Origin of the sequence: Pseudomonas reactans (assembly GCF_013387025.1) — a bacterium.
GTDB classification, from domain to species: domain Bacteria; phylum Pseudomonadota; class Gammaproteobacteria; order Pseudomonadales; family Pseudomonadaceae; genus Aquipseudomonas; species Aquipseudomonas reactans.
Genome location: NZ_JACAQP010000005.1, coordinates 1 through 56,444, shown reverse-complemented (window position 1 = coordinate 56,444; position 56,444 = coordinate 1). Strand labels below are relative to the sequence as shown.

At 59.8% G+C, this 56,444-nt stretch carries 54 protein-coding genes, 1 tRNA gene and 2 pseudogenes; 29 read left to right on the top strand and 28 right to left on the bottom strand.

Annotation, left to right across the window (positions count from 1 at the left end; genetic code table 11):
* The first annotated feature begins 139 nt into the window (after positions 1 to 139).
* The 10 genes from HX793_RS04600 to HX793_RS04555 all read left to right on the top strand — a co-directional run bounded on the left by HX793_RS04600 (position 140) and on the right by HX793_RS04555 (position 6,195).
* Positions 140 to 340: a hypothetical protein gene (locus tag HX793_RS04600; RefSeq protein ID WP_016977082.1), complete on the top strand. Its 201-nt coding sequence runs from the start codon at positions 140 to 142 to the stop codon at positions 338 to 340.
* 115 nt (positions 341 to 455) lie between these two features.
* Complete coding sequence (locus HX793_RS04595) at positions 456 to 821, top strand: EscI/YscI/HrpB family type III secretion system inner rod protein (RefSeq protein ID WP_177050373.1); 366 nt, start codon at positions 456 to 458, stop codon at positions 819 to 821.
* 5 nt (positions 822 to 826) lie between these two features.
* Positions 827 to 1,627 carry a type III secretion system inner membrane ring lipoprotein SctJ gene (gene sctJ, locus HX793_RS04590; RefSeq protein WP_177050375.1) on the top strand — a complete coding sequence of 267 codons (801 nt, stop codon included), beginning with the start codon at positions 827 to 829 and terminating at the stop codon, positions 1,625 to 1,627.
* Positions 1,617 to 2,186 carry a type III secretion protein gene (locus HX793_RS04585; RefSeq protein WP_256354432.1) on the top strand — a complete coding sequence of 190 codons (570 nt, stop codon included), beginning with the start codon at positions 1,617 to 1,619 and terminating at the stop codon, positions 2,184 to 2,186. Before sctJ ends, HX793_RS04585 begins: the two co-directional genes overlap by 11 nt.
* Before the next feature lie 11 nt (positions 2,187 to 2,197).
* The gene (sctL, locus tag HX793_RS04580) at positions 2,198 to 2,791 is read left to right on the top strand and encodes a type III secretion system stator protein SctL (protein WP_177050377.1); all 594 of its coding nucleotides are present in this window, start codon (positions 2,198 to 2,200) and stop codon (positions 2,789 to 2,791) included.
* 78 nt (positions 2,792 to 2,869) lie between these two features.
* Positions 2,870 to 3,085 (top strand): hypothetical protein, encoded by a 216-nt coding sequence (locus tag HX793_RS04575; protein WP_177002307.1) that lies wholly within the window; start codon positions 2,870 to 2,872, stop codon positions 3,083 to 3,085.
* Positions 3,085 to 3,480: a type III secretion system chaperone family protein gene (locus HX793_RS04570; RefSeq protein ID WP_306790376.1), complete on the top strand. Its 396-nt coding sequence runs from the start codon at positions 3,085 to 3,087 to the stop codon at positions 3,478 to 3,480. The genes HX793_RS04575 and HX793_RS04570 overlap by 1 nt, the downstream gene beginning before the upstream one ends.
* A gap of 14 nt (positions 3,481 to 3,494) precedes the next feature.
* Positions 3,495 to 5,633: a type III secretion system outer membrane ring subunit SctC gene (sctC, locus tag HX793_RS04565; protein WP_177095022.1), complete on the top strand. Its 2,139-nt coding sequence runs from the start codon at positions 3,495 to 3,497 to the stop codon at positions 5,631 to 5,633.
* The gene (gene hrpT, locus HX793_RS04560) at positions 5,630 to 5,833 is read left to right on the top strand and encodes an HrpT family type III secretion system protein (RefSeq protein WP_095014614.1); all 204 of its coding nucleotides are present in this window, start codon (positions 5,630 to 5,632) and stop codon (positions 5,831 to 5,833) included. Before sctC ends, hrpT begins: the two co-directional genes overlap by 4 nt.
* A gap of 11 nt (positions 5,834 to 5,844) precedes the next feature.
* Positions 5,845 to 6,195, top strand: coding sequence for a transcriptional regulator (locus HX793_RS04555; protein WP_177050381.1), 351 nt, complete (start codon positions 5,845 to 5,847; stop codon positions 6,193 to 6,195).
* Here the strand turns inward: HX793_RS04555 and sctU are convergent, their stop codons facing one another.
* The 11 genes from sctU to sctW form a co-directional block, all read right to left on the bottom strand.
* The gene (sctU, locus tag HX793_RS04550) at positions 6,196 to 7,293 is read right to left on the bottom strand and encodes a type III secretion system export apparatus subunit SctU (RefSeq protein ID WP_177050383.1); all 1,098 of its coding nucleotides are present in this window, start codon (positions 7,291 to 7,293) and stop codon (positions 6,196 to 6,198) included.
* Complete coding sequence (gene sctT / locus HX793_RS04545; protein WP_016977093.1) at positions 7,290 to 8,078, bottom strand: type III secretion system export apparatus subunit SctT; 789 nt, start codon at positions 8,076 to 8,078, stop codon at positions 7,290 to 7,292. Before sctT ends, sctU begins: the two co-directional genes overlap by 4 nt.
* Before the next feature lie 10 nt (positions 8,079 to 8,088).
* Positions 8,089 to 8,352, bottom strand: a complete 264-nt coding sequence (gene sctS / locus HX793_RS04540) for a type III secretion system export apparatus subunit SctS (RefSeq protein ID WP_178905457.1) — start codon at positions 8,350 to 8,352, stop codon at positions 8,089 to 8,091.
* A gap of 7 nt (positions 8,353 to 8,359) precedes the next feature.
* The gene (gene sctR / locus HX793_RS04535; RefSeq protein WP_177095024.1) at positions 8,360 to 9,013 is read right to left on the bottom strand and encodes a type III secretion system export apparatus subunit SctR; all 654 of its coding nucleotides are present in this window, start codon (positions 9,011 to 9,013) and stop codon (positions 8,360 to 8,362) included.
* Complete coding sequence (locus tag HX793_RS04530) at positions 9,010 to 10,023, bottom strand: FliM/FliN family flagellar motor switch protein (RefSeq protein WP_177058709.1); 1,014 nt, start codon at positions 10,021 to 10,023, stop codon at positions 9,010 to 9,012. Before HX793_RS04530 ends, sctR begins: the two co-directional genes overlap by 4 nt.
* A complete protein-coding gene (locus tag HX793_RS31525) occupies positions 10,020 to 10,286 on the bottom strand; it encodes a type III secretion system HrpP C-terminal domain-containing protein (RefSeq protein WP_306790375.1) in 267 nt (88 codons plus the stop codon). The genes HX793_RS04530 and HX793_RS31525 overlap by 4 nt, the downstream gene beginning before the upstream one ends.
* Positions 10,287 to 10,474: 188 nt before the next feature.
* A complete protein-coding gene (gene sctO / locus HX793_RS04520; RefSeq protein ID WP_177058711.1) occupies positions 10,475 to 10,903 on the bottom strand; it encodes a type III secretion system stalk subunit SctO in 429 nt (142 codons plus the stop codon).
* Positions 10,890 to 12,248, bottom strand: a complete 1,359-nt coding sequence (locus HX793_RS04515) for a FliI/YscN family ATPase (RefSeq protein WP_308936650.1) — start codon at positions 12,246 to 12,248, stop codon at positions 10,890 to 10,892. The genes sctO and HX793_RS04515 overlap by 14 nt, the downstream gene beginning before the upstream one ends.
* Positions 12,245 to 13,144, bottom strand: a complete 900-nt coding sequence (locus HX793_RS04510) for an FHA domain-containing protein (RefSeq protein ID WP_177050480.1) — start codon at positions 13,142 to 13,144, stop codon at positions 12,245 to 12,247. The genes HX793_RS04515 and HX793_RS04510 overlap by 4 nt, the downstream gene beginning before the upstream one ends.
* A 34-nt stretch (positions 13,145 to 13,178) precedes the next feature.
* Positions 13,179 to 15,272 carry a type III secretion system export apparatus subunit SctV gene (gene sctV, locus HX793_RS04505; RefSeq protein WP_177050404.1) on the bottom strand — a complete coding sequence of 698 codons (2,094 nt, stop codon included), beginning with the start codon at positions 15,270 to 15,272 and terminating at the stop codon, positions 13,179 to 13,181.
* A complete protein-coding gene (gene sctW, locus HX793_RS04500) occupies positions 15,269 to 16,333 on the bottom strand; it encodes a type III secretion system gatekeeper subunit SctW (RefSeq protein ID WP_025999788.1) in 1,065 nt (354 codons plus the stop codon). The genes sctV and sctW overlap by 4 nt, the downstream gene beginning before the upstream one ends.
* A 260-nt stretch (positions 16,334 to 16,593) precedes the next feature.
* Between sctW and HX793_RS04495 the strand changes: the two genes are divergently transcribed.
* The 5 genes from HX793_RS04495 to pgeF all read left to right on the top strand — a co-directional run bounded on the left by HX793_RS04495 (position 16,594) and on the right by pgeF (position 21,008).
* Positions 16,594 to 17,145: an RNA polymerase sigma factor gene (locus HX793_RS04495; RefSeq protein WP_177050406.1), complete on the top strand. Its 552-nt coding sequence runs from the start codon at positions 16,594 to 16,596 to the stop codon at positions 17,143 to 17,145.
* Between the two features lie 191 nt (positions 17,146 to 17,336).
* A tRNA-Met gene (locus tag HX793_RS04490) sits at positions 17,337 to 17,413 on the top strand.
* A 198-nt stretch (positions 17,414 to 17,611) separates the two neighbouring features.
* A complete protein-coding gene (locus tag HX793_RS04485; RefSeq protein WP_177095026.1) occupies positions 17,612 to 18,391 on the top strand; it encodes a PhzF family phenazine biosynthesis protein in 780 nt (259 codons plus the stop codon).
* 35 nt (positions 18,392 to 18,426) lie between these two features.
* On the top strand, positions 18,427 to 20,256 hold the full coding sequence (gene ggt / locus HX793_RS04480; protein WP_177095028.1) for a gamma-glutamyltransferase: 1,830 nt from the start codon (positions 18,427 to 18,429) through the stop codon (positions 20,254 to 20,256).
* A gap of 26 nt (positions 20,257 to 20,282) precedes the next feature.
* The gene (pgeF, locus tag HX793_RS04475) at positions 20,283 to 21,008 is read left to right on the top strand and encodes a peptidoglycan editing factor PgeF (RefSeq protein WP_177095030.1); all 726 of its coding nucleotides are present in this window, start codon (positions 20,283 to 20,285) and stop codon (positions 21,006 to 21,008) included.
* Here the strand turns inward: pgeF and ddlA are convergent.
* Both ddlA and HX793_RS04465 read right to left on the bottom strand, forming a co-directional pair.
* Positions 20,998 to 22,092, bottom strand: coding sequence for a D-alanine--D-alanine ligase (gene ddlA, locus HX793_RS04470; RefSeq protein ID WP_016977105.1), 1,095 nt, complete (start codon positions 22,090 to 22,092; stop codon positions 20,998 to 21,000). The genes pgeF and ddlA overlap by 11 nt on opposite strands.
* 44 nt (positions 22,093 to 22,136) lie before the next feature.
* Positions 22,137 to 22,775 carry a LysE family translocator gene (locus tag HX793_RS04465; protein ID WP_177095032.1) on the bottom strand — a complete coding sequence of 213 codons (639 nt, stop codon included), beginning with the start codon at positions 22,773 to 22,775 and terminating at the stop codon, positions 22,137 to 22,139.
* A gap of 142 nt (positions 22,776 to 22,917) precedes the next feature.
* Between HX793_RS04465 and HX793_RS04460 the strand changes: the two genes are divergently transcribed.
* The gene (locus HX793_RS04460; RefSeq protein WP_016974911.1) at positions 22,918 to 23,727 is read left to right on the top strand and encodes an AraC family transcriptional regulator; all 810 of its coding nucleotides are present in this window, start codon (positions 22,918 to 22,920) and stop codon (positions 23,725 to 23,727) included.
* A gap of 6 nt (positions 23,728 to 23,733) precedes the next feature.
* On the opposite strand, the gene HX793_RS04455 is transcribed toward HX793_RS04460, so the two are convergent.
* From HX793_RS04455 to HX793_RS04445, 4 genes and pseudogenes are all read right to left on the bottom strand, one after another.
* A complete protein-coding gene (locus HX793_RS04455; protein WP_177050416.1) occupies positions 23,734 to 24,309 on the bottom strand; it encodes a flavin reductase family protein in 576 nt (191 codons plus the stop codon).
* A 53-nt stretch (positions 24,310 to 24,362) separates the two neighbouring features.
* A pseudogene (locus tag HX793_RS31955) lies at positions 24,363 to 24,794 on the bottom strand (methyl-accepting chemotaxis protein); the annotation flags it as partial.
* A gap of 108 nt (positions 24,795 to 24,902) precedes the next feature.
* Positions 24,903 to 25,589, bottom strand: a pseudogene (locus HX793_RS31950) (PAS domain-containing protein); the annotation flags it as partial.
* A gap of 196 nt (positions 25,590 to 25,785) precedes the next feature.
* Positions 25,786 to 26,118: a DUF2790 domain-containing protein gene (locus HX793_RS04445; RefSeq protein WP_177050420.1), complete on the bottom strand. Its 333-nt coding sequence runs from the start codon at positions 26,116 to 26,118 to the stop codon at positions 25,786 to 25,788.
* Positions 26,119 to 26,344: 226 nt separating this feature from the next.
* On the opposite strand from HX793_RS04445, the gene HX793_RS04440 reads away from it, so the two are divergent.
* The 3 genes from HX793_RS04440 (at position 26,345) to HX793_RS04430 (ending at position 30,116) form a co-directional block, all read left to right on the top strand.
* Positions 26,345 to 27,664 carry an OprD family porin gene (locus HX793_RS04440; protein ID WP_177050422.1) on the top strand — a complete coding sequence of 440 codons (1,320 nt, stop codon included), beginning with the start codon at positions 26,345 to 26,347 and terminating at the stop codon, positions 27,662 to 27,664.
* Between the two features lie 344 nt (positions 27,665 to 28,008).
* Entirely contained in the window at positions 28,009 to 28,683 is a 675-nt protein-coding gene (locus HX793_RS04435) for a heavy metal response regulator transcription factor (RefSeq protein ID WP_177050424.1), read from the top strand.
* Positions 28,680 to 30,116, top strand: coding sequence for a heavy metal sensor histidine kinase (locus HX793_RS04430; protein WP_177095034.1), 1,437 nt, complete (start codon positions 28,680 to 28,682; stop codon positions 30,114 to 30,116). The genes HX793_RS04435 and HX793_RS04430 overlap by 4 nt, the downstream gene beginning before the upstream one ends.
* Here the strand turns inward: HX793_RS04430 and HX793_RS04425 are convergent.
* From HX793_RS04425 to HX793_RS04410, 4 genes are all read right to left on the bottom strand, one after another.
* Positions 30,040 to 33,177, bottom strand: coding sequence for a CusA/CzcA family heavy metal efflux RND transporter (locus HX793_RS04425; RefSeq protein ID WP_177095036.1), 3,138 nt, complete (start codon positions 33,175 to 33,177; stop codon positions 30,040 to 30,042). The two genes, HX793_RS04430 and HX793_RS04425, sit on opposite strands and share 77 nt — an antisense overlap.
* Positions 33,178 to 33,195: 18 nt before the next feature.
* A complete protein-coding gene (locus HX793_RS04420) occupies positions 33,196 to 34,299 on the bottom strand; it encodes an efflux RND transporter periplasmic adaptor subunit (protein WP_177095038.1) in 1,104 nt (367 codons plus the stop codon).
* A gap of 18 nt (positions 34,300 to 34,317) precedes the next feature.
* Positions 34,318 to 35,538: a TolC family protein gene (locus tag HX793_RS04415; RefSeq protein WP_177095040.1), complete on the bottom strand. Its 1,221-nt coding sequence runs from the start codon at positions 35,536 to 35,538 to the stop codon at positions 34,318 to 34,320.
* A 109-nt stretch (positions 35,539 to 35,647) separates the two neighbouring features.
* Complete coding sequence (locus tag HX793_RS04410; protein WP_177095042.1) at positions 35,648 to 36,553, bottom strand: cation diffusion facilitator family transporter; 906 nt, start codon at positions 36,551 to 36,553, stop codon at positions 35,648 to 35,650.
* 239 nt (positions 36,554 to 36,792) lie between these two features.
* On the opposite strand from HX793_RS04410, the gene HX793_RS04405 reads away from it, so the two are divergent.
* Entirely contained in the window at positions 36,793 to 38,163 is a 1,371-nt protein-coding gene (locus HX793_RS04405; protein WP_177058729.1) for a GntT/GntP/DsdX family permease, read from the top strand.
* A gap of 3 nt (positions 38,164 to 38,166) precedes the next feature.
* Here HX793_RS04405 and HX793_RS04400 read toward each other — a convergent pair whose 3' ends face one another.
* Positions 38,167 to 39,456: an MFS transporter gene (locus HX793_RS04400; protein WP_177095044.1), complete on the bottom strand. Its 1,290-nt coding sequence runs from the start codon at positions 39,454 to 39,456 to the stop codon at positions 38,167 to 38,169.
* A gap of 185 nt (positions 39,457 to 39,641) precedes the next feature.
* On the opposite strand from HX793_RS04400, the gene HX793_RS04395 reads away from it, so the two are divergent.
* From HX793_RS04395 to HX793_RS04375, 5 genes are all read left to right on the top strand, one after another.
* Positions 39,642 to 41,060: a short-chain fatty acid transporter gene (locus HX793_RS04395; RefSeq protein ID WP_016974924.1), complete on the top strand. Its 1,419-nt coding sequence runs from the start codon at positions 39,642 to 39,644 to the stop codon at positions 41,058 to 41,060.
* A 126-nt stretch (positions 41,061 to 41,186) separates the two neighbouring features.
* Complete coding sequence (locus HX793_RS04390; protein ID WP_016974925.1) at positions 41,187 to 41,507, top strand: hypothetical protein; 321 nt, start codon at positions 41,187 to 41,189, stop codon at positions 41,505 to 41,507.
* An 82-nt stretch (positions 41,508 to 41,589) separates the two neighbouring features.
* Complete coding sequence (locus HX793_RS04385) at positions 41,590 to 43,290, top strand: acid phosphatase (protein ID WP_177050436.1); 1,701 nt, start codon at positions 41,590 to 41,592, stop codon at positions 43,288 to 43,290.
* A gap of 122 nt (positions 43,291 to 43,412) precedes the next feature.
* Positions 43,413 to 44,582: a hypothetical protein gene (locus tag HX793_RS04380; RefSeq protein WP_177050438.1), complete on the top strand. Its 1,170-nt coding sequence runs from the start codon at positions 43,413 to 43,415 to the stop codon at positions 44,580 to 44,582.
* A 145-nt stretch (positions 44,583 to 44,727) separates the two neighbouring features.
* Positions 44,728 to 45,249, top strand: a complete 522-nt coding sequence (locus HX793_RS04375; protein ID WP_177050440.1) for an SET domain-containing protein — start codon at positions 44,728 to 44,730, stop codon at positions 45,247 to 45,249.
* Here the strand turns inward: HX793_RS04375 and can are convergent.
* Positions 45,246 to 45,890 carry a carbonate dehydratase gene (gene can, locus HX793_RS04370; protein WP_003188288.1) on the bottom strand — a complete coding sequence of 215 codons (645 nt, stop codon included), beginning with the start codon at positions 45,888 to 45,890 and terminating at the stop codon, positions 45,246 to 45,248. The two genes, HX793_RS04375 and can, sit on opposite strands and share 4 nt — an antisense overlap.
* Before the next feature lie 154 nt (positions 45,891 to 46,044).
* On the opposite strand from can, the gene HX793_RS04365 reads away from it, so the two are divergent.
* The gene (locus HX793_RS04365; RefSeq protein WP_177095046.1) at positions 46,045 to 46,347 is read left to right on the top strand and encodes a serine kinase/phosphatase; all 303 of its coding nucleotides are present in this window, start codon (positions 46,045 to 46,047) and stop codon (positions 46,345 to 46,347) included.
* A 118-nt stretch (positions 46,348 to 46,465) separates the two neighbouring features.
* Here the strand turns inward: HX793_RS04365 and rimI are convergent, their stop codons facing one another.
* The gene (gene rimI, locus HX793_RS04360; RefSeq protein ID WP_005784514.1) at positions 46,466 to 46,918 is read right to left on the bottom strand and encodes a ribosomal protein S18-alanine N-acetyltransferase; all 453 of its coding nucleotides are present in this window, start codon (positions 46,916 to 46,918) and stop codon (positions 46,466 to 46,468) included.
* A complete protein-coding gene (locus tag HX793_RS04355; RefSeq protein ID WP_177095059.1) occupies positions 46,911 to 47,657 on the bottom strand; it encodes an energy transducer TonB in 747 nt (248 codons plus the stop codon). Before HX793_RS04355 ends, rimI begins: the two co-directional genes overlap by 8 nt.
* 187 nt (positions 47,658 to 47,844) lie before the next feature.
* Between HX793_RS04355 and mksB the strand changes: the two genes are divergently transcribed.
* From mksB to mksF, 3 genes are read left to right on the top strand one after another with little or no spacing between them, the layout of a single operon-like run.
* A complete protein-coding gene (gene mksB, locus HX793_RS04350; protein WP_016974931.1) occupies positions 47,845 to 49,122 on the top strand; it encodes an Mks condensin complex protein MksB in 1,278 nt (425 codons plus the stop codon).
* A complete protein-coding gene (gene mksE, locus HX793_RS04345) occupies positions 49,112 to 49,819 on the top strand; it encodes an Mks condensin complex protein MksE (RefSeq protein WP_177050444.1) in 708 nt (235 codons plus the stop codon). The genes mksB and mksE overlap by 11 nt, the downstream gene beginning before the upstream one ends.
* Complete coding sequence (gene mksF / locus HX793_RS04340; RefSeq protein ID WP_177095048.1) at positions 49,816 to 52,656, top strand: Mks condensin complex protein MksF; 2,841 nt, start codon at positions 49,816 to 49,818, stop codon at positions 52,654 to 52,656. The genes mksE and mksF overlap by 4 nt, the downstream gene beginning before the upstream one ends.
* Positions 52,657 to 52,717: 61 nt before the next feature.
* Here the strand turns inward: mksF and HX793_RS04335 are convergent, their stop codons facing one another.
* The 3 genes from HX793_RS04335 to HX793_RS04325 are packed head-to-tail and all read right to left on the bottom strand — an operon-like array spanning position 52,718 to position 56,283.
* A complete protein-coding gene (locus HX793_RS04335) occupies positions 52,718 to 55,021 on the bottom strand; it encodes a PqiB family protein (RefSeq protein ID WP_177050445.1) in 2,304 nt (767 codons plus the stop codon).
* Complete coding sequence (locus HX793_RS04330; RefSeq protein ID WP_016974935.1) at positions 55,014 to 55,637, bottom strand: paraquat-inducible protein A; 624 nt, start codon at positions 55,635 to 55,637, stop codon at positions 55,014 to 55,016. The genes HX793_RS04335 and HX793_RS04330 overlap by 8 nt, the downstream gene beginning before the upstream one ends.
* Positions 55,624 to 56,283, bottom strand: coding sequence for a paraquat-inducible protein A (locus HX793_RS04325; RefSeq protein WP_177095050.1), 660 nt, complete (start codon positions 56,281 to 56,283; stop codon positions 55,624 to 55,626). Before HX793_RS04325 ends, HX793_RS04330 begins: the two co-directional genes overlap by 14 nt.
* Positions 56,284 to 56,444: the final 161 nt, after the last annotated feature.

The following is a 56,444-nucleotide window of genomic DNA, read 5'->3' as shown; positions in this document are numbered from 1 at the left end:
AAACGAACAATCCGGACACATGCGGAACGCTTTCCCACCACCCACCACATAAACATAGCCAAGTTTAGTTGCAGAAAATTTCCAACTTCACCCATGGCATACACATCTACGTCCGAACGAAAAAAACTGGAGTTTCATTATGATAGGTGGAATTGGCGGTATCGGTAACAACAGCACCCAAAGCCTTTCGGCAGGCTCTCAAGCTGGCGGGAGCGGCGGAGGTAGCGGCGGCGACGATCTGCTCGGTAAAGCAGAAGCCATTGCCCGGGAGGGCTTTGAACTGAGCTTGAAAGCAAAGCAAATCACCAACAAATACGCCGCAGCTAAAGAAGTCCGATAACACAAGTGCCTCTCCGATCCATTTATCGGGGAGGCGCTCCAAGTCGCTGAATAGCAACTCTCGACGTCGGCATCCACTCGAACGCTGTTTCCCTGCCAAGCATCGAAGGCCCTATATGCAGATAAAAGAATATGACTTTTCAGCACAGCACCGTGCGCTCCAAAGCAACACTGCAACTCAGGATGAATCGACATCCAACACGGATGCAGGCTTTTTCTCTTCAATGTTAGAGCAGTCAAAGCCAAACGGCGTCAGCTCGGCCCCTCATTCACCCATGATGCTGACAGAGGCCGCTCAACAACTGAAGTCCAAGGAAAGTCGCTTGGTACGAGCACTCAAATCTACAAACAAGGGTGCCGACCCCGACGATTTCAGACAATACCCACGCGAATTATCCAACGTGGTTCTGACCTCTCAATTGCTCGTCAAAAGCCTCGCCAAGGCAACTCAATCCATCGACAAAATCAGTAACCTGCAGTAGTGGCCATGAATACCTTCCTGCCTATCACACTCCTTCTGACCGCGACCCTTATGTTGAGCGGTTGCAGCGAGCGGGTCGAACTTCATCGCCAGCTTTCCGAGCAAGAGGCCAATGAGGTCATCGCGGAGTTGGCGGACAAACATATTCGTGCGCAGAAAGTCCCGGCGAAAGATGGCGTGGTGGTGGCGGTCAATGCAACCGATATCGGGCGTGCCGTACGTACACTGGAAGCCGCGGGTCTGCCAAAAGTCGCTCGGACCACCCTGGGCGACACGTTTCGCAAGGAAGGTGTGATCTCCACTCCCCTGGAAGAACGGGCACGCTACATCTATGCCTTGTCGCAGGAGCTTGAGGCCACCTTGTCCAATATTGACGGAGTGATCGTCGCCCGTGTGCACGTAGTACTGCCGGAACGCATCGCACCCGGGGAGCCTGTCCAACCAGCCTCTGCGTCAGTATTTATCAAACATGATCCACGCCTTGACCCCGACAATATCCGCGCACGGGTGCGCCGAATGGTGGCGAGCAGCATCCCGGGCATGACTGCCGCAGTGGACAACCCACAAAAGCTGACCGTGATATTCGTGCCGGCCACGACCTACCAGGAGCAGCAACGCCTGGTGTACTTCGGCCCGTTTCTGGTGTCCGCCGAGGACCTTGGATTCTGGCGAACCAGCGTGACCGTTTTTCTGCTCGGCCTGGTCGCAGCCTTGGCTGGGGGAGTGGCATTGCGCACTCGGCGCCAACGGCTTAGGGAAGACACGCCTCTAGCGACCCCATCGATAGGTCCAGCCCATGACGCCTGAGTCTGATCAGCCAACAGGTGAACATCTGGCCTGGAGTCAATGGTGGGCGTCTCCCTGGAGTTACGCCCACGATGACTGGAGAGGCGACGAATATCCTGCAATGGATACGCTTTATCGCAGCGGGTGGTTGGCACCTCATAACCTCTTGGGCGTTGCAGCCTGTTTGCCACCGATGCCTAACCTCACCGTCCTTCGCCTGGCCTTGGCCACGAAGGAGCAACTCGGTTTGGCGCTGGTCTTGATACACAATACTTTTCACCCGCAAGCAGCCTCGACGTTGAGCGAAAGTCATCATCTTTGGTGTTTGCGTTTATCCAAGACACTTCCCCCCGCGATGCTGGCATCCGATACCGACCCGTTACAACTGCTCCATAGCTGGGTGGACGCAGCTACGTGGCAACGACTCCGATTGCGCTTCCCCCGCGAACGCGTGCGGGAAGTAGAGAGCAAGGGTTCGATCCCGAGTGTAAACAGTCAATTGAATACGCTCTGGCAAGCCGTTGTCTGGCGCATCACGAAAATGGCCAACGATAACGTACCGCCTGACTCGAATGGGTAAGGAAATCAACGATGCTATGTCGACGCACTATTGAGCTGCTCAAAGGTCCCGCGGCTTTGTCACGCCGGCTGATCCCTCGCGAAGAACTCGCAGACTGGGAGCAGGCCAACCAGCTCTTGATCCGCGCCAATGCTCAGGTTGATGAGTTGATACGGCAGGCAGAAAAAGAGTGCGAAGCACTGTTGGAAAAAGCCTCACTAGAGATATGGCAGCGGGCAGACACCCTACTCAAACGATGGGATCACGACCGTCAAGCGATGTGCGAAAGCCTGGAGCACTATGCAACCTCAATCACCCACCAGGCAATTCGCTGCCTGCTGGACGAGACCGTGCCTCACCAGAGACTGGCGGCTCTTTGCAAACAATTGCTCGCCAGCCAAGTCCAGGTAGCCGACGCCACACTGCTGTGCCACCCCTATGATCTTGAAGAAATGAAGCAGTGCCTGGTCAATCATCACGTCTCAATCTGGAAGCTCCACGCCGATGAGGCGGTTCCCCATCAGACACTCGTATTGAAAACTGACGAAGGTGACTTTCGCATCAACTGGAACTCAATGCTCGAGAGTTTCTTCACTAACAACAAAGAGTATTGGCTAAACGTTTAGCCGCCCACCCTTTACAAGAAAGCTTCATAACAAGACCCCAGTCATCAACGCCAATTCACGATGTATGAAGGAGAAACCATGGACTTCTTTAACGGTCTTTCTGGCCAATTATTGAGAAACAGCGACGCGGCACACAAACGTTATCAACAACACTCTGCAGAGGTTGCCGAAAATGGATCGGATGCAGAGTTCTTCGAGTTGGCGATGAGTAAGGCAACCACTCAAATGGCCTATCTCGAGCATAACCGTGTCAATCACATGCTGCTCAAAAGTGTCTTCGAGAGCTTCCAGTAATGATGAAAACGCTAGTCAAAGACTGGTTGAGCAGCCACAAAGAGCAGATCACCTTGTTCGAAGGCGACGACGAAATCATGTTGAAGCGCCAGGGGGGAGCCGTGCTGCTGGAGGCCCAACTGACGGCGACGCCATGCACTAACGCCGCCTTGTCCGGCTGGATGCGCCTGAGTGCTGTCAGCCTGAATCATTTCCAAGGTGCATTGGCGCTGAAACCTGATACGAGTGCGCTCTGGTTGATTCAAAGCCTCCAGGGAACGTGTGACCACACGAACCTGCTCAATTGCCTCCAAGCGCTGCTCAACCAGCGTGACACCTGGCGCTCCACTGCAGCGCGCCTTACACGGCAGGTCAAACAGCTCACACCCACCTCACTACGCTCGATGTCTTACTAATCAGAGAACGCCCTATGCACACCAAGCCCTACAAGCACACTTGCTTGCGCTTTGATTCGCCCGACACATTGTCAAAACGAGTTGGGTGGCGCTGCCTGTTCGCGCTGCCTTGGCTGCTGATACCTGTACCAAGCGCTTTCGCGGCCATTCCTTCTGAATGGAAAAACACTGCGTACGCCTACGAGGCCGAGCACAAACCGCTGCGGGAAGTGCTTGAAGACTTCGCCCAGACCTTCGGTACGCGCCTGCAAATCGAAGGCCTGCTGGAGGGCAACGTCAATGGCAAGATACGCGCCAATACTCCGCAGTCGATGCTCGACAGGCTGGGAGTAGAACACCGCTTCCAGTGGTACTTGTACAACAATACGCTTTATATCAGCACTCTGGACCTGCAAGAATCGGCGAGGCTGGAAGTTTCCTCAGAGACCATTGCCGACCTCAAGCAGGCGCTCACCGACATAGGCCTGCTCGACAGCCGGTTTGGCTGGGGAGAGTTGTCGGAAGATGGTGTCGTACTTGTCTCTGGCCCTCAACGCTACATCGAACAGATCAAACAGTTCAGCAGTCAGCGCCGCTCACCGGATGAAAAACAAAGCATATTGAGTTACCCGCTGAAGTTCGCCAACGCCACAGACAACCAAGTGGATTACCGCGGCGAGAAGCTCACAATACCGGGGGTTGCCAGCGTTCTGCGCGGGTTGCTGGAGCCACGCTCGTCCTCGACATTATCGGGGCTGAGCCAGCGCCCGGCATCACAGCCCTCCCCGCTCGCGCCAACTATTCCCAGGCTGAACAACCCTTTGTTAGGACAGATACTCGGTGCAAACGCTACGGGCGGTGGGCAGGACGCCGGTCCAGTACTCACACCGCGCGCATCCGTCCCTACCAGCAGGATTCGCGTCGAAGCCGACGTGCGCAATAACGCGGTGCTGATCTACGACTTGCCAGAGCGCCAAGCCATGTACCGCGAGCTCATCGCCCAACTTGATGTCGCGCGCAAATTGGTGGAAATCGACGCGATCATTCTTGATATCGAGCGCACACAGTTGCGTGAGTTCGGGGTGAACTGGGGCTTTCAGAACAGCCGATTTCGTGGTGGAGGCACCAACCTGGCACCTGGCACGTCCTCACAATTGTCCATTGAGAACCGCGAGCGGTTCTACGCAGATATCCGTGCACTTGAAGCCAAAGGGCTGGCAACCATGGTCTCCAACCCATCCGTACTGACCTTGGAAAACCAGCCTGCCGTCATCGACTTCAACCGTACGCAATACCTGACACCCGGGCGTCAGGTCGCAACGATCCTGCCAATCACCGTGGGGACCAGCTTCCAGGTTGTTCCCCGGGTCATCACCAGCCGGGGCGGTCACCAGATCCATCTGGCGATTGATATTGAGGATGGAAATTTCGAAGACTCCAACGCAAATCCCAATAATTTCGACGTACGCCGAGGCAAGGTCAGTACCCAGGCCGTGATGGCCGAAAAGCGTTCGTTGGTCGTCGGCGGCTTCCATGTCACCGAAAGTACCGACAAGCAAAACAAGGTGCCCTTGCTCGGCGACATCCCGTTGTTGGGAAAGGCCCTTTTTTCCTCGACCGAACGGCAGAACAACCGGCGTGAACGACTGTTCATTCTTACCCCGCGCGTGATCGGCGACCAGGCCGACCCGTCACGCTACCTGCCCCAGGCCGATCAGGTCGAATTGCAAGCTGCGCTCACTCCACTGGCCCGACGCTATGCGCCGCACCAGCCAGTGATCAAACGCAGCGACATCATCAGCACGCTGGCGCACCTGGTGAGCGGAGAGGTTCCCAAGGCTTTCAAGGTCGCGCCGATGCCTGTGGGTCTGAATACCTTGTGCAGCACACGCGACCTGCTGGCGCTGAACAACGAACGCAGCCAATGGTATGCCGGCCCCGAATACAACGTGGCGGTCGTGGTGCTGCGCAACCAGTTCAAGCGCAATGTACGTATCGACGAAAAAGAGTGCAGTAATTCGCAAACACTGGCTGTCAGCGTGTGGCCACGCGCCTGGCTCAAGCCGGGTGAAGAAGCCGAGGTGTTTATCGCCATGCGCCCAGTGGTGAAAGATGAACACCTCGGCGTGCCACGCCCCTCCTTGATCAACGCTGCCCAGAAGGACAATCCATGAAACGGCACTTAGTGTTTTCCACCTTACTCGGCGCAACGCTGCTCGTCGCAGGCTGCACCCCTACTTGCAAAGGCGACTCCTGCTCGCGCCCGCAATCGTCCAAGGACAAGATGGTGATCTGGTGGCCGTCGCAGATGCGTGCCGAACCGGGCCCCGCCGGGGAACGGGCGGACTATCAGACGGTGTCGCTGGAACGATGAGCCCTATGGGAATGCCGGACGATCAACGCGAGGTATTTCTGCGCAACCTGGTGAGTGGCACTGCCGCTCACCTGTCGCTCGCTGTGGGGGTCAAGGCATGTGCACAGCACGCGGGCAAGCGTCCGGGACTGGCATTGCACATTGCTCGGGAGGTGGTACAAACCGGACAGTTGCAGCGGGCGCTGGAGCGACGCTATGAGCAACCATTGGCATTCGGTGGTTGTTTTGTTTACCTCGACCCTCAGGATGCCCTGGTCATCTGGCACGCGCTACCGGCAACGAACGGCGCTGTCGACACGATCCTCAGCCGGATGCTGTCACTGGTCAACCTCGAAGCCCTGGACTCACGCCGCAGCCGATGATCAACGCCGCTCAAGCTCTGGCAACTCCAGCGTCTCACGTTTGGCTACGTCATCCAGCTCACGCAGGGTGCGGTAGATAAGCGCCACGGCCTGCAAGGTTTCACGAGGAATGCCCGCACCCAGTTTCGCGGTATAGAGTGTTCGGGCCAGCCACACACATTGGATCACCGGCACCTCGGAAGATTTTGCTCGTGCGATCAACTGACGGGCCTGCGCATCCGTACCCTTGCTGACCAACATCGGGATCGGCGTCTTGCCGGGACGGTAATACAACGCGACAGCAAAGTGGGTGGGGTTGACCACCAGCATATCGGCCTCTTCCAACTTGGGCAGCTTGACCTTCGGCTCTTCCTGGGCCAACTGTTGCGCCAACGCACGGCGCTGACCCTTGACGTGCGGGTCACCTTCCATGTCCTTGTACTCTTTGACCACCTCCACCTGGGTCATACGCATGCGTTTGGCGAAGAAGTGCTTGACCATTGCCAGGTCGATCAATGCCAGCACCAGCAGCATGCCCAGGCAGAGATGCAGCAGGTGACGGAACAACGCGATCAACGCAACGATGTAACTTTGCAGATCGCTGTTGGCCAGATTGATCAGCGTGTCCAATGAGGGCCAGACCGCCACGTACACAATCAAGCCGATAAGGAACGCCTTCACAATGCTCATGAACAGGTTCATCAGTTGCTGGGCTGAGAACATCTGCTTGAGTTGGCTGACCGGGTTAAGACGATTGAAGTCCAGCTTCAGCGCCTCCGGGGCGAAGAGCATCCCAAACTGCATCCAACTGCTGATCAGCTTCGAGAGAATCGCCACCCCAGCCATCAACAGGGCGAATGAAAAGAACACCACCATTGCCTCGAACAGCACTTCTTCCAGTGCCCGTACAAAAGGCTGTGTGAGGCGAGACATCGGCAATAACATCAATTGCTGGAAGCGTTGCAGGCTGGTCTCGGCAGTAAACAAGGCGATTTCGCTGATGGCCGTCAGTACCAGCAATTTGGCGATATCCTGACTCTGGGCAACCTGACCCTTCTTGCGTTGGTCACGCAGTTTTTTTGCGGACGCCGGATGCTTTTTTTCGCCTGAATCACTCATGGCATCCCGACCTTGAACAGGATTCCCAACGAGCTTTTGAGGTCGCCAAGCTGGCTCATGCGTCCGACGATCAGGTCTTGCAGCAGCGCAAAATACAACAGCAGGATACCAATGCCGGCCAGGCTCTTGACCGGCGGAGCCAGTGAGCTCACCTGCAATTGCTGGCTGTAGACGCCGAGCAACGCAATGCCGAATTCCAGCAACAGGAGCACAGCGATAAAGGGCGCGGCGTAGAGCATCATGTGCGTGAAGGTATCGCCAAGCAGCCCGACGAAAACGCCCATGCCATTGGCCGTCGGAAGCGGAAACCACACGGTGGGAGGCCAGATCAGATAGCTGTCCCAGATCACCTGAGTCAACGCGCCAAGCCCCAGGGTGACCATCAGCAGAAAGATCGCCAATTGCTTGAACAAATGACCGATCGGCGTCGCATCCGGTCCCAGCGAAGGGTTGAGTTGCCCGCCTGCCAATGCACCGCGCTGGTTGTCCAGCAATGCCCCCACCGATTCAAACAGCCAGAATGGCATGGAGAGCAATACGCCCAGCAACAATCCAAGGGCCACTTCCTTCAGCACCAGGGCGCCGAGCATCAGTGCGGAGATATCGCTACCTTCCAACATCGCATGAATACCCGGCGCGGGCATCAGCGCCATCACCATTACAAGAACGTGCCTGAGCATGCCGCGTATATGCTGAAAACAAAACGCCGCGACCAGAATGCAACACGGGTAGATACGCGCCATCCCGATCAGCAGACTCGGAAGAAAATCGAGGTATAGCAGCACAGGCGAAACCTCAGTTCAGGGCCGAGCGGCCGATCATGTCGAAGGTCAGATTGATCAGCTGGATCAACTCAACGCCAATCCAGCGGCCGGTCATAATCAATGTAATGCCCACCGCCACCAGCTTGATACCGAAGGGCAGCGTTTGATCCTGTACCTGCATCAACGCCTGCACCAGAGACGTCAATACGCCCACTACCACCGCCACGATCAACGGGGGTGCTGATAGCGCTACCACCAGCAGCATGCCTTGCTTGAACAACACGATCGGTTCCATACGCCACTCAGAGATAGGAAAGGAACAGGCTGTCGAGCAGCCGAGACCAACCGGATACCAGCACAAACAGAAGCAGTTTGAGTGGCAACGAAATGGTCATCGGCGAGACCATTTGCATGCCCAGCGCCAGCAGCAGGTTGGAGACAATCAGGTCGATCACGATGAAAGGGATGTAGATCAGAAAACCGATCTCAAATCCCGCCTGCAGTTGGGACAGTACGAAAGCAGGGATCAGCAGAATCAAGTCTTCGCGCCGGACCTCCTGCGCCATTTGCGCAGGCCACAGACGCGCGGTGTTTTCCAGCAGGTGCGTTAGTACATCCGCATCGACGTTGCGCAGCATGAAGGCACGCAACGGCTGGATGGCCTCATTGCCAGTCTGCAGGAACGCATGCACGTTGCTCATGTCCAGCGGTGAAACCTTGACGCTCTCGGCGATTTCGTATCCCACTGGCGCCATGATGAACAGCGTTGCCGCCAGTGCAATGCCGTTGATGGCCATGCTCGGTGGTACTTGCTGCACGCCAATGGCGTTGCGAGTGATCATCAGCACAATGACGATCTTCAAGAAAGATGTGCAGATGATCAACAGCAGGGGCAGCAGCGACAAAGCCCCAAGAAACACCGCCAGAATAAGGGGATCCAGCCCCTGCAAGGTCATCGACCGAATGTCACGCGGGACAATTGCAGGCCCAGGCGTCCGTCGACTTCCACCAACTGCCCCTGGCCTATAGGTCGGTCCCCATAGAACAGTCCGGCCGTTCCCGGGGCGTAGCCTGTAACCCCCAACACCGAACCAGGCGCAAGGTTTCGCAACTCGCCCAAGGTCAGGTTCAGCGTTCCGCAGCGTACGTTCAATGCCATGCTCAATTCGTCGAACGGCTCATGGCCGAACACGTCCATCACCTGCTCGTCTTCCTCATGGCCTGAGTAATGGGGGACTGCAAAATTCTCGTCCACAGGCGTGTCCTCGATAGAAGTAAGAGTCAGGCATAACTGCCCGGTATCATCGTCAATGCACCCACGCAGCCGCTGCCGCCCGACCTGTACGTAGCCGCTGCCCTGAGCTGAAAAAAAAGCGTGGTCCAGCACCAGCACATCACCGACTCGCAGGCTGCGCGCCTGCACGATCGATAACGACGTGTGTCCCAGCGTCACGGCAATTGCCAGTTGAAACGCCGCCGGCAGGGGGGCGGCAGTGGTACGCCAGGGCGCGGCATCGCACAATGCCAGGAAACTTTCGGGCGTCAGCCACATGTAGCCTACGGCCCGAGACGCGCCCAGGGTCACCGTGAGCCGGCAGCCAACGCCCCTGGGACGCTCGGTCTGCACTAGGCGCACGTAACCCAACAGCTCCCTCACCTGCGGGCTCAAATGTTGCTGGAACAGCGCCCAGAACCACGATTGTGGGTCATTGCCGGCTTTGGCCAGTGTCACTGTGCATTCGCCAAGCAGACTGAGCAGTGGCCCGGCCTCAGCCAACGCCAATACGCCACGCACTGTTTCAAAACACAGCGTCTCGCCACCTGCCGGAGCGCGCCCAGGCTCGATGTTCAACGCACCGCCTTGCCCGGCGACCTGAAACGCCAGGCAGAGACCGCGCCCCAATCGAGCGCGCGCGCTGACCGTGTTGCCGTTGACTAAAGGCAATGTCAGCGTCGGTACCATCATGCGTTACCGACATGGGGCAGCCGTAGACTGACCGGCTGCCCCAGTGCCCGCGCCAGTTGAAGTTCACACGCCTGGCGAACGCCACTGAGCCAGCGTGCTGTAGCGTCTTGTTCCGCGTCCAGCTCAATCCCCCAAGCGTTCTGCTCCCGGCGCACACTGGCGTTGATCCGTCCTAGCCGGGGCAAGTACAACACCGCCTGCAGAGGCCATTGCGAACCCGCCATCACACGGGGCACCAGTTGCTCGGTGAGCGCCGTGATCATGGCGACTCCCGATATTTCCTTCGTTCCCGACATGGAAGCCCTTGCCCCATGATCTCCACCGTCATCGATAAACAACCGCGCAAACAACTGCCTGTATTCCCATGGCACGCCCCCGATGCCACCCGCTTCACGATCGTCTCGGGACTCGCGTACACGCGTATGTTCAGTGACCTTATCAACAACCTGGGTCATATCGACTCCTGCGCCAGTAATAGGGATAACTCCCGAAGTTTTTCCACCTGCCGCAGGCACTGAGTGACCGCCTTCTGCGCGCTGCCAACCCGACTTTCCTGTGCGTGCCGCTGATCGCGCAATGCCTCCAACTGGCCCATGTCTCGCCGGGTGCTGGCCGACAGGGAGCGCTCCTGCGCTCCCCAGGACTTAAGCGCCTTGAGGGTCAACACCTGGCCCTGATGCTGGTTGAGCAGTTGGGCACTTTGCCGGGCCTCCTCCTGCTGAGTCTCTTCAAGCGCGTCCTGGGCTTGCTGGATCTTTGCGAGCAGCATTTGCTGGGCCCGCTTCGCCTCGCGCAGGGCTCGTTCGGCCCTGTCTGCGCGATGCCTGCGCAAGCGGCGCAGGGTTTCAACTTCACCCTGCGGCGTATCAGAAAGGGACATGGGCGGTCAGCTCCTTGAGTTGTGCCAGCGTCTCCTCAAGAGGTGATGGCTCACGCAGGTCCTGACGCAGAAAACCGTCGACCGCCTGACGGCTGTCTACCGCCAAGTCCGTCAGGGCATCGCTGCCGGGCTGGTACTCCCCCAACTTGAGCATCAGCTCGATCTGCTGATACGCCGACAGCAAACGTCGCAGCGCCGTGCCCGCCTGGATGTCAACAGGCTCTACAACGTTGCTCAGGATCCGTGAAAGGCTTGCCAGCACATCCACTGCGGGGTAGTGCCCACGTTCGGCCAATTTGCGCGACAGCACGATATGACCGTCGAGCAACGAACGAACTTCATCGGCCACGGGGTCATTCATGGAGTCCTGCTCGATCAGTACCGTATAGATTGCTGTAATCACGCCCTCACGGGTCAACCCCGCGCGTTCCACCAACCGCGGCAGCAGGCTGTAGACCGAGGGAGGCAAGCCTCCGCGCCCCAAAGGCTCGCCGGCAGCCAAGCCGATTTCGCGTTGGGCCCTGGCGAAGCGGGTCAGGGAATCAATCAGCAGCAAGACCCGCTTCCCCTTGCGCCGAAACCCCTCTGCCAATGCCGTGGCGGTGAACGCCGCACGGGCACGCTCCATGCTCGATCGGTCGGAGGTAGCGCACACCAGTACCGCTTTGGCGCGTAGCTGTTCATCCAACTCATGGTCGAGAAACTCACGAAGCTCCCGTCCGCGCTCACCGATCAGGCCAAACACGATCACATCGCACTCAACGTTACGGGCAATCTCGGCCAACAGCGTGGTCTTGCCGCAACCGGCTCCAGCGAACAGGCCGACACGCTGGCCCTCGCCGAGCGTCAGCAGGCCATCGATCGACCGTACGCCGGTGGCCAGCGCCCGATGTATTCGCGGCCTGTCGGTGGGCAAAGGTGCTTCGCACAAGACGGCACTTGCGTCCGGCAGATCAGCCTCGACAAATGCACTGGGACCTTCCCCGGTGATCGGCCGACCGAAACCATCCAGCACCTGGCCCAGCAACGTATCGCTGACCTGTACCCGGTGCGATACTCCCAGGCGCTCCACGCTGGCGCCCACCCTTACACCTTCCAGGTTGCCCAAGGCACTGAGCACGGCATCCTGCTGATCGAAACCGATGATTTCGGCCAACATATAGTCGCCAGGATTTTTCTCTACCTGGCACAGGTCACCGATACGCGCCTGGGGCAACCGGCATTGCAGCAACATCCCGCTCACGCGCTGGATACGCCCACGCATCGTCACCGGCGCAAAGGTGGCCAGCGACTCGGTCTGACGCTGCTGCCAGGCGTCAAGACGCTCACGTAGATCAACGCTCACCAGCGCACCTCATACCGCTGCGCGCCCTCGAAAACCACTTTGCTGTTATCGATCAGAACAAGCCGCAGCCCGTCTACCTCGTCGCCTACAAAAAGTCGGCTGCCCTCCTCAAGGACTACGTGGCCATTGGGACCGCCGACGATCTGCAAAATCTTGAACGGCAATACCCCATCACTCACACGCACACGGCTGATCACTGGGACCGAGCTGTCAAACTGCTCACCAAAACGACTGAGCATCCGTGCCACCAGCTCAACATCATCCGGTGAAACGTCCCCACCGAGTGTGACTTGCCCATTGACCACCTGCAGGCTGACGCGTTGGTTCAACTCACGCTCGTTGAGCATCTTCAATAACTGTTGGCGCACTTCAAACGGGGAGGCCAGCTCTTGTTTCTGAACCACAGGGGGTTTCAAGGAAGCTTGGGCCTCAGGCTCTCCCGTGGACGCCATTCCCACTATCAGGAAAATGACCGTTACCGCCAGCACCAGAGAAATCAGGCGTTTTTGCTGCGAAGGCGGGATGGACGATAACTTGATTGTTCGCGCCGGCTCACTCGACTGCAGCACCGTCACGGCCGAGTGAACCGGCGCCTGGGGCCAGCTTTCCTCGGCCAAGGAGACACACAGACGCACCGTTCCCACAGAAAACGTTACGTTCGGCGCCAGACTCGCGATCTGTGCGGACAACTGGCCCATGGCATCCCGCAACAACCCGGCTTCGGACTGCACCGACCAATTCGAATCGATGAGCCGAAGGTGTGCATGCCGCTCAGCAATGCCCGGATCGCTCAGTACCAAGTCAGCCTCGGCATGTGCACCAATGCTCCACTGCTGCCCGAACAAAGGCAGCGCCGCGCCCTGATGCAATCCATCAAGCACCCGTAACTCGAACATCATCGAGCCCTCCGCGTCGCGCGTAACCGAGCTCTCATGCCGCCGCACCGCGCATCAGTTCCTCCTGGCCCAGATCAAAGCGTCCCAACACCTTGACCTTGGAGGCGCTACCCAACTCGGCAAAAGACATCACCGGCACATGATTGAACTCTTCCAACAACAACGTACGCAGCGGACTGCGCAGATCCTGCGCAACCAAAAGCACACTCTTGAGTTTTGGTCGTGCGGAAAAGGCTTGATTGAGCAGATTGATCAACGCCGCGCTGTCATCGTCGCCGAGTGCAAAGAACACTCCCGTCTGAGTCTGGCGAAGAGCTTCACGTAGAGTGCTTTCAGTCTGCGGGGACAACAACCAGGCGTGCAGGCCGTCGGCCTCGCTATATTGGTAGTAGATCTGTGCCTTGAGGGCTATGCGTGCATAGTCGGCCAGCGCTTCCGGCTCACGCTCATGCTGGCCGTACTCGATCAACGACTCGACAATCAGCCGCACCGCTCGCAACGGCACGCCCTCGCTGGCCAAGCGTTGCAACACCGCCGAAAAACGCGACAGTGGCATGATCCGCTGAAGCTCCTGCACCAACTCCGGCTGGCTATGTTCCAGCCAACTGAGGATCGACTTGCTCTCCTGGACCCCCAAAAACTGAGGCCCACTGAGCATCATGGCTTGCCGCATCCGCTCAACGATGAGACTCGCCGCCGTGAAGTGTTCCACCTGCGGATCATCGAGCAAAGGATCATTCGGTTCCAGCCAGACCCAATGCTGCTCATCGCGCTCGGCCAGACCCAGTCTCGCGTTCTCGGGTTCAGTTGTCAGCGCGTTGCGTTCCACCGCCACTAAACGCACAACCGACGCTTTTACCATCGGCACTTCATGGACACAGAAACGCATTTCGTCATCGTCCAATGAGTCGTCAAGCTCGACTTCGAATGGCGGTAACGTCAGGCCTATATTGGCGACCAGCGCATTTCGGGCCTGGCGGATTGCGTGAATAAGATCAGCGACCTCCGGTGTGCCTCGCAGTACCGGGGAGAACTGCAAAAGATAGGGCCTTGACGGATCAAATCCGCGTAAGTCCTCTCGGCCATTTTCTTCGGGACGCACGGCTTGGGCCGCTTCGGGCGCTGGCTGATCTTGCAACCGACGCTTCCGCACAAGGTAGTAACCCAGGGAGCCGGTGATCAGCGAGATCAGGATAAACACCCCGGTCGGCATGCCCGGCACGATTGCAAACGCGAGCATCCCCACCGAAGCAATGATCCAACTCTTGGGCTCGCTGGTCATTTGCCGGGCAATTTCGGCGCCCATGTTGGTGATGCCCTTTTTCCCGTCGGGCGCCACGCGGGTGATGATCATGCCGGCGGTGAGGGAGATCAGCAGCGCCGGGATCTGTGCAATCAGGCCATCGCCGATGGTCAATACGGAGTACAGCGCCATTGACTCGCCCGCACTCAAGCCGTGCTGGAACATACCCGTGGAAAAACCACCCAAGAGGTTGACCACAACGATGATCAAACCGGCGATGGCGTCGCCCTTGACGAACTTCATGGCCCCGTCCATGGCCCCGAACAACTGGCTTTCCCGGGACAACTGCTCCCGCTTGTCACGTGCTTGTGCACCGTCAATCAAACCCGCACGCAGGTCACTGTCAATGGACATCTGTTTGCCCGGCATCGCGTCCAGACTGAAGCGCGCCGCCACTTCAGCCACCCGCTCCGAGCCCTTGGTGATCACCAGGAAGTTGACCAGCGTCAGGATCAGGAAGATCACCATCCCCACCGCCAGGTTGCCACCGACCACGAAATTTCCGAAGGCCTCGACGATGTCACCGGCGTCCTGTTCCAGCAGGATCAGGCGCGTGGTCGCGATCGACAGCGCAAGACGAAACATCGTGGTCAGCAACAGAATCGACGGGAACGATGAGAACGCCAGCGGCCCAGGCAAGTACAGCGCCAGCACGATCAACAAGCATGAGATACAGATGTTGAGGGCGATGAGAATATCCACCAGCCAAGTGGGCAACGGCACGATAAAAATGAAAACGATAGCCAAAACCACAACGGCGCCAAGCACTTCAGCGCGCTGTGCCACTTTGAGCAATACGCTATTGATGGCCGACAGCGCGGTCACACCAGGCCCCTCGACCTGCCGGTGATGCCCGCCTGGCCGCGCATGGAGCGATCCAGCTCCCCAATCACCGCCAAGAGAGCCAGCAGCGTGTCCTGACGCGCTCGGCTATCAGGCCACAACGCAATGGGCAACTGCTGAAGCAAAGGGTAAAGGGCATTGAGGGATATCACCTGTCGATCCGTCGCCCCCCCTCCCAGCTCATCCCCCAGTCGAAGCAATTCTTCAACCGTGATGCCGTTCCCAGCGTACGCTAACATTCGTTGCAGCAAGGTCACTGCGTCCTGTTCGATATTCAGGCGCTGGACCAGCGACCGGCACCCCGTCAACACGGAGCTCAACTGGCCGCAGCTTTGCAGCCCCAGCAACAAGGTACGCAGCAGAGGCGTGGGCATCGACGACACCATCGCCGCAATGTCGTCCGCCAAGGCTTTACGCATGATACCAAGCCCGGTACTGAACCCCTCGCCACCGTAAACCCCCAGCAGGGCTTGCATCATCGTCGCCAGAGATTGGCGGGTGACTACGCTGGTGTAGTAGAGCGCCCGCAATGCCTGGCGTTCGTTCGGATCAACGCAGGCTGCCTGTAGCGCCACGGCGATGTTCAAGCCAGCCTGAATCTCACCTTTGAAGCGCACCTCCAGCCTGGCAATGGCATCACGCGCGAGGGCGGCCTCGGAAGGACGGACTTCACTATCGGCTTGGGCCACTACCTGTTTGAGCACCACGAACGCGCGCGCCGGGTCCCCACCTGTAAGGTCCAGTAATTTCTCCAGCGAAGGTTTCTGCAACAGTTGCAGCCTGATTCGACGTGACACGGATGCCAATGTCGCCTGTGCCGGGTGACCCAACTGATCATAAAGCTGCACAAGCTGCTCGGTCGCAGGCACACGGACGCCCATCTTCCGCTCACTCAGCCTTTGGGTATTGACCGCCACCTCCTCGCTGAACAAGTGCCCAAGATCATCGACGCCCTTAGCGGGTGAAGGCACGGCAACAGTATTGACAACCGGTTGGTCCAGACGCTGGACCCTTTGCACATCGTTGCTGGATTCGACTTTCATGGACAGGCCCGCACAGGAAGAGTGTTTCCCTATGTGGAACAAGCTGCCCATTCGGTTCCATCAAACGCCGATCCAAGATCAATTTGAAAAGACTTGCATGCGCAATCTTTGCGCAGCGCAAATAGTTGCTCAAAAAAAAGCGAATTAAAAAAAATAATTAATAAAAAACAGTTAGTTATATGTTTTTTCCGATTGGCACAGGCAGTGCTATGGGGTTCCCGACGAGATTCGTCGACTGCGTCTACCCTAAGGAAAAAATCATGAATATCCCTATTGAAGCTTTAGCGCACCTTGTTGGCAGCTCGCCTCAATTCATGCTCCACCTGACCGATGACCAGCAAAAAAAACTACGCCGCTTCATACACAAGCGCGTGCTCAACCCGGAAGATGCGGATGATCTTCTTCAATTGACATACCTGGAAGCCTGGCGCAACCGTGATCGCTTCAGCGGCAATGCCACGCTCAGCACCTGGATGTGCGGTATCGCGCAAAACCTTATACGCAACCATTTCAGACGCCTGTATGCCAAGCCTGTACATTGCGAATTCGATGAGTCGTTGTGGCATGGTCAGGAAAACAATCACGACCTGGATTGGGAATTTGAAATCAACCAGCGCCTGGAAAAAACCTTGAGTGCCATCGACCACCTGCCGATGGAGATGCGCAAGACGCTGTACGCGTCGCTGGAAACCGACGGCAGTTACCAAGACACGGCCGACGTACTGGAGATTCCTATTGGCACTGTTCGCTCACGCTTGTCACGGGCACGTGAGCACCTCAAGCGCGCCACTCACAACTCGCAGCACCCGTAACGTCAGACTACGCGTTGGGCGGCAGGGATATCTGCCCAATTCGATCCGACTTTTCTCATGCGCGACAAGGTGAATCGCGAACCACCCGTCGCCCGAACCGGCGGTTTCGCTTAAACAGTTGAAAGCGTAGATAAAAATTCAAAATAAATGCTTGACGCAATCTCGTTCTACGCGAATAATGCGCGCCACTTGGCTACATAGCTCAGTTGGTTAGAGCATAGCATTCATAATGCTGGGGTCCGGGGTTCAAGTCCCTGTGTAGCCACCAAGTACTAAAAACGGCTTACCGAAAGGTAGGCCGTTTTTTTATGCCTCCAGAAAAGTGCCGGTCGTTAGCCCAAGCCATTGCGGTGATGTAGCAGGAGGCGGTGCAATTGCGCTCGAAAAAAGGCGCGATCTGTATTTTGACGCTCCCCTGACCCACTGTTAGTGTCCAGCCTCCCTTCTATTTACGGAGTGCTCCACGGTGAAACTGGACATTTACCAAGTCGACGCGTTCAGCCAGGCCCCTTTCGGCGGCAATCCGGCGGCGGTCTGCCCGCTCACCGAGTGGCTCAGCGATGAGCAATTGCAGAACATCGCCGCCGAAAACAACCTCTCCGAAACCGCCTACTTCGTGCCCCGTGGAGATATCTACGAATTGCGCTGGTTTACCCCAGAGGTCGAAGTGGACCTGTGCGGCCACGCCACGCTTGCGGCGGCGTGGGTGCTGATTCACCAACTGGCGGATGCACCTGAAGTGTTGCGCTTTGCGACACGTAGCGGCGAACTTCGGGTAACCCGCAACGGCGATGAGCTGGCGATGGACTTTCCGGCCAAGCAGCCCCACCCCTGCGCGCCCCCCGCTGGAATGTTGAGCGCACTGGGCATTGAGCAGGCCGACGTATTCAGCACCGATGACTACATCGTGTTGCTGAAAGACGAAGCGCAAGTCGCCGCACTGAAGCCGGATTTCGCACGCCTTAAAGGCTTGCCCAAACGCGGGATTGCAGTGACGGCCAAAAGCGCGCGATTTGACTTTATTTCGCGCTGGTTCGGACCCAACGTCGGCGTGAATGAAGACCCAGTGACAGGCTCAGCCCACACCTCATTGGCGCCGTTCTGGGCCGAACGCCTGGGCAAGTCGCAACTGACCGCCGAACAAGGCGGCGCACGCCGCGGCCAACTGCGTTGCGAACTCAAAGGTGACCGCGTGATCATTTCCGGCCATGCGGTGTTGTACCTGCAAGGCACGATTTACCTGTAAAAAGCAGTACCCAAGGACAACAGATCATTCTCAAAATGAACGGAGTTCAGCGCGTGTTTTCGATTTCCCGCCGTCAACTGTCGGTGATTGCCGCAGCCCTTGCACTGGCTGCATGCAACACCTCTGTCAACGAACAGCCACCGGCACCAGAGCTGGGCTCAGGCTATCGCACCGACCTCACCACCCAACAGGCCACGCGCCATATGGCAGCGGCCGCCAACCCTCTGGCCGCAGAGGCCGGGCGAGAGATGCTGCGCAAGGGGGGTTCGGCGATCGATGCGGCGATTGCGATGCAGGCGGTGTTGACGCTGGTGGAGCCGCAGTCCTCCGGAATCGGCGGCGGCGCGTTTATCATGCTGTGGGACGGGAAAACGGTGCGCGCCTATGACGGCCGCGAAACCGCACCGACCGGGGCGACGGAGCGGTTGTTCCTGAAGACCGATGGTAAGCCGATGGCGTTTCCAGAAGCGCAGATTGGCGGACGCTCAGTCGGCACGCCTGGGGTATTGCGTGCACTTGAGATGGCACACACGAAGACCGGCCACCTGCCATGGGCCGAGCTGTTCGAGCCGGCGATCCGGTTGGCGGAACAGGGCTTCGCCATTTCTCCACGCCTGCACAGCCTGATCGCAGCCGACCGCTATATCGCACAATCGCCCGACATGGCGGCGTACTTTCTGAACGCCGATGGCACACCGAAAGCCACCGGGACGCTGTTGAAAAACCCGGCACTGGCCAACGTGTTCAAACGCATCGCCAAGGAAGGGCCGAATGCACTGTACCAAGGGCCGATTGCTGATGAAATCGCGAGCAAGGTGCAGGGTCATCGCAACCCGGGCAGCCTGTCCCAGGCGGACCTCAAGGGCTACACCGCCAAGGAGCGCACGCCGCTGTGCACCGATTACAAACAATGGAAAGTCTGCGGTATGCCACCGCCGTCATCGGGCGGAGTCGCCATCGCGCAAATCCTCGGCACCTTGCAGGCGCTGGAGGCTCGCAATCCGGCCCAGGCCATCGCCCCCATGTTCCCAGTGAAAAGTCTGTCGCCTGCAGGCCTTGAGCCCACACCCGAAGCCGTGCACCTGCTGGCCGAAGCCGGACGTTTAGCGTTTGCCGATCGCGCGCTCTATGTTGCCGACGCAGACTTCGTTCCGGTGCCGGTGGCTGGCCTTGTCGCACCGGAGTATCTGGCCAAGCGCGCCGCCTTGATCGGCGAGCGCAGCATGGGCATCGCCAAGCCGGGAGTACCTGCGGGTATCCAGGTGGCCTACGCGCCGGACCGCTCGCCGTTGCGCATTTCTACATCGCAAGTGGTGGCGGTGGATGACCAGGGCGGCGCTGTGTCGATGACCACCACGGTGGAAGCGGCGTTTGGTTCCCATTTGATGGTGCAGGGCTTCTTGCTCAACAACCAGATGACCGATTTCTCGTTTATCCCCGAGGAAAACGGCCAGCCCGTGGCCAACCGCGTCGAGCCGGGCAAACGCCCGCGTTCGGCCATGGCGCCAACCCTGGTGTTCGACCGCAAGAGCGGCGAGTTACTGGCCACAGTGGGTTCACCCGGTGGCTCGCAAATCATCGAGTACGTGAGCAAGTCCCTGGTGGCGATGCTCGACTGGAAACTCGACCCGCAAGCCGCCATCAGCCTGCCTAACTTTGGCAGCCGCAATGGCGCGACCGAGCTGGAAGCCGGTCTGTTCAGCCCAGCGCTGAAACAGGCGCTCAAGGACAAGGGCCATGCGCTGAGCGAGATCGATATGACCAGCGGCATCCAGGCCATCGTCCGCACACGGGATGCCCAGGGCAAGGTGTCGCTGAGCGGCGGCGCCGACCCTCGGCGTGAAGGCGAAGCGGTTGGCGACTGACTATTCACTCAACGGAGAACGCGTTCGTGCAGCAGGCAGATAATCTCGGCGCCATTCCTGGCGTCGACCACGGTTTTTGTTCGATCAATGATCCGCTGCGCCCGGCAGAGGTGTTCATCTGCAAGCAGGTGCATAGCCCTTCGGTGATCGAGTGGCAAGCCGACGAAGTGCCCAATACCATTGAAGCGGACGGGGTGTGCACGGGTGAGCATCATCCCATTGCGGTGATTACCGCCGACTGCCTGCCCCTTCTCATTGCCTCGCAGGGCGGCGAAAAGGTCGCTGCGGTGCATGGAGGATGGAAGGGGCTGCAAAGCGGGATCATCGCCAATGCCATCAAGCGTTTTACCGATGAAGGGATTGCGGTCGACCAGTTGCGGGTGGCGATCGGGCCGTCGATCAAACCGTGCTGCTATGAGGTAAGCGAAGGGTTTGTCGCGCAGTTTCAGGCTGACCAAGGGCACGTGTGGTCAACCGGGCAGGCGCCGTGGAGCACCGCTCAACCAGCGCCGTTGCTGCCGCCTGAGATCACACCACCCCACGCCCGGCAAGAGGGAAGTGCGTGGTTTGATTTGAGTGGTTATGGGGTGATGTTGCTGCAAGCCGCCGGCATCCGGCGGGAGCAGATTGAGGTGAGTGAGGTGTGCACTTACTGCACCTCCCCCACCTTTGCCAGCTACCGCCGAAGGACGCATCACCCAGAGGAAGTGAAGACGCTGATTTATTCGTGGATTGCTCGCATCACCGACTGATCTTCAACCCCTTGCGCCCCGCGTGCCGCTCCAACGCCAGCTCAATCAGCCGGCTCACCAGTTCGCTGTAGCTCATCCCCGCCGCCTGCCACAGCTTGGGGTACATGCTGATGCGGGTGAAGCCGGGCAGTGAGTTGATTTCGTTGATCAGCACCTCACCTTCGTCCGTGAGAAACACGTCGACCCGTGCCAGACCGGAACAGCCCAGCACCTCGAACGCCTCGATGGCCAGCCCGCGAATACGCTCGCTGGCTTCCTGGCTGATATCGGCCGGCACCACCACCTGGGCGGCCTGGTCGTCGATGTATTTGCTGTCGTAGGAATAGAAACCGCTGCTCACCACGATTTCGCCACAACCGCTGGCGATGGGGTTTTCGTTGCCCAGCACGGCGCATTCGATTTCACGGCCTTTTACGGCGGACTCAACCAACACCTTTTCATCAAAACCCAGTGCCAGTTCGACGGCAGCGAAGTACTCGGCTTCGTCGCCGACTTTACTCACACCTACCGAGGAACCCTGGTTCGCGGGTTTGACGAACATCGGCAGGCCGAGCTTGTTCACCGCAGCCTCAAACGAAGTGCGCGCCGCATTGCTACGGGTCAGGGTGATGAACGGGGTGACGGCAATGCCGGCATCACGCAGCAGGCGCTTGCTGATGTCCTTGTCCATGCACACCGCCGAGCCGAGCACGTCGGAGCCGACGAAAGGCAGGTCTGCCATGCGCAACAGGCCTTGCAGGCAACCGTCTTCGCCGAGGGTGCCGTGGACAATGGGGAAGATCACATCCACATGTTCCAGCAGGCCTGTGCCCGAGGTCTCCACCAGTTGCTGGTTGGCCTTGCCGGGCACCACCGCCAGCTCGCGGTTGGACTGGTTGAGGGCGATCAGGGCCGGGTTTTCCTGATTGAGCAGGAAATTCGACGTGTCGTTGAGGTGCCAGTGGCCGGTCTTGTCGATACCGATCAACACCGGCTCGAAACGGGCGCGATCCAGCGCGTCCACAATGTTGCGCGCCGACTGCAACGAGACTTCATGCTCAGCCGACCGGCCACCAAAAATAATACCTACCCGCACCTTGCTCATGACCCGGCCTCACTGTTGAAAGTAAGGCTTCTTACCACGGCCGGTCAGCGATTCGCTACCAGATGTGCACCGAACAGCAGGTAGCAGCCCCCGGCAAAGCGGTCGAGCCACTTGCGCGAGCGGCTGTAGAGATAGGCCATACGTTCACTGGAAAACACCAGGGCCACGCAGGAATACCAGCTGAACGACAAAGTGGCCATGGTGATGACCGCCAGGGTCAGCAGCATCGGCGAGGGAGACGGTGGCATAGTGGACGCGAAGATGGTGGCCACAAACAGCGCCGCCTTGGGGTTCGACAAGTTACCCAGCAACCCCAGGCGCCATGCGGAAAACAGCGAACGCCGTGCCTCGTCCGGCAGCAGGTTCTGGCTCATGTTCGGCGTTGAGCGCTTGAAGAGTTTCAGCCCGAGGTAGATCAGGTAGCACCCGCCAATGATCTTGAACGCCAGGTACATCATCGGTGCGGCAGTAAACAGCGACTTGATGCCCAGGCCACCCGCCAGCCCCCACATGATGGTGCCTGTGGCGACACCCGCCGACGCCACCACGCCATGGCGGCGCGAACAGCTGGCGGCCAATTGCGCCGTGTTGAAAAAGTTGGGACCGGGCGTCACCACTGCCACCGCCCACAGCAGGGCCAGCGAAACCAGGGGCGCCACGTAGGCGGGGTTGAAGAAATCCATGGGAGGCAGCTCCATCAGCGCAAGGCACGAACGGCGATCATAGGCCTCGTCTTCGCCCTGCACAATCGTACAAGACCCCCGCAGACAAGGGATGCAGACTGGGTTAACGTGTTTCCATCTCTATTTTTCGTGACAAGCCACCATGGGTAAACCCACCGCCACCCTCGACTGGCTGCACCGCGCCCCGCATGCCAGTGGCCTGGACCGTATCGAGGCGTACTTTGCCGGCTTTGCCTTCGACCCGCATCGCCATGACACCTACGCCATCGGGCGTACGTTGACCGGCGTACAGAGCTTTCACTATCGTGGAGACATGGTCCACAGCCTGCCCGGCACCACCATGGTGCTGCATCCCGATGAGACCCACGACGGTCACGCCGGCAGCGATGAAGGCTTCAAGTACCGGATGATTTACGTCGAGCCGGCGCTGATCCAGCAGATTCTCGGCGGCAAGCCGTTGCCGTTTATCCCCAACGGCCTATCCACCGACCCACGGCTGTTCCGCGCCAGCGAAGTGTTGCTGCAGAACCTGGATAACCCCATCGACCCGTTGCAGGAACAGGACGCGTTGTTCGACCTGGCTCACGCCTTGAACAACGTCTCGGGCGGGATCGTCAGCCGCAAGACCTTCGACTATGTAGCCGCCGAGCGCGCTCGGGAATTTATCCACAGCGCCCTGGGTCGCAGCATCACCCTGGATGAAATGGCCGACCATGCCGGACGTGACCGCTGGGCCTTGTCGCGGGATTTTCGCGTGCTGTTCGGCACCAGCCCCTATCGCTACCTGACCATGCGGCGGCTGGATCTGGTGCGCAGCCTGCTGGCCCAAGGCCAATCATTGGTGGACGCGGCAATGACCGCCGGTTTTACCGACCAGAGTCATATGACCCGGCAATTTCGCAGCACTTACGGCATGCCACCGTCGCGTTGGGTGAAGATGCTTGGACGCTGATCAGGCTTAAAGCTGACGCCCATCAATCGGCTGGCCGATCGTAAGGAAATGCCCGCCCGCCACATGGTGCAAGGTGCGCAGTTCATCATGGCCTTCGAAGTGCCAGCGGCCGTCGCTGAATACGCGCTCGTCGGCATAGGCCGCCACCACTTCACCCAGGAACAGATCGTAGGTCTGCTGGTTATGGGGCTCAGGCAGCAGACGACATTCCAACCAAGCCACGCAACCTTCCAGCAACGGTGCTTCGGTGTGTTCACCGGTAAACGTGTGCAAGCCGTAGGCGGCAAATTTATCCGTGTCGGCGCCGGTCGTGTTGCCCACGGTTTGCACAAGATCGGCCTGGGCCGCGCAAGGCACCTGCAGTACAAAGGTGCCGGCGCTTTCGAGCAGTTGACGGGTCCAGGTGGCCTTGTCCAGCACCACAGCGACCTTCGGCGGTTCAAAATCCAGCGGCATGGCCCAGGCAGCGGCCATGATATTGCGCTGGCCAGTGTGTGCGGCGCTCACCAGCACGGTCGGGCCATGATTGAGCAATCGGTAGGCCTTGGACAGCGGAACGGGGCGACGGTGGGTAGGGCTCATGGACGGTCGACTCTGCATGCGAGAAAGCGCCTACGATACCTGAAGCCCCAGGCTCAACTCGACAGTTGGTTGGCGAACTGCCCTACCGCACTCACAACTTTTTGCGCGCCATCCTGAATTTCCACGATCACCGTGCCCGCCTCGGCCGCCAACGCCAAGCCTTGCTCGGCTTGCAGACGACCGTCGGTCATCAGGCTCACCGCATCGCGCGCCATGTCCTGGTTCTGACGCACCACGCCGACAATTTCCTCGGTGGCCTTGCTGGTGCGCGAGGCCAACTGCCGCACTTCATCGGCCACCACCGCAAAACCACGGCCCTGCTCGCCTGCACGCGCCGCCTCAATCGCCGCGTTGAGCGCCAGCAGGTTGGTCTGCTCGGCAATGCCGCTGATGGTCTTGACGATGCTACCGATCACCTGGGACTGGGCGTTCAGCGCCTCAATGCCTTCGCCGGCCTGTTGCATGTGCTTGGCCAGGTCGCGCATCACATCCACCGCTTGGGTCACCACGGTGGTCCCACGCTGGGCGCTGTTATCGGTTTGCAGCGACGTGCTGTAGGCAATGTTTGCCGCCTCGGCCACCGCCTGTTCCTGGTTGACCTGGTCGGTGATCACCGTGGCGAACTTGACCACTTTGTACAGCCGGTCGGTGGCATCCATCACCGGGTTGTACGTCGCCTCCAGCCACACTACACGGCCGTGGCTGTCCACTCGCTTGAAGCGCGCCGCAACAAATTCACCGGCGTTCAAGCGCTTCCAGAAGTCCTGGTACTCGGTGCTGTTGTATTCCTCCGGCTCGCAGAACATGCGGTGATGTTTGCCCTGGATCTGCGCCAGGCTGTAACCCATGCCGCCGAGGAAACGGTCGTTCGCGGTGAGCACGTGGCCACCGAGGTCGAACTCGATCACCGCGGTGGAACGTACCAGCGCGGTGATCAGGTTTTCATGCTCGCGGGAAGCCTCAATGGTGCGTGTGAGGTCACTGGAATAAATCGAGAAATGTTTGATGCGCCCATCGGAACTGCGCACTGGCTGCACAATCGAGCGCAACCACACTTCCTGGCCATTGCCGCGCACCAGGCGCACGGTGCCGGCGAAATGTTCGCCGCGCACCAGAGCGTTCTTGAAGCGCAGCTGGAACTCATCCTTGCGCACATGGGCCGGCACCAGATCTTCGATCGGCCGTCCGATCAGTTGGCCACTCTGGTAGACCAGTTCCTGCAGGAAGTTGGCATTGGCCCATTCCACCCGGCCTTCGGCGTCCAGCGTCAGGCACAGCATTTCACTTTCCAGGCTCTCCTTGACCTGATTCAAGCTGGACAATTCTTCGCGAAGAGCCGACAGCTCTTGCTTCAAACGGGTGTTGAACATGAGGCACCGATGATCAAATGAGGGAGATGGATCTGACCTGCATCGGCGCTGCCGGCGTTTTCTGAAGAGGGCTTTAGCCCCATTCCCAACTATATTTTTGGATCCATCAACTGCCATTGTTTCGGCACACGCCCATCACTTGATACTCAAGGGTATTGAGCTTGCCGCTGGAGTCTTCATAGGTCATGCGCGACGGCACCGGGTTGCACGAGCGGATCGGTGGCGTGACGTTGACCACCTTGGCAATGTCCAGCTCCAGGCCATAGCGATAAACCTGGACCTCAGGCGCGGGCTTGCCCTTTTTGGCGGCATAGTCAGCCATGGCTTTTTCATTGCGTTCCATCATCAGTGCGAACGTACGATCACCCCCGCCCTCGGCCAATACACCGAACGATAAAACTGCCGTTAACACGCCCAACGCGATTTTATAAAAATTCATGGTTAGTTCCTCGATTGAAAAGTTCAGTACCGAGACTAACCAGCGGACCCTGACGCAATCTTCACCAGAACATTACTTATTTGTTAGATAACCGTGAGCTTCCAGAATTGTAATGTTCACGCCACTTCTTCGTTATCCTCGGTTTGCAACTATCAGCCCGGGCCAGATCAATAAGAACGCCCACTCCCATAAGAAGCTGAACACTGCCAGTACCCAGGAGCGAACCATGCGTATCCTTCACTACAGCCTTCCCCTTTCACTGTGCGCCGCCTTGCCCTTGACCGCCGTGGCTGCGCAGGAGCCGCCTGAGGGGTTTATCGAAGGCAGCAGCGTTAACGTGCTGGCACGTAATTTTTACTTCAATCGCGATGATCGCAAGGGCCAGTCCAGCCCCACCGGCAACGGCTATTCAGAAGCCTGGGCGCAGGGATTGATTGGCCGATTCGAATCCGGTTTTACCCAAGGCACCGTGGGGTTTGGCCTGGATGCATTCGCCATGGTCGGCGTGAAGCTGGACTCGGGCACCGGTCGCAGCGGTGGCAAAGGCTCGTTCGGCGTGTTGCCGGTGGACAGCAACAACCACCCGGAAGACAACTACAGTAAATTTGGCGGCGCCGCGAAACTACGCGTACTGGACACCGTGATCAAAGCTGGCGATGTATTCCCGCTGACGCCGGTCGTGGCATACGGTGACTCACGTGTCTTGCCGGAAAGCTTTCGTGGCGTCACCGCGCAAAACACCAGCCTTGAGGGCCTGAGTTTGCAGGGCGGGCGCCTGAGCGGCATGAGCCAGCCGACGCAAAGCGGCATGGACAAGGGCTTTGCCACCTTCTACGCGGGCCCGGTCGACTCGCCCTGGATCGGCTATTTCGGCGGCGACTACACCGTCAACAAAAACCTTAGCGTCAGCCTCTACAGCAGCCGCTTGAAAGACGCCTGGGATCAGTACTACTTCGGCACCGCGGGCAGTTATCCGCTGGGCGAAGACGTCTCGTTGTTCGGCGATTTCAACTACTACAAGGCCGTGGACGAAGGTAAAAAGCTGCTGGGCGAATTCGACAACAACATCTGGAGCGCCAGGCTCGGCGTCAAGGTCGGCGCCCACAGCCTGGCCGTCTCGCACCAGCGCAACAACGGCGATGACGACTTCGATTACCTGCGCCAGTCGGACTCGATTTTCCTTAACAACTCGATCCAGTACAGCGACTTCAACTCGCCCAAGGAGCGGTCGTGGATGGTGCGCTACGACCTGGACATGCAGGCGTTCGGCATTCCCGGCCTGTCGTTCATGACCCGCTACGGCAAAGGCACCGGCGCTGACTACAGCAACGCCAACGCGGTGTACATGCGTCGCGATGCGTCCGGCAACCCGCTCACCGACCAACGCCGCTGGGAACGGGATATCGAGGCCAAGTATGTGGTGCAAGGCGGCAGTTTGAAGGACTTATCGCTGCGACTGCGCCAGGCGACGGTGCGCTCTAGTGCATTTGAGTCGGACCTGGAAGAAGTCCGCTTGATTGTCGAATATCCCATTGCAGTGCTTTAAGGGAGGCCCATTACATTCACTTGCCGATGCACTACATCTGTTCACAAGTTGAAGTCTGTCAGAACTGTAATATCGGCCTCACCTTCTCGTTAAGTTGCACTTTTTACACTGCACATCGAACACACCTCATCTCTGCGGCTTTTGTGTAGCTCCTTTGGAACAGAGATGAATTTTTACGCCCCGGTTGGGGCGTTTTTTTTGTGTGCAGACTTGAGTGACGAATCGTCGCACCTGTCTGAGCTGGCTTGACCCTAAAGCGACTTCACGCTTCAGAATTTTCCTACACTCAATTCAGCCTCGCTATGAGGCCATGCCCCTTTCGTATTCTTTGAAGGTAAACCCCCATGCGTATCCTTGTGGTTGAGGACGAACAAAAAACCGCCGACTACCTGCAGCAAGGCCTGACCGAAAGCGGTTATGTGGTCGATTGCGCCGCCAGCGGCGTTGATGGCCTGCACCTGGCCCGGCAACACAGCTATGAATTGGTGATCCTCGACGTCAACTTGCCCAACACCGACGGCTGGGAAGTGCTGGAGCAACTGCGCCGTGACGGTAACCAGCGCGTGATGATGCTGACCGCGCGCGGCCGGCTGGCCGACAAGATCAAAGGCCTGGACATGGGCGCCGATGATTACCTGGTCAAGCCCTTCGAATTTCCCGAACTGCTGGCCCGCGTGCGCACCTTGTTGCGGCGCAGCGAGCACATCCCGCTGCCGGATGTGCTGCGCGTCTCGGACCTGGAACTGGACCCCCGCCGACACCGTGCCTATCGCGGCAACCGTCGGATCGACCTGACCACCAAGGAGTTCGCTCTGCTGCATGTGCTGATGCGCCAAGCAGGCGAAGTGATGACCCGTACGCAAATCATCTCGCTGGTCTGGGACATGAACTTCGACTGCGACACCAATGTGGTGGAAGTCTCCATCAGCCGACTGCGCGCCAAGGTCGATGACCAGAGCGAGGTGAAGCTGATCCATACCATTCGCGGCGTGGGTTATGTGCTGGAGGCGCGCCCATGAAGACCAGCAGCCTGTCGATGCGCCTGGGGCTGACAGTCAGCCTGATGGGCGCCGGGTTGGTTGTACTGCTGGCAAGCCTGGCGTACCTGGCCCTGACCCACGAACTGGACAAGCTGGCACGCAAGGGCCTGGAAAACAAAATGGAGCAACTGGCCCATACCCTCAACCAGGGCCTCGATGAACACCGCATCACCAACCGTCCTCATTCACTGCTGGACCTGGTGATGGGCCACGACAACATCTACCTGACCATTCTCGGCGCACGGCCCGACGCACCGGTACTGCTCAGCGTCGGCGCCAAGCCCCAGCAACCGCTGCTGCTCGACGTGCCCACCGGCAAAAACCTGGCCTATTTGAACTGGGTCGACGGCCAGGGCAATCGCATCCTCAGTGCGACGCGCCTGATGCCCTTGCAAGGTGGCGAGTATGTCCGCGTGCTGCTGTCGCTGGACCGTTCCGATGATGAGGCGTTGCTCAGTGCCTACCTGCGCTCCACCGTCATCGCCCTGCCGATGTTGCTGATCCTGATCGGCATGGGCGCCTGGTGGCTGGTGCAACGCGGGCTCGCGCCGTTGCAACAATTCAGCCGCGTGGCGGCCAAGGTCACGACCCAGGACCTGACCCATCGCCTGTCCCTGGACAACCTGCCCAAGGAGCTGGGCGAATTGGCCGAGGGCATCAACGTTATGCTGCATCGCCTCGACGCCGGGGTGCAGCAACTGTCGCAGTTCTCCGACGACCTGGCCCACGAGCTGCGCGCGCCCCTGACCAACCTGATGGGCAAGGCCCAGGTGACCCTGTCCCGCGAGCGGCCCTCGGAGGAATACAAGGCCGGCCTGGAATCCTGCACCGAGGAAATGGAGCGCCTGTCGCGGATTGTCTCGGACATGCTGTTCCTCGCCCAGGTCAGCCACCCCGCTGCGCGTGCCGGGTTTGCCCCGGTTTCACTGGCACAGGAAGCACAGCGGGTGATGGAGCTGTTCGCCCTCAGCGCCGAGGACAAACACATTACCCTGAGCCTGCGCGGCGACGCCTGGGTGATGGGCGATCGCCTGATGATCCAGCGCGCCATTTCCAACCTGCTGTCCAATGCCATTCGCCATACTCCCGAGGCTTCCAGTGTTTTGCTGCTGGTGGAAAGCTACGACCAGAGTGTGTCGCTGTCGGTGGGCAACCCGGGGCGTGGTATCGAAGCCCATCACCTGCCGCACCTGTTCGAACGTTTCTACCGCGCCGACAACAGCCGCGCCCGTGCTGAAGGCGGCACCGGCCTTGGGCTGGCGATTGTGCAGTCGATCATGCGCCTGCATCAGGGGCACGCCGACGTCAGCAGCCAGCCGGGCCGGTTCACTCGGTTCAGCCTGGTGTTTCCTCTTCCTTGCGATGAGCCCACTGATACAACGCCGGCAGCACCAGCAGGGTCAGCAACGTAGAGGAAATGATCCCGCCGATCACCACCGTCGCCAGCGGCCGCTGCACCTCCGCGCCGGTGCCGGTGGCGAGCGCCATGGGGATAAACCCGAGAGACGCCACCAACGCTGTCATCAACACCGGGCGCAACCGGGTCAGCGCCCCCTCGTTGATCGCCATCGACAATGAACGCCCTTCCTCGCGCAAGTTGCGGATGAACGCGATCATCACCAGGCCGTTCAACACCGCCACGCCGGACAAGGCAATAAAGCCCACCCCCGCCGAGATCGACAACGGAATATCCCGCAGCCACAGCGCCATGATCCCACCGGTCAAGGCGAACGGAATGCCGGTGAACACCAGCAGACCGTCCTTGAGGTTGTTGAACATCATGAACAACAGCCCGAACACCAGCAGCAGCGCCACCGGCACCACGATGCGCAAACGCTCGGAGGCTTCCTTCAACTGTTCGAACTGGCCGCCCCAGGTTGTCCAGTAGCCCGCCGGCACCTTCACCTGGGCGAGAATCGCCGCCTCGGCCTCTTCCACGAACGAGCCGATATCCCGCCCGCGCACGTTGGCGCTGACGATCACCAGGCGCTTGCCGTTCTCACGGCTGATCTGGTTCGGGCCGAGCACCAGGTCCAGGCTCGCCACCTGGGACAAGGCGATGAACCCCAACTGACCCGCCGCGTTACTCGGCACCGGAATCAAGAGCCGCGACAGCCCGTCGATGTCCGTACGCAGCGCGTCAGATAAGCGCACGACCAGGTCGAAACGCCGGTCGCCTTCGTACAACGTACCGGCCTGGCGCCCACCGACAGCGACGGCAATGGTGTCCTGCACATCGCCCACATTCAGGCCAAATCGAGCGGCCTTGTCACGGTCGATATTGATGGTCAGCACTGGCAGGCCGACGGTTTGCTCAACCTTGACTTCCGAGGCGCCCTTGAGCTTTTTCAGCGTCTCGACAATTTCCCCGGCGGTCTTGTTGAGCACGTCCATGTCATCGCCGAACACCTTCACCGCCACATCGCTGCGCACCCCGGAAATCAGCTCGTTGAAGCGCAGTTGGATCGGCTGCGACAACTCGTACGCACTGCCCGGCACAATCGCACTGGCACGCTGGATATCAGCGATCAGGGTTTCGCGGGACTTCTTGGGATCCGGCCATTGGTCCTTGGGTTTAAGCATCACGTAACTGTCAGAAATGTTCGGCGGCATCGGGTCGGAGGCAATTTCCGCAGTGCCGGTGCGCGCAAATACCCGCTCGATTTCCGGCACCTGGGCCATCAAGGTTTTTTCCAGTTGCTGTTGCATCTGCACCGATTGCGTCAGGCTGGTGCCAGGCACGCGCAGGGCCTGCTGGGCAAAGTCACCTTCGCTGAGGCTGGGGATAAATTCGCTGCCCATACGGCTGGCGACTACACCCGAGACAACGATGGTCAACACAGCCAGGCCGAACACCAGCGGACGGCGCGTCATCACCCAGTCGAGCACCGGTGCATACACCCGACGCGCGCTGCGCATGACGATATTTTCTTCTTCCTTGACCTTGCCGGTGACGAACAGCGCAATCGCCGCCGGTACAAAGGTCACCGACAGAATCATCGCACCCAACAAGGCAATTACCACGGTAAACGCCATGGGGTGGAACATCTTCCCGGCCACCCCGGTGAGGGCGAAGATCGGCAGGTACACCACCATGATGATCAGTTGGCCGAAGATCAGCGCACGCCGTGCTTCCTTGGCGGCGGCGAACACTTCGTGCAGGCGTTCGCTGCGCGTCAACAGTCGTCCGTGACGCTGCTGAGCGTGAGCCAAACGGCGTATGGCGTTCTCGACGATCACCACCGCGCCGTCGACGATGATGCCGAAGTCCAACGCGCCGAGGCTCATCAGATTGGCGCTGACTTTGTTGGTAAACATGCCGGTGAAGGTGAACAGCATCGCCAGGGGAATCACCATCGCGGTGATCAGCGCGGCACGGATGTTACCGAGGAACAGGAACAGCACTGCGACCACCAGCAGCGCACCTTCGAAAAGGTTTTTCTTCACCGTGGCGATGGCTTTTTCGACGAGGTTGGTACGGTCGTAGACGGTAACGGCAACCACACCTTCGGGCAGCGAACGGTTGATCTCTTCAAGTTTTTTCGCCACGGCCTGGGACACGCTGCGGCTGTTTTCGCCGATCAACATGAATACCGTGCCCAGCACCACTTCGCGGCCATTTTCGGTGGCGGCACCGGTACGCAGCTCACGGCCGATCTCGACCTGGGCCACATTGCGCACGCGAATCGGCGTGCCATCCGAACTGGTGATGACGATATTGGCGATGTCGTCGATGGACGCCAATTGCCCCGGCGCACGGATCAGCAGTTGCTCGCCGCTGCGCTCGATATAGCCGGCACCGACGTTGGCGTTATTGCGTTCCAGCGCCGTGACCAGGTCATTCAAGGTCAGGTTGTAGGCGGCCAGGCGCTTGGGGTCGGGTGCAATCTGGTATTCCTTGGCGAAGCCGCCGATGGTGTTGATCTCGGCCACGCCCGGCACATTGCGCAGTTGCGGCTTGATGATCCAGTCCTGGATAACCCGCAGGTCGGTCGGTGTGTAGGGCGTGCCGTCATCCTTGAGCGCGCCATCCTTGGCTTCGACTGTCCATAGGAAAATTTCCCCCAGCCCGGTGGAAATCGGCCCCATCGCCGTCTCGATACCCAGGGGCAATTGCTCGCGGGCGACTTGCAGGCGCTCATTGACCAATTGGCGAGCGAAGAACAGGTCCGTGCCGTCCTTGAAGATCACCGTGACCTGGGACAAACCGGAACGCGACAGCGAACGCGTCTGCTGCAAACCCGGCAAACCGGCCATGGCGGTTTCGATGGGAAAGGTGATGCGCTGCTCGGTCTCCAACGGTGAATACCCGGCCGCCGCCGAGTTGATCTGCACCTGCACGTTGGTGATGTCGGGCACCGCGTCGATGGGCAACTTCTGATAGCTGGCGATGCCGACACCGGCCATCAACAGCACCGCCAGCAGCACGATGATGCGCTGCTCGATGGCAAATTGGATAAGGCGCTCAAACATGGGGAATCACTCGCGGGATCAATGGGCGTGTTCGGCCGAGCCTTTGCCCAGTTCGGACTTGAGGATGAAGCTGCCGACGGTGGCCACCTGTGCCCCTGCGTCGAGGCCCTGGCGTACTTCGACGTAGCCGTTTTCACTCGCGCCAAGCTCCAGGTGACGGGTGACAAAACCATGCTCGGTGCGCACGAACACCGAGGGCTTGTCCTCGACGGTCTGGATCGCCTCCTGCGGTACGGTGACCTTGGCCTGGAACGTGTCGGCGGCCAGTTGCACGCTGACAAACAGACCAGGACGCCAGGCGTCGTCAGGGTTGGGCACACTGATGCGCACCGTCGCGGTGCGGGTTTGCTCACCGAGCAAATTGCCGACATACGCCACCGTGCCCTGGACCTCAGTGCCCATTTCGGTGGAGCTGACCTTGACCGGTTTGCCGACCCGGACCTTGTTCAAATCCTTGGGAAACACACCGAACGTGACCCACACCTGGGACAGGTCCGAGAGGATGAAGGCGTTAGTCGTCTCACTCACGACTTCACCGACACCCAGGTGTTTTTCCACCACCACGCCGGCGAACGGCGCACGCAATTCATAACGATTGCCACCGACCAGCACTGCACTGCCACTGAGGGCAGTCATCTTTTGTCGCGCATTGTTCAGGGCGATTTCGGCTTCTTGCAGAGTTTGGCGCGCCAGCAGGTAATCCTGCTCGGCGGAGATTTTGTCCTGCCACAATTGGCGTTCGCGCTGAAAGGTGGTGCGCGCCAGCTCGACCCGTCGCTCGCTGGCCGCCAACTCGCTGCGCTGATCGGAAATCTGCTGGCTGGAGATCACTGCCAACAGCTCGCCCTTCTTCACCGATTGACCGAGGTTGACCTTCACCGACTCCACCACGCCCGCCGTGCGCGGGACGATGTGGGAGGTACGGTCTTCGTCGAAACGCACCTCGCCCGGCAGCACCAGCAAGGTGCTGACCGATCGCGGTTGAGCCTCGGCGATTTGAATGCCGGCGGCCTGGATCTGCTGTTCGGTGAGTTCAAGTTCGCCTTCTTCATCGGCCTTAGCAAAACCGGACAGCATCAGGCTCAAGGCGACGGCTAGTGCCACGCCGTGTCTGTTGTTCATAGAGGACTCCAAAGGAAATCAAAAGCGGGCGAGGTCGCCGTAAATCCGTTCGATGCGCACCCAGGCGTCAGTGGCCTGGGCGGTGGCGGTGAGGTACTGCGTGCGCGCCGCGATCAGGGTGCGCTGGGCATCCAGCACATCGAGGAAACTGAACTTGCCCATCTCGAAGCCACGGGTGGCGCTGTCCACCGCGCTTTGCGCGGCCGGCAGGATCTGCTGGTTGAACGCGCGCACCTCAGTATTCGCGGACTGCCACAGGTCGAGGGCCTGACGGGTTTCAGTGCGCAAGCGCAGTTCGGCGGCGTTGCGCAGGTCGCGGGCCTGGTCGGCGCGGCGGCTGGCAGCAAGTACGTTGCCTTGGTTGCGGTTGAACAACGGGATCGGCATCGACACGCCCACCAGGTTCACCCGCTCGCGCACGCTGGCGTCGTACTGGCTGCCGATGGACACGTCGAGGTCAGGAATGCGCTGGGCTTTTTCCAGGACAACACTGGCTTCGTTTTGCAGGATGTTCAGTTCGGCCAGGCGCAACTCGGCGGTCTGCTCCAGGCGCGTCAGCAGTTGGGTGGCGGTCGGCAAGGACGGTGTGAATTGGGTTTGCGCAGCGACAGCCTGGAAATCAGCAGTGGCGCTGCCCGTGCTGGCGGCGAGCCGACGATAGGCGTCGGTCAGGCCGATCTGCGCGCGGTTCAACTCCAGCCGAGTCTCCGACAGTTGCACCTGCGCACGAGTGGCTTCCACCGGCGAGGCTTTGCCTGCCGTGACACGACCGTCCGCGACGGCCAGTCCGCGCTCAGCCACGCTCATCGATCGCTGCGCCAACTCCAGGCGCTCTTGGGCGCGAAGGGCACCGTAGTAGTTTTCGATGACTTCGGCGCGCAGGGTGTTGCGGCGCTGTTCCAGATTCAGCGCGGCGGCGTCCTGGGCTCGCGTGGCGACGTCAATGCGCGCCCCCCGTTTGCCGCCCAGTTCCAGCGCCTGGCTGATCTTGATGCTAGTGGTGCGAGAGTCGCGACGGGTGTCCTCCACATCCCACGAGGCCACCGGGTTGGGGATCAACCCCGCTTGCTGACGACCGCCCTGGGCAATGTCAATGTCCCATTGTGCAGCCGCCAGGTCCGGGTTGTTGGCGAAGGCGGTTTGCAGGGCCGTGTCGAGGGTGAGGGTCTGTGCCTGGGCAACGCTTGCGGCCGCCCACAATGCCGCCGCCCCCAACAGTGTTCTAACCGAAAGTGCCATAACGAAAGTTCCACGCCCATGAAGTCGCTGAGGTGTCCCAGCGGGGGCAATGTAGCGTTCGGTACTTATCAGGGCGGTGGGCGGAATATTACAAATCCGTTAGCCAGGATCAGGCATGCACTTCGTCATGCTCGTCATGTTGGAAGCCCTCCCCCTCAACCTGAATAGTGGCGTGGGAAATATCGAATTGTTCATGCAGTAATGCCGTCACACGGCTAAGGATCTGTTGCTCGGACCCGTGGGCCGAATCAGCGACTAAGTGAGTACTCAGTACATGTTTGCCGCTGGTCAGGGCCCAGATGTGCAAATCATGCACGTCCTTGACTCCTGGCACGCTGCGAATGCCCTGCTCAACCTGATCGATATCAACGCCGTCCGGCACGCCTTGCAGCAGCACGTTCATGCTTTCCTTGAGCAGCGTCCAGGTGCGTGGCAACACCCAGAAACCGATGGCTGCCGCCACCAGGGAGTCAACCCAGCCCCAGCCGGTGAACATGATCAACACCGCCGCGATGATCACGCCGATGGAACCGAGCATGTCACTCCACACTTCCAGGTAAGCGCCCTTGACGTTGAGGCTCTCGCCGCTGGCCGCGCTGAGCAGGCGCATGGAGATCAGGTTGACGATCAGCCCCAGCACCGCAATCACCAACATGCCGGCGGACTGGATTTCAGCGGGCGCCTGTAACCGTTGGTACGCCTCATACAGGATGTAGAACGCCACGGCGAACAACAGCAACGCATTGAACGCCGCGGCCAGGATCTCGAACCGCGCGTAGCCGAAGGTGCGCTTGCGGTCGGCCGGGCGCTTGGCAATCTGGATAGCCACCAGGGAAATCGCCAGGGCCAGGGCGTCGGTCATCATATGCGCGGCATCGGATAACAGCGCCAGGCTGCCGGTGACGAAGGCACCGACCACTTCGGCAATCATGAAGCTACCGGTCAGGCCCAAGGCGATCCATAGCTTGCGTTCGTGACCGGCGCGTACTTGGGCGTGGTTGTGTCCTGCGCTCATGAAATGTCCTCGTGATGGGCGGTTGTAGAAGCCGACTTGCCGACTCCTACAAAGATAGAGCTTTAAAGTAAATACACCTGCATGCGTTGCAAAGTTGTCATCTGCACGCCAGTCCACCGTTATTGTTTGGCGCACCAAAATCGCACACCAGCGCTCTACAACGGTTCTATCAGGTATGCTTTTCGAACAGGAAACAAAAAGAAACAATTTCCCCAACCTGTTCGATAAGGAGTCCCGTTTTGGAGTTATCGACTGCCGCGTGGATGGTTCACGACACCCGCCTTATGTTCTGTGTATTACTGGCCATCGCCAGCATCATCGTGTTGATCAGTGCGACCAAATTACCGCCGTTCCTGTCGATCCTGATCGGCACGTTTATCGCCGGTGTCGGCGCCGGGCTGCCGCCGGAAGAAGTGGCCAAGGCGTTCAGCAAAGGCGCCGGGGCGATCCTCGGTGAAGCCGGGATCATCATCGCCCTGGGCTCGATGCTCGGCGCGCTGATGGCGGAATCCGGTGCAGCCGACCGCATCGCCACCACCCTGCTCGGGTTGGGCAAGGGCAAGTCATTGCCCTGGGTGATGGCGCTGGTGGCCATGGTGATCGGCTTGCCGCTGTTCTTTGAAGTGGGCCTGGTAATGATGGTGCCGATCATCTTTGTGATGGCCAAGCGTTCGAACCAGCCATTGCTGAAAATCGCTATCCCGGCGCTCGCGGGTATGACCACGTTGCACGCCCTGATGCCACCGCACCCGGGGCCACTGATTGCGGTAGGCGCGCTGCACGCCGACCTGGGCCTGACCATGTTGCTTGGCTTCTGCATCGCGGTACCGGCAGTGATCCTGGCGGGCCCGATCTACGGCAACTGGCTGTCCAAGCGCCTGCACGTGGATGAACCGGCGGACATCGGCGCACTGTTCAGCGCACCGCCCAAGGCACCGCGCCAACCGAGCTTTGCGGTGTCGTTGCTGATTATTCTGTTGCCGGTGATTCTGATGTTGGGCAGCACCTTGGCCAAGGTCGCGCTGCCGGCTGAAAGCACTGTTGGCCTGACCCTGAAATTCCTCGGCGAACCGCTGATCGCCCTCGGCCTGGCCGTGATCGCCGCCGTGATCTGCCTGGGCTGGGCCGCCGGCATGCCGCGCGCCGAGGTCGGCAACACCCTGCGCAAGGCGCTCGCGCCCATCGCCGTGTTGCTGCTGACCATTGGCGCGGGGGGTGGCCTCAAGCAAACGCTGTTGGACGCAGGCGTGAGCCAGACCATCAGCAAGGTCGCCGAAGGCGCGCACATGCCGTATCTGTTGCTCGCGTGGTTGATTGCGGTTGCGCTGCGCCAAGCCACCGGCTCGGCCACGGTCGCTACCACGACGACCGCAGGCATCCTCGCGCCGATGATGGCCGGGCTGGCGGCGACGCAAAGTTCACTGGTAGCCCTGGCGATCGGCGCCGGCTCGGTATTCTTCTGCCACGTCAACGACGCCGGGTTCTGGATGGTGCGTGAATACTTCGGCTTGCAGTTGAAGCAGACGATCTGGGTGTGGTCGGTGTTGCAGACCATTGTTTCAGTCGTCGGCTTGATCGGTACGCTGCTGCTCTGGCACTTTTTGACTTAACGTCTAGGCAGCCAAGGTGTGGCGCTTGCCGAACAGCGCCACACTCACTACTCCCACCGCCCCCATTACCACGCAATACCCCACGCAAATCCACGGGCTGGTCGGCATCAGCGCAATCAGCAACAACGGTGTGGTACTCGCCCACAGCGCGTAGGCAATGTTGTAGGTAAAGGAAATCCCCGACACCCGCACCTGCGCTGGAAACAGGCCGACCATCACCGACGGCACCGCGCCCACCACGCCACAACTCAGGCCCGCCACGGCGTACGCCGCGCCCAGCCAGATCCCCCCGCTGATCAGGCTGGCGTACAGGACCGCAATCCCCACCGGCAGCAACAGGCTGTAGACCAGCACCGCGCGCCAGGCGCCGATACGGTCGACCAGCAAGCCCGCCAGCACACAACCGATATTGAGGAACACGATGCCCAAGGCGCTCAAGGCGAACGTGTGGCTAGGGCTCATGCCGAAGGTTTTCTGCATCATGGTCGGGGTGATGACCACCAGCACCACCACGGCGGAGGTGAGCACGCAGGTGAGGATCATTGCCGGCAGCAGCACGGCGCGGTGGTCGCGCAACACGGTGCGCAATGGCAGTTCGGCGGCGGCCTGGCGGCGCGCCTGCATTTCGAGGAACACCGGGGTTTCGCTGAGCCAGCGGCGCAGCCACACGCCGATCACGCCAAATACGCCGCCGAGCAGGAAGGGAAAGCGCCAGGCGTAGTCGAGGATTTCGGCCGGGGTGAAGACTTGCGCCAGCAGGGTCGCCGTCAGCGCACCGAGCAGGTAGCCGAAGGTCAGGCCGGCTTGCAGGAAGCCCAGGGCGTAACCGCGATGGTGGGGCGGCGCGTGTTCGGCGACGAAGGTCCAGGCACTCGGCACTTCACCACCCACCGCCGCGCCTTGCAGCACGCGCAACGCCAGCAGGATCAGCGGTGCGAAATAACCGATTTGCGCATAGGTCGGCATGATGCCGATCAGCAGGCAGGGCAACGCCATCATCAGGATGCTCAGGCTGAACACGCGCTTGCGTCCAAGGTGATCGGCGAAGTGCGCCATCAGGATGCCGCCCAGCGGGCGCGCCAGGTAGCCGGTGACGAAAATGCCGAAACTTTGCAGCAGGCGCAGCCACTCGGGCATTTCCGGCGGGAAGAACAGTTGGCTCAGGGTCAGCGCGAAAAACACGAAGATGATGAAGTCGTAGATTTCCAGGGCACCGCCCAGGGCGGCCAGGCCCAGGGTTTTGTAGTCGGAGCGGGAAAAACGCTGCGCCTGTGTAGGAAAGGTGGCAGTCATGTAGAGGCTCGGCAGACAAACAAAATGGCGTGCAGGTTATGAGCTGAGCCCAATGATGGCAATCGCGGCAGATATATTTGTTTTCCTCATGGATCGATGAAGATAACTGCATTCCCATATCAATGGCCGTAGCGGAACATGCCGGAAAATTGCCTGCACCCTAATAACTATAAGAGGAAAGACTCGTGGCCGACGCTATCGAAGAAAGCCGCTATGCCCGATTTGCCCTGCGTTGCTCCAACTTCGCCGAACGCTGGTTTCCCGACTCCTGGGTGTTTGCGGCACTCGCCGTGATCATCGTCGCCGTGGCGACCCTGGGCATGGGCGCCGCGCCAACCGAAGCCGCCAAAGCGTTCGGTGACGGGTTCTGGAGCCTGATTCCCTTCACCATGCAGATGGCCTTTGTGGTGATCGGCGGTTATGTGGTGGCGAGTTCGCCACCGGCGGTGAAACTGATCGACCGCCTGGCGCGTATCCCGAAGAACGGCCGCTCGGCCGTGGCCTGGGTGGCGTTGATCTCGATGGTCGCCTCCTTGCTGAACTGGGGCCTGTCCCTGGTATTCGGCGGCTTGCTGGTACGGGCGCTGGCGCGTCGTACGGATTTGAAGATGGATTACCGCGCGGCCGGTGCGGCGGCGTATCTGGGGCTGGGCGCCGTATGGGCGCTGGGGTTGTCGTCGTCCGCCGCGCAGTTGCAGGCCAACCCGGCCAGCCTGCCGCCATCGATTCTGTCGATCACCGGCGTGATTCCGTTCACCGATACCATTTTCCTGTGGCAATCCGGCGTGTTGCTGCTGGCGTTGATCGTGGTCTCGCTGATCATCGCCTACGCTACCGCCCCTGGCCCGAACAGCGCGCGTGATGCCAAGGCCTGTGGCGTCGACCCGGCGTTCAACCTGCCTAAGATTCAAGCACCGACCCGACCCGGTGAATGGCTGGAACACAGCCCGTTGCTGACTATCCTGCTGGCGTTGCTGGCGGCGGGTTGGCTGTTCCATGAGTTTTCGACCAAGCCGGCGATCAGCGCGATCTCGGGGCTGAACACCTACAACTTCCTGTTCATCATGACCGGCGCCCTGCTGCACTGGCGCCCGCGCAGCTTCCTCGATGCGGTGGCCCGTGCAGTGCCGACCACCACCGGCGTGCTGATCCAATTCCCGCTGTACGGTTCGATTGCCGCGCTGATGACCGTCGTGAAAGGCGGTGACGGCCAGACTCTGGCACACCACATCTCGACCTTCTTCACGTCCATCGCCTCCCACGATACCTACGCGCTGTTGATGGGCGTGTACTCGGCGGTGCTCGGTTTCTTCATTCCGTCTGGCGGCGGCAAGTGGATTATCGAAGCGCCCTACGTGATGCAAGTCGCCAATGACTTGCAATACCACCTGGGCTGGGCGGTGCAGATCTACAACGCCGCCGAGGCGCTGCCGAACCTGATCAACCCGTTCTATATGCTGCCGTTGCTGGGCGTGTTGGGGTTGAAGGCACGGGATTTGATCGGGTTTTCGTTCGTGCAGTTGCTGGTGCACACACCGCTGGTGCTGTTCTTGCTGTGGGCGTTGGGGACGACGTTGAAGTATTTGCCGCCGGTCATGCCTTGACCGCATCTTCCGATTAATCGCGTGGGGTTGTCCTACTCAAGACGACGACAACCCCTGACTCCTCCCGCCAACGCCTTTGATTAACCTGTCTCGGCTTCCTCCTCACCTGAAACCAAGGAAAATCCGATGACGCCTCTCTCCAAATCACTGGAAGAACTGATCACTGATATCTACAAGGACGAAAACGTTTCGGTCCCTGAATACCGAGCATTGCGCGACGATGCCGACCGCCGCATGGCCGCCGTGATCAAGGAGTTCGGCCTGCATAACAACATCACCGCGTTCCAGAAATCGATCGACGTGGCGATGCAGCTGTTGCAGACCAGTGTCATCGATGCAAAGAAGGCCAAGCTGACCGACACCGGCGAGGCCATCGTCAAGGATGCGGTGACGGCCCAGGTGGAATACTTGCGCGCGGGCAGCCAACTGGCACTGCGCCTGCTGTGAAAGCTCTGTCTTCGTTCCGTCACATTGCATTGCTACCGTCCTGCGAAATATCTTGCAACATCTCGCCAAGGACTCCCCCGCAATGAGTGACGAGCACGAAGACCGCCCTGCCCCCGATTCCGCCGCTCAACCACCGGTCGACACCAGCCGCCGGCGTTTCCTGGGAGGCGCGGCGGTGTTGGGGGTCGGCGCGACGTTAAGTGCCTGCGGCAACACCAGCGAAGCGCCGGGCAAACCGGTGGCACGTCCGCTCACGTCGCAAGAGTTGGACAAGGCACTCCACGACCAGGTGAAAACCGTGGTGGTGATCTATGCCGAGAACCGCAGCTTCAATAACCTGTTTGCAGATTTCCCTGGCGTGGAGAAGCCGCTGTCGGCGCTGTCCGCCGCCGATACCCAACAACGCGACCGCGACGGAAGCCTGCTGACCACTCTGCCACCGGCCTGGGGTGGCGTGCTGCAAGTCGGCCCGCAAACGGTCGACGGGGTGACCTACCCCAGCGAAATGCAATTCCAGGAAAACCTGCCCAACGCGCCCTTCGCGCTCAAGGGCCCGAACGCCGAAGACCTGCCCCTGAGCCTGGTCACCCGCGACTTGTGGCACGTGTTCTATCAGAACCAGATGCAGATCAACGGCGGCAAGAACGACAACTTTGTCGCCTGGGCCGACTCGGGTGGCCTGGTGATGGGCCATTACGCCCAGAGCCGTTATTCCCTGCGCCTGTGGGACGTGGCCAAGGAGTTTGTACTCTGCGACAACTTCTTCCAGGGTGCGTTTGGTGGCTCGTTCCTCAACCACCAGTACCTGATCAGCGCCACCGCGCCGTTTTATCCGAATGCCGCGCAATCGGTGGCCAAGGCGCAGATCGCCACGCTGCAAAGCGATGACCCCACCGACCCGCGCCTCAAGCCGCTGGACAAGTCCCCGGCCAGCGCCATGACCGGCCCGCCTCAGTTCGGCCCCAGCGCGTTGACCCCCGACGGTTACGGCGTGAACACCCTGGCCCCGCCCTACTGGCCGACCTGGATCCGCGATCCGGAAAACCCGGATTACTCCAAACCCGACCTGCCCAATGTGCTGGTGCCGCAAACCCACGAACACATTGGCGACAAGCTGTCGAAAAAGAATATCGACTGGGCCTGGTATGCCGGTGCGTGGCAAGCCACCCTGGACCAGTTCAAGGATTCGGGCGGTATCCCGAAGATCCCGAACTTCCAGTATCACCACCAACCATTCAACTACTTCAAGCAGCAGGGTCCGCAGAATCGTGTGGAGCGTGACAAGCGCCTGCGCGATGGCGGTTTGGGTGATGAGTCCAGCACCAATACGTTCTTCGCCGACGCCCAAGCCGGCAAACTGCCCGCTGTGACCTTCTACAAGCCTCAGGGCAACCTGAATATGCATGCTGGCTACGCCGACGTGGCCTCGGGCGACCGCCATATCGCCCGTGCCTTGAAGGTGCTGCAAGAGAGCCCACAGTGGAAAAACATGGTGGTGGTGGTCACCGTCGATGAAAACGGTGGTTGGTGGGACCACGTGGCACCGCCCAAGGGCGACCGCTGGGGCCCTGGTACGCGGATTCCGGCGATTGTGGTGTCGCCATTCGCGCGCAAAGGCACGGTAGACCATACGGTGTACGACACGGCGTCGATCCTGCGCTTGATCACCCGCGTATTCCAACTGGAGACCTTGGACGGCCTCAAGCAACGGGATGACGCGATGACCGCCCGTGGCCAGAAACCCATGGGCGACTTGAGCAACGCGTTGCAGTTCAGCCTGTAGGTTTTCTTATCCAATAGCGACACACCTGGCGATTTAGCACGCGGTTTTCCTGGTCAACCGCTACTGTGTGGAGGTGGGCTTTCACCCCGCGCAGACGGGCTTTCGCTGACAAGGAACCAACAATGTTTAAACCGACCAGGTTGTCCTTCACCCTGGCCGCACTGATGGCGAGTGCGGTCGTACAGGCCGACATCGAGGTGCCATTGGGGAGTACGCAACGCGTGACCCAACTGTTCGCCTTCCCCAACAATTGCAATGTGATCTGCTTTCGGCCATGGACGCTGGAGCAGACGGCTGAACATTATTTGAACCAGAGCCTGCAACGGGACGGCTACAGCCGCGCAAAAGTCAGCGTCAAGACCCATGACGGGCAGGTCTCAGCGACCTTCAGCGGTGTGCCTGACAGTTACGGTCAACCCCTGACCACGTTGCTCAATACCGCCGACCTGGCCTACCAAGGCGCCAACAAACTCAACACTGACGGCAAGTGGGCCTACAACTGGTACTTGTTCCTGCCATTAGGCATGGCCCTGGAAAACCGCAAGAGCATCGAACTGCTGCACTTCCCGCCGGATTACTCGCTGACCCAGGCTCAGGACTATCTGGAGTCGGCCACCACCGACCGCTGGGCCACCCTGCTCACGGACAATGGCATCCCGGCCACTGAAACGCCGGCTTACCAGACCATCATCGATATCGCCCCCATCGCCGCGCCCTCCAACGCGGGCAAGGACCTGGAAACCGTCTACAGCTACTTCACCGACTACCAGACACGCATGGTCCAGGAACTGAGCCTGCCCGCCAAAGGCGCATTGCCGATGGTGGCGTTTGGCGCACCGGTGCGAAACTGGATCAAACAGCAATACGGCCAGACCGTGGGAGTACTGGGCCTGGCGCAGATCAGCCCGACGACAGGCAAGAGCGTGTCAGTGCTGGGCGCCAACCACCCGAGTTACATCTGGTATGCCGCGAGCCCCGACACCTATGACGGCAACGAACAGAAAGCCGACGAAGCCGGCTTGAAGGTAATGGGCCAGGATCTGAGCGCCGCCTGTTGGCAGGCCGGAATGGGTCAGAAACCCGCAAGTGATCCGAACGTGTTGCTCAAGGCGTGCATGAATACGTGGCAAGTCACACGCAAAGAGCAGACCTGTGAGTTGTTCTACACCTCGGTGCGCAACTTGTCCCCGGAGGATGCAAACGCGAAATGCGCCACGCCCGCCATCAAGACGCAGTTGAAACAACTCAAGAGTGCCGCCCCCACCCCAGCCATTGCAGCCCCGGCGCTGTAATTCGCACAAAAAAACCGATTTCTACTGTCAACATTGACAGTAGAAATCGGCTCCCTCTTCCGCGAGTCTTGAGCGGCACCCATCAGCTGCAAGACTGGCAGTCAGACACCACCGGCAGGTCGATGCAGCCTAAACCAGGAGCGTCATGAAAACTCAGGCCAAGGATAAGGCTGAAACTGCTGTGAGCGACTGTCTCTACCCGTTCAAGCCCACGCTCGGACAAGGCTACCCTTCGAGCGAGAAATTCGAAGTGGTGCTGAACATTGAAGGTGTGGGAGTCGGAATCAGGGCACGCACGGCCTTTGACAGCCGTGTATGCATCGCCAAAGTCTCCGGCTACGCCCTGAGCGAGCGACGCCTGCACACGTTACAGCTATCGTCGCGTACCCACCTCTACGACTGTTGGTTCAGTGGCCTGTTTTCACATTCATGCAAACCGAATGTGTTTCTCGACCTGCACTATCTGGAGGTCTGGGCCCTGTGTGAAATCCACCCAGGCGAGCTGCTGAGCATGGATTACGCCATGACCGAAGACGTGCTGGTCCGGCAGTTCGCATGCCAATGCGGCGAGCTGAACTGCCGAGGCTGGATTACCGGTCACGACGAGCTGCTGAACGCCGAGGGCCAGGCATTCATGGCCCAGTGGCGTGAACGCAAACGACCTTAGGCTTCACCCAACGGACGCAGGCGGTACTGCGGCGGCAATTGCTCGAAGCCACTGATGGTGGTGTTCAAGCTCTTCCAGCGCCCATCCTTGATGCCGTAGATGCAACCATGGATCGACAGGCTCTGCCCACGGTGCCAGGCGTTTTGCACAATGCTGGTGTGGCCGACGTTGGCCACTTGCTGGATCACGTTCAGCTCGCACATACGGTCGACGCGCTCTTCTTCGGTCGGCAACTGGGCCAGCACGTCACGGTTTTCGTAGTAAAGGTCGCGAATGGTGCGCAGCCAGCCGTCGATCAGGCCGAATTGGCGGTCCTGCATCGAGGCGCGCACGCCGCCGCAGCCATAGTGGCCGGTGACGAGGATATGCTTGACCTTGAGCACGTCCACTGCGTACTGGATCACCGACAGGCAATTGAGGTCGGTGTGCAGCACCACGTTGGCCACGTTGCGGTGCACGAACAGGTCACCCGGCAGCATGCCGACGATCTCGTTGGCCGGCACGCGGGCGTCGGAGCAGCCGATCCACAGGTATTCCGGGGTTTGCTGGCGGGCGAGCTTGGCGAAGAATTCGGGATCTTCCTGTTTGATCGCGTCCGCCCAGCGTTCATTGTTATCAAGCAGGTCTTGTAGTTCGTTCATCAGGGAAAGCCTCAGGAATGATGCGCAGTTTTGTGACTGACAACCCCACGTCCAGGTCACGCCCTGCCGGTGAATAACAAGCGTGAATTAGCTTGAATCTTTGGGCCGCGCAGCCTGTCCACACACTATAAGCCCCACAGTATGAGGATTGGCCATGACTGAATCACGACGTCCCTACGGCGCTACGCAGCCTGAACCCGTTGATGACAACGAGGATCGCATGGGCTCGATGCGCGAGCTGGATTTTGACCAGGATGAGCCCTCGGCGCAGAGCGGTGATGATTTAACCCCGGAAACACTGATCCCTGAGGATGGCGCGCGGGATGCCAGGGAGGAAGGCGAGGACAATCCGGCGGATTACGACCTGAGTATCGTGGATGAGGACGAGATTGGCGGCGGGAATGGTCTGGATGAGGCTGAATTGGCCGATATTGACCCGGTAGACGGAAACCGCTGACACACCGCCGTCTAAAATGTGGGAGCGGGCTTGCTCGCGAATGCGCTGGGTCAGTCAAAGTTGTGTCAACTGAACCACCGAATTCGCGAGCAAGCCCGCTCCCACAGGGGATCATCGCTTAATCCACTAGCGTGCAGGCCATGACGACCGCATCTTCGCGGCCACCTACGGCGGGGTAATAATCCCGCCGACGGCCGATTTCGTTGAAGCCATAACGCTCATACAGGCGAAACGCGCCGGTATTGCTGTCGCGCACTTCCAGGAAGCATTCACGCGCACTGGCGGCGTAGGCGCGGGACATCAGGTGCTCCAGCAGCGCCAGGCCAAGGCCGCGGCCTTGGTTTTCCGGCTTCACGGTGATATTCAGCAGGTGAGCCTCGTCGAGGATGATCTGCACCACGCCGTGCCCCACCTGCTGTTCACCTTCGAACATCAGCCAGATCTGGTATTTGCCCAGCCCGTCGAGAAAGATCCCGCGGGTCCAGGGGTGGCTGAACGCCGCGTATTCGATTTTCAGCACGGCGTCGAGGTCAGCCTCGGTCATCGGGCGAAAGGATAAAGCCTCACTCATCGGTTTTTTTCCAGCGCGCCATCAGCCGGCGCATGGCTTGCCAGACATCAGCCTTACGCTGTGGCTCTTCCATTAATAATTCCAGGCCCGGCAGGGCCCATACCGAACCCAGGCCTTCGACCTGCAGTTCGCGGTACCAGGCTTCGGCATTGGCTTCGCCGGCAAAGCGCACCGCAGGCAGGCCGATCAGCCACAGGCACACGCAGGGTTCGTCTTCCAGGCGCGCAGACACAAAACCTTGCACAAAATCCCGGGCCGCTTCCGGGCCCTGGTCCATGTTGCCGCGCACCAACAGCGGCCAGCGCACCGGGTCGCCGACGATTTGCGGGCTGTCGGGCAGGCCGGCAGCGCGCAGCATGTCCTTGAGCAGCATGTAGGCGGGGTCGCGGGTCTGGAAGCGTTCGCCGGTCGGCAACTCGACCAGCAGCAGGCAGCGCCCGGCCCGCAGTAACTGCAGGGCGAAACGCGGTGGCGGCACCACCGGGGCCTTGACCACCGGGGCGGCCTCTTCCACGACTTTGGCCGCTTTGGTCACCGGCGACGGGCGCGGCACTTCGACCTTGGCCCGTTCGACGACCGGGCGCGCTTCAGGCGCAGGCTTGACCACCGCCACTGGCGCGGCCGCCTCCTCGCCGGACGACTCGAACGCCTCATAGGGCTCAAGCGCCTGCAACAGCTCGGGCCGCGACGGCGCGGCAAACGGCAGTTCGGTGCGGGGCAGCCAGTTGACCACCTGCATGGCGGTCAAGTAAGCGCGACGTCGGGACTCGATAAGCACAGCTCGGTCACTTGTGGATAACTAAAGAGCGGGGATTCTACCGCTGTTCGGCAACAATCGCCCACTGCGCACTGACCGGCTGTGGATAAATCCCGCGTCCGATGCAGTACAATCGCGACTTTTAATCGCCAACCAGCCGGCCATTCCGATGATCGAACCCAAGCGCGTCTTGCGCGCCCTCGCCGAACACTGGGCCCTGCTTGAGCCACTGTGCGAACACTTCGACCAAGGCACCTTGAGCCTTGGCGAGTTGCGCGCGCAATTGGCGGCCCAACAACTGGACAGCACGCCACAGGACATTACCAGCCTGTTGGACGTGTGGATTCGCCTGGACATCCTGGTGCCTGTCGCCAAGAGCCCGAACCGTTTCGAGCTCAACGCACAGATCCACGACTTCCTGGCTTATCTTCGCAAGGAGCACCGGCTTGGCCTGTGCCTGGAAATCGAAGCTTACCTGCGCCACCTCGAGCGCCTGGCGGGTTATATCCAGGACGCCTTCGACATCCGTGATGGCCACGACCTCGCCCGCCAACTGCGCCTGCTCGACATGCGCGTGCGGGACGTGCTGAAAAAACTCGCCAACGACGAACAAGCCCTGGCCGCCGTGGCCGACCGGGCCAAGACCAGCGACCGGCAGATCCCGTTGCGCCAGCGTTACGCCGAAGTCCTGGCGACCTGGGACGAATACGTCGAACCGATGATCCAACTGGTGAACGCCGATGGCGCCTTCGAACAAGGCGTGCGCAAGGTGGAAAATGTGCTGCTGCGCATGCTCACCGAGCAACAGCGCCTCGGCCACCTGGTGGACGACGACATGCTGCTGCGCACCCACGCGCGCATCCTCGAAATGCAGACCAGCGCCCAACTGACCTTGCGTCATGCGCGGGAACTGCTGCTGCCGCTGCGTGAAGAAGCGCGCCGGCACAACGCCGTGACCCGTGGCGCGGCGCTGGCGCTGTCGGCGATTCGCCGCAAGGGCCTGGACGCGGTGCCGCAAGCGGCGATGCCGATGTTTACCCGCCCGCAAAGCACCTTCCTCGGCAGTGCCAGCCAAGTGGAAGCCTATGTCTACGCCCTGGCGAATTTCGAGCCGAAACCGGCAAAATTCCCCAAGGCGCACAAATCCCACAAGGGCGACGCCCAGCGCGCGCCGCGCACGGTCAAGGAGATGCTCGAACGCTGCGAAGACGCGCTGCCGATGCCGGACCTGATGACCTGGCTGCTGGAGCAGGAACCAGACGGCGCCACCGACGAATTGCTGTACTGGTTCTCGCGCCTGTCCCGCGAAAAACGCTTCAAGCGCGAACGCCTGGAACGCCGCGAGTACCACACCACCGAGCACCAGGTCAGCCTGCGCTCCTTCGCCCTGCTCCCGGCCGGATCCGACGCCGCCGAGCACTCTGCGAGTACACCCCATGCATCTTGATCTATCCGAACTGTCCCTGCTGGCGCCGATCTTTCGCGAGCTGTTCAAGGGTTACCACGTCAGCCGCCGCGACCCGGAGCTGTACGCGCAACTGTCGAACTTCCAGGACCAGTACCGCACGCTGTTCAAGGCCCTGGGCTTTGAACTGGTCTGCGATACGCGGGGTTTCTACTACTTCGTGCCGGACACCGCCGTGGCCGCCGCGCAGGTGAACAAGACCGCCCAGCGTCTGGCGTTGTTCACCTTCATCATCGTCGAGCACCTGGCCGACCAGGGCCGTGACCCGATTGCCGTGTTGGATGGTGGTAGCCTCGGCCGTGATGAGCTGCCGTCGCTGCTGGAGAAGTACCGCGACCTGTTTATCCAGGCCGAAGTGCAGACCCAGGAAGAACTCGAAGAAAAAATCATGCGCCGCATGACCCAGCTGGGTTTTGCCAGCGAAGACAACGGTATCTATCGCTTCCTGCCGCCGATGCACCGTTTCCTTGATGTGTGCCTGTCGGTGCAGCAAGACCGTGATCTCGCGGCCAGCGTGCACAGCGTGCTACCGCTGCCAGCACCGGTGATCATCGACGAAGACAGTGATGAGAAATTGCTGAAAACCGATGACCCGCTGGACTTGAGTGACTTTGCAGACGAAAGCGAAGAAGACGCCCTGGCCCGCGCCATTGCCGAAGAACAGGAGACCGACGCATGAGTAAGGAACGCTACGGCATCCGCCGCTTCGCCCTATTGAACACCGCCGGTTACAGCCTGGGTTTGTTCCCGCTGGAAGAACCACTGTCGGTGTATGGCGCGAACAACCTGGGTAAATCCGCCTCGATCAACGCCTTGCAGTTCCCGATCCTGGCGCGCATGTCGGACATGAGTTTCGGCAAGTACACCCTGGAACAATCGCGGCGCTTCTACTTTGCCACCGACACCAGCTACATCCTGGTGGAAGTTTCCCTGCCCCACGGCCCGCACGTGATCGGCGTGGTCGGGCGCGGCCCGGGCGGTGGTTTTGGTCACCAGTTCTTTGCCTATGCGGGCAAGCTGGACCTGGCCCACTACCAGAAGAACGACACCTGCCTGCGTCAGAAAGAACTGTTCACCAAACTTGAGCGCGAAGGCCTGAAAGCCTACGAACTCAAGCCGGATGAACTGCGCCGTTTGCTGGTGGGCGGCCACACGTCGATCCCATTGGACCTGACCCTGATTCCGTTGCGTTCCACCAGCGAGCAGAGCCTGAAGACCTTCCGCGCACTGTTTATCAATCTGCTGCACATGCGCGAAATCACCGCGGCCAAGCTCAAGCAGCTGTTCCTCGATGCGTTTGAACACAGCCTGCGCTCCGGCAGCGTGGATTACATTGCCGCGTGCGAAGAAGCCTTCCGCGATGTACGACGCATGGAGCAGGACTACAACTCGCTGGTTGCCGCCGGCCCGCTGGTTGAGGCGCTGTCCAATGGCGTACGCCTGCGCGACGTGTTGCGTGGCAAATTGCATCGCCTGTCGCCATTGCTCGATTCGTTGCTGGGCACCTGGTCGGACTACGCCAGTGCGCGCAAGGAAGAGCTGACCATCCAGGCCGAACATTACCGCAACGAACAGGATGCGCTGCAGAACGACCAGCGTGGCGGCACCCAGGAGTTGATGCGCCTGGAGCGTGAGATCAGCGGGATCCAGCGTTGGCTGGGCGAGCTGTCGGTGCTCAAGCATCGCTTTGCCCTGGTGGATGATGTGAAAGTGCTGGAGCAGCAGTTGCTGGCAGCCAAGGATGCGCACGATGAATTGGCGGGTGCCTTGGCGCAGTCCCGGCAGTTCAGCGCCGAGGACCTGGACGAGCGTCTGCGTGACTTGGAAAAGCGCTTGAAGTCGGTCAAGCAGCAACTCGACCATGCCGACAACAACAGCTACGCCAAGCTGCGGGAGGAATTCTCACAGCAGGACGTCGAGCGTCTGATGCGCCTGTTCAACAGTTCGTTGTTCAGCCTGCCGTTGGGCGAGCACGGCATCACCTTGGACGAGGATGGCCAGTGGGTCAAATCCCTGGAGCAGATCCTCGATGGCTTCAAGGGCGAGCGTTTTGAAGTGCCGGGGCTGTCCATCGACATCTCCCACATTGAACCGCCAGCATTGCAGGCACTCGCGGATCGCGCGGCATTACGCGACCAGAAAGAGCGTCTGGAGAAAGAACTCAAGCAACTGAAAACCCAGCAGGCTGTCGCATCTGACCGCGCTGCGAGCAAGACTCAGACCGAAGCGTTGTACCAGCAGGTGCTGGATGCGCAAAAAGCCCTGGAAGACTTCCGCCGCGCACAAACCCTGAGCGCAGAAGAAGGCGAGAAGCTGGAAAACCTGGCGCAGATGGAAGCGGCGCAGGATGAATTGAAACGCTCCAGTGATGCCTTCACTGAACGCGTCCAGCAGCTGTCGGCCAAGCTGCAACTGGTGGGCCGTCAGATCGGCGATATGGAAGCCAAGCAGCGCACGCTGGATGACGCGTTGCGTCGTCGTCAGTTGCTACCGGCTGACTTGCCGTTCGGTACACCGTTCATGGACCCGGTCGATGACTCCATGGACAACCTGCTGCCGTTGCTCAATGACTATCAGGACAGTTGGCAAGGATTGCTGCGCGCTGATGGCCAGATCGAAGCGTTGTATGCGCAGGTGCGCCTCAAGGGCGTGGCCAAGTTCGACAGCGAGGATGACGTTGAGCGTCGCCTGCAGTTGCTGATCAACGCCTATGCGCACCGTACCGATGAAGCCCTGACGCTGGGCAAGGCACGCCGTGCGGCGGTCACCGATATTGCGCGGACCCTGCGCAATATCCGCAGCGACTACGACAGCCTTGAACACCAACTGGCGCTGTTCAACCGCGAGATCAATAAACGCCAGGTCTCCAACCTGCAAAGCTTCCGTATCGTGCTGGCGCCGAACAAGGAAGCGCTCAAGCATATCGACCAGATCATCCACAGTGCTGGTCAGTATGAAGAAGGCGAAACACTGTCGGTGTTCGACCTTAGCCAAAGCGCCGAGCAGGACAACAAGAACGAAGAAGCCAAGGAATACCTGGCGCGCCTGGTGGCTGCCAACCATAACCAGTTGGGCCTCAAGGACTTGTTCGAGCTGGCGTTCGAAATCACCAAGGTGCATGGCCAGCCGGTGATTCATACCGACATCGATGGCGCGGCGTCCAACGGCACCACCATGACCATCAAGGCGCTGACCAACATGTACTTGTTGCTGCACTTGATGGACCGCGACCAGGCCGGGCGCGTGCGTTTGCCGTACTACCTCGATGAGGCGGCGGACATCGATGAGAAGAACCAGGCGGCGTTGCTGGAGACCAGTTTGCAGCTGGGTTTTGTGCCGATTTTGGCGAGTGTAAAGCCGCAGGTGTCGGCCCAGGTGGCCATCGACCTGGAAGGCGGCAGTGGCCCGAATGGGATCTATATCGATGAGGCGGACTGGAAGTACATCCGTCGCCACGATGTGGTGAAGGCGACAATGAATGTGCAGGCGGATGAGCCGGAGTTGGATGAGGTCTGATTTGCTTCGCTGAAATGCAAAAGGCCGCGATCTTCTGGATCGCGGCCTTTTTTGTGAGCGCTTATTTGCCGAGTGGGATTTTAGGCGCCCAGGTCAGCCACTCATCTTCAAACTTGTCGAACAGCGGGAAGGTTTGTTGTGGGCGGGCAGCGTTGCCCATGCGTTCGCCGTCTGGTGTCGCGAAGGCGATGCCACCGGCAACCAACGTCTCCAAGGATTCAGTACGCACAGTAGCGCCTTTGAATAGACCGAAGTCGAGGCCAAACCCACTGGTATTCCAGAAGCGGCTACCGCCTCGTACCAGTGGCGCATATTTAGGCTCGATAAGGATATGGATCAGCACACGGTCTGCGGTCTGGCCCAATTCGTAGCCGGTCACTTTGCCCACGGTGACTTCGCGATACGTGACCGGTACGCCTTCCTTCAGCGAACCGCGGCGTGCGGCGCTGAGGGTCAGACTCAAACCAGCTTCCTGATGCACAGCTTCTGGGGGTTGATCCAGCGCGACAAAACTCTTTTGTGGGCCGGCATTTTTCGCCGCTGGCTGCACTTCGATGTATTGCCCAGTGACCAGGGTTTCCAGGTTGGAGGTTTTCATCAGACCCAGCTCAGGCTTGACCACCCAGAACTGGCTGCCGACGCGTGCGATGCGGTCTGCTACCTGAGTGATGCGTGCGCTGAGCAGCACCGATTGCATGTCGGCACTGAGGTCGACACTTTCAATCTTGCCCACGTCCAGACCTTTGAAACGTACCGGAGTACCAGGGCGCATGCCGTCGGCGCGGTCGACCTTGATGGTCACCAGGATGCCGTGCTGGTTGGCGGCTTCGCGGTCTGCGAATAGACGGAAACGCGGGATGCGCTTTTTCAGCGGTACGTTTGGTTCCGGGGTTTCGAAGGCGATGCCGCCGGCCATCAGGCTGGCCAGGGACTCACTCTTGACCTGGATGCCGCCGGTAAGGCCACCGGTCAGGGTGACGCCGCTGGCGTTCCAGAAGCGCGTCGAGCCGTTGACCAGGTTTTCGTATTCCTTCTCGATGTGGACGCCGATCACCAGTTGCTTGTTCTTGCGCGAGAACTGGTAGCTCTGCACCGAACCGACCTTGACCTGCTTGTAGAGGATCGGGCTGCCGACATCCAGGGAGCCGAGGTTATCGGTGAACAGCACCATGTGCAAGCCAGGGGAGCGCAGGTCCAGCGGTGGTGCCTTGGCGCGGGCCACGTACTCCCTTTGTGGAGGGGTGCCTTTGTCGCCTGGGCGAATGGCGATGTAGTTACCCTTGACCAAGGCCTCAAGCCCGGTGATACCTGCCAAGGATATGGAAGGTTTGACGACCCAGAATTGAGTGTCCTGTACCAGGTAATCTTCGGCCAGGGGATCGAGCGTCAGTTCTGCGTTGGCACTGGAAAGGTCTGGGTTGATCTTCAGGGTTTTCAGGCTGCCGACCTGGATGCCTTTGTACATGACAGGGGTGCGCCCCGCCTGCAGGCCTTCGAAGTCGGTGAGCTTGACCTTGACCCTGATGCCGGCAGCGGCCGCATCGAAATCTTCATACAAACGGAAGGGCAGGCTCGGATCGGTGGGCGGACTGTCCTTGCGATTCTCCGGCGTGGCGAAGGCTATACCGCCGGCGACGATACTGGAGAGCGATTCGCTACGGACTTTCACACCGGACAGGTTGGCGTCGATGCTAATGCCGCTGGCGTTCCAGAAACGTGTGTGTTTACGCACCAGGCTGGCGTAGGTGGGTTCGATGTAGACCTTGATCTCGACCGTGCTCTGGTCTTCGGAGAGCAGGTAGCTTTTGACCTGGCCGACCTGGATCTGTTTGTAGAACACCGGACTGCCACGGTTGAGTGAGCCAAGACGGTCAGCCTTGACGGTCAGGTGCAGGCCGGGCTTGGCATCGGACAAAGGCGGCTCTTCGGAGAGCGCCTTGAATTTGCGTGTGGGCTCCCCGTCGCCGGGGCTCGCGGCGATGTAGTTGCCTGACACCAGGGTTTCCAGGCCGGTGATACCGGCAAGGGTGACGCTCGGTTTGACCAGCCAGAAGCGCGTGTTGGTCTTGAGGTACTGGTCGACGTCCTTGTTCATCTCGATGGTGGCGATCACCCCGCGATTGTTGCCTTCGTCATCCAGGGCCAGGGCCTTGACCTTGCCCACCGGCATGCCTTTGTAGACCACTTCAGTCTTGTTGACCTGGATACCTTCACCGCTTTCAAAGCGCACCTGGATATCGATGCCCTGCTGGGAGTAGGCACGCCACCCCAGCCAGCCACCGATGATCAGGGCAATCAGGGGCAGCACCCAAATGGCCGACCAGTTAGACGCTGGGCGGGTTTTAGCTTTAGGCAAATCACTCATGGTCGTCGTCCGACTCCGTGTTATCCCAAATCAGTCGGGGATCGAAAGTTACTGCGGCAAGCATCGTCAAGATCACCACACTGGCGAACGCTGCCGCGCCGAGATTGGCCTCGACGCTGGCAAGTCGCCCAAAGTTTACAACCGCCACCAGAATGGCGATCACGAAGATATCCAGCATGGACCAGCGGCCAATGAATTCGATAAAGCGGTACATCACAATACGTTGTTGCGCGGACAACGGTTGATGACGCTGCACCGAGAACAGTAGCAGACCTATACCAACCAGCTTGAACGTTGGCACCAGAATGCTGGCAATGAACACCACGGCAGCAATGGGGTACATGCCGTGCTGCACCAGTTGAATCACACCGGCCATGATCGTACTGGGATCACCCTGGCCAAGGGCGTTGATGGTCATGATAGGTAACAGGTTGGCGGGAATGTACAAGATGGCCGCCGTGATCAACAGTGCCCACGTGCGGGTGAGGCTGTTTGGGCGACGGGCATGGATCAGCGCACCGCAACGCGTGCAGATTTGCTCGTCGCTGTCGACGTCCTGTTTGTTCAACTCATGGCATTCCGTACAAATCAGAATGCCTGCATCAATCGCCCGCATGATCATCCTCTCCCGACAACGCTTGCCAGATCTGGTGGGGCGACATCACCACCTCAAGCAACACTTGAACCACTAATAAGCTGACAAAGCAGACCAGGCCCAGGCCGATCGTGATGGCGGCCATGTCAGCGAGTTTTACGATCGCTACCAGCACGCCCATCAGGTAGACCTCCAGCATCCCCCAGTCTTTCATGTGATGGTAGATGCGGTACAACAGCAGTCCATAACTGCGGCCGATGTTCCATCGGATGCTGAGCAACACTGCCAACTGGCAGAGCAGCTTGAGCAAGGGAATACCCATGCTGCACAGGAAGACGACCGCGGCCACGCCTTGCATGCCGGTATCGAACAGGCCGACGACGCCGCTCCACACGGTGTCTTCAGAAGACTGCCCAAGTAGATTGAGCTGCATGATCGGAAGAAAGTTCGCGGGGATGTACAACAGCAACGCCGCCAGCACCAAGGCGAGGCTTCGCTCAACGACGTTATGGCGGTGAGCGTACAGCTCGTAACCGCAACGCGGGCATTGGGCTTTTTCGCCGAGGGCGAGCACTGGTTTGCGCATCAGCAAGTCGCACTCATGGCATGCCACCAGGTCGTCCAGTGGTAAATCCGACACCTCATGGGCATCAACCGGATCGGGCATAGGTAGGGCTCGGACTCTAAAAAAGGTTAGGTGCCTATTCTAGTGGTCTGGTTCAGAAATAACTGTGCAAATTTGTCGGGGGATTTGCGGCGCTGAACTTTTCGACCGCCCAAAACAAAACCCCATCTGCTTTCGCAAATGGGGTTTCGGAATTTAATCTT

What these genes read in the sequence shown, in the direction of transcription:
- HX793_RS04600 (WP_016977082.1), top strand. Translation starts at nt 140, where the DNA reads ATGATAGGTGGAATTGGCGGTATCGGTAACAACAGCACCCAAAGCCTT.
- HX793_RS04595 (WP_177050373.1), top strand. Translation starts at nt 456, where the DNA reads ATGCAGATAAAAGAATATGACTTTTCAGCACAGCACCGTGCGCTCCAA.
- sctJ (WP_177050375.1), top strand. Translation starts at nt 827, where the DNA reads ATGAATACCTTCCTGCCTATCACACTCCTTCTGACCGCGACCCTTATG.
- HX793_RS04585 (WP_256354432.1), top strand. Translation starts at nt 1,617, where the DNA reads ATGACGCCTGAGTCTGATCAGCCAACAGGTGAACATCTGGCCTGGAGT.
- sctL (WP_177050377.1), top strand. Translation starts at nt 2,198, where the DNA reads ATGCTATGTCGACGCACTATTGAGCTGCTCAAAGGTCCCGCGGCTTTG.
- HX793_RS04575 (WP_177002307.1), top strand. Translation starts at nt 2,870, where the DNA reads ATGGACTTCTTTAACGGTCTTTCTGGCCAATTATTGAGAAACAGCGAC.
- HX793_RS04570 (WP_306790376.1), top strand. Translation starts at nt 3,085, where the DNA reads ATGATGAAAACGCTAGTCAAAGACTGGTTGAGCAGCCACAAAGAGCAG.
- sctC (WP_177095022.1), top strand. Translation starts at nt 3,495, where the DNA reads ATGCACACCAAGCCCTACAAGCACACTTGCTTGCGCTTTGATTCGCCC.
- hrpT (WP_095014614.1), top strand. Translation starts at nt 5,630, where the DNA reads ATGAAACGGCACTTAGTGTTTTCCACCTTACTCGGCGCAACGCTGCTC.
- HX793_RS04555 (WP_177050381.1), top strand. Translation starts at nt 5,845, where the DNA reads ATGCCGGACGATCAACGCGAGGTATTTCTGCGCAACCTGGTGAGTGGC.
- sctU (WP_177050383.1), bottom strand. Translation starts at nt 7,293, where the DNA reads ATGAGTGATTCAGGCGAAAAAAAGCATCCGGCGTCCGCAAAAAAACTG.
- sctS (WP_178905457.1), bottom strand. Translation starts at nt 8,352, where the DNA reads ATGGAACCGATCGTGTTGTTCAAGCAAGGCATGCTGCTGGTGGTAGCG.
- sctR (WP_177095024.1), bottom strand. Translation starts at nt 9,013, where the DNA reads ATGACCTTGCAGGGGCTGGATCCCCTTATTCTGGCGGTGTTTCTTGGG.
- HX793_RS04530 (WP_177058709.1), bottom strand. Translation starts at nt 10,023, where the DNA reads ATGATGGTACCGACGCTGACATTGCCTTTAGTCAACGGCAACACGGTC.
- HX793_RS31525 (WP_306790375.1), bottom strand. Translation starts at nt 10,286, where the DNA reads ATGATCACGGCGCTCACCGAGCAACTGGTGCCCCGTGTGATGGCGGGT.
- sctO (WP_177058711.1), bottom strand. Translation starts at nt 10,903, where the DNA reads ATGTCCCTTTCTGATACGCCGCAGGGTGAAGTTGAAACCCTGCGCCGC.
- HX793_RS04510 (WP_177050480.1), bottom strand. Translation starts at nt 13,144, where the DNA reads ATGTTCGAGTTACGGGTGCTTGATGGATTGCATCAGGGCGCGGCGCTG.
- sctW (WP_025999788.1), bottom strand. Translation starts at nt 16,333, where the DNA reads ATGAAAGTCGAATCCAGCAACGATGTGCAAAGGGTCCAGCGTCTGGAC.
- HX793_RS04495 (WP_177050406.1), top strand. Translation starts at nt 16,594, where the DNA reads ATGAATATCCCTATTGAAGCTTTAGCGCACCTTGTTGGCAGCTCGCCT.
- ggt (WP_177095028.1), top strand. Translation starts at nt 18,427, where the DNA reads ATGAACGGAGTTCAGCGCGTGTTTTCGATTTCCCGCCGTCAACTGTCG.
- ddlA (WP_016977105.1), bottom strand. Translation starts at nt 22,092, where the DNA reads ATGAGCAAGGTGCGGGTAGGTATTATTTTTGGTGGCCGGTCGGCTGAG.
- HX793_RS04465 (WP_177095032.1), bottom strand. Translation starts at nt 22,775, where the DNA reads ATGGATTTCTTCAACCCCGCCTACGTGGCGCCCCTGGTTTCGCTGGCC.
- HX793_RS04460 (WP_016974911.1), top strand. Translation starts at nt 22,918, where the DNA reads ATGGGTAAACCCACCGCCACCCTCGACTGGCTGCACCGCGCCCCGCAT.
- HX793_RS04455 (WP_177050416.1), bottom strand. Translation starts at nt 24,309, where the DNA reads ATGAGCCCTACCCACCGTCGCCCCGTTCCGCTGTCCAAGGCCTACCGA.
- HX793_RS04445 (WP_177050420.1), bottom strand. Translation starts at nt 26,118, where the DNA reads ATGAATTTTTATAAAATCGCGTTGGGCGTGTTAACGGCAGTTTTATCG.
- HX793_RS04440 (WP_177050422.1), top strand. Translation starts at nt 26,345, where the DNA reads ATGCGTATCCTTCACTACAGCCTTCCCCTTTCACTGTGCGCCGCCTTG.
- HX793_RS04435 (WP_177050424.1), top strand. Translation starts at nt 28,009, where the DNA reads ATGCGTATCCTTGTGGTTGAGGACGAACAAAAAACCGCCGACTACCTG.
- HX793_RS04430 (WP_177095034.1), top strand. Translation starts at nt 28,680, where the DNA reads ATGAAGACCAGCAGCCTGTCGATGCGCCTGGGGCTGACAGTCAGCCTG.
- HX793_RS04425 (WP_177095036.1), bottom strand. Translation starts at nt 33,177, where the DNA reads ATGTTTGAGCGCCTTATCCAATTTGCCATCGAGCAGCGCATCATCGTG.
- HX793_RS04420 (WP_177095038.1), bottom strand. Translation starts at nt 34,299, where the DNA reads ATGAACAACAGACACGGCGTGGCACTAGCCGTCGCCTTGAGCCTGATG.
- HX793_RS04415 (WP_177095040.1), bottom strand. Translation starts at nt 35,538, where the DNA reads ATGGCACTTTCGGTTAGAACACTGTTGGGGGCGGCGGCATTGTGGGCG.
- HX793_RS04410 (WP_177095042.1), bottom strand. Translation starts at nt 36,553, where the DNA reads ATGAGCGCAGGACACAACCACGCCCAAGTACGCGCCGGTCACGAACGC.
- HX793_RS04400 (WP_177095044.1), bottom strand. Translation starts at nt 39,456, where the DNA reads ATGACTGCCACCTTTCCTACACAGGCGCAGCGTTTTTCCCGCTCCGAC.
- HX793_RS04390 (WP_016974925.1), top strand. Translation starts at nt 41,187, where the DNA reads ATGACGCCTCTCTCCAAATCACTGGAAGAACTGATCACTGATATCTAC.
- HX793_RS04385 (WP_177050436.1), top strand. Translation starts at nt 41,590, where the DNA reads ATGAGTGACGAGCACGAAGACCGCCCTGCCCCCGATTCCGCCGCTCAA.
- HX793_RS04380 (WP_177050438.1), top strand. Translation starts at nt 43,413, where the DNA reads ATGTTTAAACCGACCAGGTTGTCCTTCACCCTGGCCGCACTGATGGCG.
- HX793_RS04375 (WP_177050440.1), top strand. Translation starts at nt 44,728, where the DNA reads ATGAAAACTCAGGCCAAGGATAAGGCTGAAACTGCTGTGAGCGACTGT.
- can (WP_003188288.1), bottom strand. Translation starts at nt 45,890, where the DNA reads ATGAACGAACTACAAGACCTGCTTGATAACAATGAACGCTGGGCGGAC.
- HX793_RS04365 (WP_177095046.1), top strand. Translation starts at nt 46,045, where the DNA reads ATGACTGAATCACGACGTCCCTACGGCGCTACGCAGCCTGAACCCGTT.
- rimI (WP_005784514.1), bottom strand. Translation starts at nt 46,918, where the DNA reads ATGAGTGAGGCTTTATCCTTTCGCCCGATGACCGAGGCTGACCTCGAC.
- HX793_RS04355 (WP_177095059.1), bottom strand. Translation starts at nt 47,657, where the DNA reads ATGCAGGTGGTCAACTGGCTGCCCCGCACCGAACTGCCGTTTGCCGCG.
- mksB (WP_016974931.1), top strand. Translation starts at nt 47,845, where the DNA reads ATGATCGAACCCAAGCGCGTCTTGCGCGCCCTCGCCGAACACTGGGCC.
- mksE (WP_177050444.1), top strand. Translation starts at nt 49,112, where the DNA reads ATGCATCTTGATCTATCCGAACTGTCCCTGCTGGCGCCGATCTTTCGC.
- mksF (WP_177095048.1), top strand. Translation starts at nt 49,816, where the DNA reads ATGAGTAAGGAACGCTACGGCATCCGCCGCTTCGCCCTATTGAACACC.
- HX793_RS04335 (WP_177050445.1), bottom strand. Translation starts at nt 55,021, where the DNA reads ATGAGTGATTTGCCTAAAGCTAAAACCCGCCCAGCGTCTAACTGGTCG.
- HX793_RS04330 (WP_016974935.1), bottom strand. Translation starts at nt 55,637, where the DNA reads ATGCGGGCGATTGATGCAGGCATTCTGATTTGTACGGAATGCCATGAG.
- HX793_RS04325 (WP_177095050.1), bottom strand. Translation starts at nt 56,283, where the DNA reads ATGCCCGATCCGGTTGATGCCCATGAGGTGTCGGATTTACCACTGGAC.